We start from the raw sequence: 57153 nt of genomic DNA on the forward strand, positions 1-57153 counted from the left end.
GCTATCGCTCCTCGCACCTCTGGGAGTGGGGATGGAACCGAGGGGCGCCGACCTGCGTCCAAGTGCCGTGATCCCGATACCCACTAATCGTTCCGGCCTCATCCTGCGCGAGCACGCGGTGCGCGCCGGGCTCTCCGACGCCGACCTCGACGAGGCGGTGACCCGCGACCATCTGGTGTGTCTGGGTCCCGGCGTGTTCGCGCTCGCGGTCGGGTACCTGTTGTGGTCGCGGCGGTGACGGCCGGCGTCGAGACGCCGTTCGGCTGAGGCTCGATGCGCGTCAGGCCGGTCAGCCGACCGCCTGTCCGCCGACCGCCTGCCCCCGAAGGGGCGCAGATCCGGTCGACTCGCTACCGGCCGTATCGTCGGGCACCGTCGGTTCCGCGCGACGGAGCAGCAGGATGAGTCCCAGTGCGACCGCGACCGGGCCGCAGGCGATGAGCACGATCGCACTCGTGGACAGTCCCAGTCCGATCAGGGCGCCGCCGACGATCGGGCCGACCACCGATCCGAGCCGACCCATCGAGGACGCCCAGCCGACTCCGGTCGCGGCGGTCGCCTGCGGGTAGATCGACACCGCCACCGCGGCCTGTCCGATCATGCCGGCCTGCAGCCCGAGCCCGACCCCGCCGAACACCAGCAGCAGCAGCGCCTTGTCGGCACCGAGGAAGGCCGACAGGATCAGGAAGACGATGGCGGCCACCGTGGTCCCCGCGAGCACGGAGCTCATGCGGAAGCGGGTCGCGCCGATGATCAGGATGCCCGCGCCGACGATGCTCCCGATGCCCAGGGCAGCCGAGCCGAGCGGGGCGAGTCCGGTGCTGAACCCGTAACTCGTGAGCAGGGTGGGCAACCACGACGAGAAGATGTAATAGACCGAGAACACCATGAAGGCGAAACCCCAGAGCAGGAGGGTACGTCCGCGGACGGCCGGGTCGAAGAGCCGGGCGACCGCGGCATGGTGACGGGCGTCGGATCCGTCGACCACGCCGGTGACGGCGCGCTCATCGGGCAGCCACAGCCAGAGGAAGGGCAGGAGCAGCGCGGAGGCGATCGCGCCGACGACGAACACCGACGGCCAGCCGTACGAGGTCACCAGCCGTGACCCGAGGACACCGGCGATCAGCGCGCCGAGCGAGATGCCCATCGTGACGAACACCGCGATGGACTGCCGGTGCCGGGCGGGGTTGAGCGCCGTCGCCTGCGCCACGGCCGCCGGCATGACTGCGCCGAGACCGAATCCGGTGATCAGGCGGAGCGCGCTCAGTTCGACGATGTTGCCGGCCCAGGCCGTGAGCATGCTGCCGATGGTGAAGACGACGACCGCGGCCAGGATGACCTTGCGGCAGCCGAAGCGCGCGGTGAGCCGTCCGACCGCGATGTAGCCGAGTGCCACTCCGAGACTCGTCAGCGAGAGCGCCGGGGTGAAGTGAGATGCCGGGACACCCCAGTCCTCCTTGAGCGCCGGCACCGAGAGGCCCAGGGCGATGGTGTCGTAGCCGTCGAGGACGACCGCGACGAAGGCGAGGATCAGCACCGGCCAGTTGGGTGTGGTGATGGCCGCTGAGGGATTGGGTGCTGCGGGATTGTTGGGGCTGTTGGAAAGAGTTGGTCCGCTCACGATGGCGTCCTCGGTGTGTAGTCGGCGTGGCTGACGCCGGTTCGAGTGATTCTAGTCGGCCGCGGGTGCGGCCTTCGGGAGGAATCCCTGTGCCTCGACCTCGACGCTGAGGCCCGGCTCGACCAGTGCCGACACCTCGACGAGGGTCGAACACGGGAAGTCTCCGGAGAACATCGCGCTCCGGGCGCGTCCGACGGCCGCCTTGTCGGCGATGTCGGTGACGTAGATGCGCAACGCGACGATGTCGTCGACCGTGGCGCCGCACGCCTCGGTCAGTGCGCGAACACGCCGAAAGGTCTCGACGGCCTGGGCATGGGTGTCGTCGCCCCCGACCGGGCCGTCTGGGCCGCCGGCGTGCATCCCCGACAGGAAGAACTGGTCGCCGACGACACGGGCGTTGCTGAACATGTCCCGACGCGGCGGTTCCGCGACGTCGGGATGTCCGACCCGGCTCATGGCGTCACCGCTCGTCGGGCGTCGGATTCGCGGGTCAGTCGTTCGCGCACCGGCACGAAGTCGTACGTCGGGTAGAAGTCGGTGGCGAACGCACCCCAAGCCCGGCGTTCGAGTTCGACGTTCACCGCGGGAAGGCGGTCGGCCGGGAGTCGGAGGGTGACGACCTGTCCGAGCCCCATGGCGACGACCCAGGAGACGATCTCGCAGCCGGCAGGCGGAAAGCCATGCCACCAGTCGTGGTCGTCGAGCCGCCCCTGCAGCTGCTCGAGGTCCTGACTCTGATCGTGGCGTAACACCACGGTCAGCAGCATCGTCTCGTCGGCGCTCATGCGTTCGCGCTCGCGAGTCGTTCGGCCTGGGCGACGGCGTCGGCGCGATAGATGCGGCGAATCCGGGAGACCCCGAGATCGTGCTGGTAGAGGTGCTCCTCCCGGTCGGCGTCACCGGCGAGCGCCTCCAGGACGAGCCGGTCCTGTTCGAGGACCTCCCAGTGCTTGGCCTCCAGCGTCGTGCGGTACAGGAACCGCCAGGTCTCGCGCTCCCATCCGCTCACGCGGCGCGTGCGCCAATGGAAGATCGCCGACGTCGACCGGTCGATCGGCGTGCTCATCCCGACGATCCCGAACACTCCGCCCGGACCGGCGCCGGGACCGTACGGGATCTCGAGGTCGACGTAGTCCATCGATCCGCGGACGAATTCCACCCAGTCGAAGTTGACGCCGCGCTGGTCGGTCTTCTCGAAGAAGAAACCGCGGTCGGTCTCCCGGATGCGGAACCGCGCGGAGGTGTCGCCGCCGAACATCGAATGCGAGTTGCGGTGCAAGAACGCGCCGTGCATGGGGTCGAGGACGTTGTCCATGTAGAACCGCCACGGGCCCGCCCACTCGGCGAAGTTGCCGAACCAGGACACCTCGGGATCGGACAGACGGTCCGGCAAGACGAACGGGGTCGGCACCGAATCCGCGGTCAGCGGCAGGAAGGCGAAGATCGTGTCGGCCGCCTCGACCACCTCCAGCGACACCGTCGCCCGCCGGCCCTCGAGTGCGCAGCCCGGCATCCCCGGAACCGACACGACGGTGCCCTCGCCGTCCACCTGTACGCCGTGATAGGCGCAGGCGATGCGGTCGCCGAGATGCTGACCCACCGACAGCGGCGCGCTGCGGTGCGGGCAGCGGTCCTCGAGCATGCGGACCCGTCCCTGCGCGTCGCGGAACAGGACCCAATCGACCTCGAGCCGGCGGACCGGGACCATGGCCCCGGGTTCGAGCATCCGTGAGGGGAGGATCGGGTACCAGCGGTCCCGGAGGCCGGTCGCCGCGATCTCGTCGGCGTCGAGGTGACGGCGGGTGCCCACGGCGTAGGTATGAGTACGGCGGGCGGAGGGCCGACTGCGGCCCGCGGACCGCTGGTCGGACGTGGGCTGTGTGGTGGTCATGTCATTTCCCCAATCTGCGCATCTCGGCGCGGAAGGTCTCGGCGGTCCACGGGCCACCGTCGGGTCCGTGGAGGCCGAGGGCGTTCAGGCCGTCGGTGACCTCGTCGAGAGTCGTGGCCCCCGCGGTGAAGATCTCGGTGACCGAACCGGCGAGCTTGAGCTCGTAAGGTGTCAGCGGCTCCGGATGGGTTTGGTGTGTCTCGAGGTACGGCTCGCGGGCCGGGCGGGTCATCATCGGAGAACTCCTTCGTCGATGAGTGGTGTGGGCTGGGCGAGGAGACGGCCGTCGCGGGCGGCGAGGCCCTCGGCGATCGCGACGAACGAGACGGTCCACTCCTCGAAGGACTCCCGGCATTCGGTGTGCGCGGGGACGGGCGCGCCGTCGAGGACGACGAAGACGCCGTTGTCGATGTCACCCGCAAGCGTCTGTGCCGCACCGAGATCGGTGTCGGCATCCGGCGCGGATGCGAGGACCAGGGTCGGAACCCGGACGGAGGGAAGCATCTTCGTCGTCTCCTCGGTGAGGGGTGCGGGCTCGGCCAGGATCAGGCTCAGCACCAGATCCGGGTTCTCGACGGCCAGCGCGACCGCATCGGCGACATCGGTCCCGGAGGCGAAGACGTGGGCCTGGTCACCGGAACGCACCCGCGTTGCGAGCTCGTCGTCCCACCAGAGGGTCGGAGCGGTCATGACTGGGTCCCGGAGGGCTCGGGCTCAGACGGAACGTGCACGGGCGGGACGAACGGGCCGGGAGTGGGCTCGATGGCTTCGACATCCACCTCGATGAACGACGGTCCGCCTCGGTTCACCGCGTCCGCCAGGGCCTCGGCGATGACGCCCGGACCCCGCACGAGCCGGTAGGGGATGTCCATCGATGCGGCGAGCAGGTCGAACCGCGGAGTGTGCAGGTCGACACCGGAACGTCGGAAGCCGTTCTTCTGCTGCATGTTCCGCAACACTCCGTACCCGCCGTCGTTGACGACGAGCACGATGACCGGGGCGCCGGACCCGGCCAGGGAGGCGAGTTCGCCCAGGTGTACGGCGAGTCCGCCGTCACCGGCCAGCACGAGGGTGGGGACGTCGGGTCGGGCATGGGCAGCACCGATCCCCATGGCGAGTCCTTGACCGATTCCGCCGCCGAGCGGGAAGATGTTGGTCCCGCGCTCGTAGATCGGGAGCAGCCGGTTGCCCCACTGGCTCGATGGGATCGTCACGTCGCGGGCGATCACCGAACGGCGCGGCAGCGCATCACGGATCGCGGCGCAGATCTCGGCGTAGCCACCGATGTAGGTCGCGAGATCTGTCCGGACCTCCTCACGGACGGAGGTCACGCGCGCCGGCCACTCGTCGGTGGTCGCGACCGCGTCGAGCTGCTCGAGGATGGCCGTGATCGTCTGTGCGGCGTCGCCGACGAGTCCGACCGCGGCGGGGTAGACGCGTCCGATCGTCGTCGGTTCGACGTCGATCTGGATCAGATTCTCCGGCAACGACAGTGAATAGGACGCTGTCTCGTTCGACCGGAAATGGGTGCCCACGGCGAGCAGTACGTCGGCGTCGTCGAGCAGTGCCCGCACCGCTGGGGTGGTGGCGAAGTTGCCGATGACCAGAGGGACGTCCTCGGAGACGATCCCGCGTCCGGAGTTGCTGGTGAGGATGCCCGCACCGAGACTCCGCGCGAGCTCGGCCACCTGGTCACCCGCTCCGGCCGCGCCGCCACCCAGCCAGAGCAGTGGCCGTTCGGCGGTGCGCAGAAGGTCGGCGGCGCGGGCGATGGCGTCGGGGTCGGCGGAAGGCGTCGACACCGTGACCGACGGCGCCGGCCGCTGGGCATCCGGGGCGGCGAGATACTGCAGATCCGTGGGCCATTCGACGCTCGCCGGACCCGACGGTGCGGTGAGTATCCGCGCGATCGCGGTCTCGAGTTCGGCCTCGACGTCCTTGGCCTCGGTGATGGTGGTGGCGTACGCCGAGATCGCGTCGAGCATCTGCGGCTGGCCCGGGAACTCGTGGATGACACCGCGACTGGCGGCCGGCCGGTCGGGTGCGAGGAATTCGCTCTCGATCTGTCCGGTGATGTGCAGGACGCGGCTGCCCGCGGTGAGTGCCTCCACCATCGAGCCTGCGGCATTGCCTGCTCCGGTACCGGTACTGGTCAGTGCGACGCCGAGACCGCCGGACGCGCGGGCGAATCCGTCGGCGGCGTTCACCGCGGCCGCCTCGTGACGCATCTCGACGAAGTCGAGCTCGCGGTCGACGGCCTCCACCAGCGGGAGGTTGTGGATGCTGATCACCCCGAAGACGGTGGTGACGCCGTGCCGGCGTAGCACGTCGACGAGGACGTCGCCGCCGGTCGGGCGGCGGTTCCCGGTGTGTTCGGTCATCGGATGGGTCTCCTGTTGCTGGGCTGGTCCGGGGTGGACGGGACTGGGATCGGACACGACTGGGTCAGACATAGCGGTGGACCCCGCCGCCGACCTCGAGCGTTGCGCCGGTCGTGTAGCTGTTCCGCGGCGAGAGCAGGGTGGCGATGGGGAAGGCGAGTTCGTCGGCGGAACCGAAGCGGCCCAGCGCGATTCCGCGGTCGTCGGCGATCTCCGCGCTCCAGGCCGCGAAGTCCTCGGCGCCGCTCGCGGCGAACCTGCGCTGCCACTGCCCGGTGTCGATGAGGCCGAGCAGTACCGAGTTGACCCGCGTCCCGTCGCTCGCGAGCTCCTCGGCGAGCGAGCTCGACAGGTTCAGCAGGCCCGCCCGGGCTGCCGAGGTGACCGCCAGGCGGGTTTCGGGCTGTCGGGACAGGATGGCGTTGACGATCACCACGGAGCCGCCGTCCGACGCCGCGAGCGCGGCACGCGTGGCACGGATGACGTGCAGCGCGCCGAAGATCTTGAGGTCGAACTCGTCGCGGATCTCCTCGTCGGTGGTCTCGTCGAGTGTGCGCATGAGCGACCGCCCGGCGTTGCAGACCACGCCGTCGAGACCACCGAGGCGGTCCACGGCGGTGGCGACGAAGGCGTCGACGGACGCGCGGTTGGTGACGTCGCACGAGGCGGTGACCACATCGGTGATGGCGGCGAGATCGGCTGTCGCGGAACGGAGACGGTCCTCGTCCCGGGCGCAGAGAGCCAGCCGCGCACCTTCCTCGGCGAGCAGCCGGGCGGTGGCGAGACCGATCCCGGAGCTCGCGCCGGTGATCAGCAGCCGGCGACCGGCGAGCTGCAGGTCCATGGGTACTCCTCGGGCTGGGTTGGGGCTGGGGCGGATTGGGGGCCGGGGTTGATTGGGGGCCGGGGCGAAGGGTGGCTGGGCGCGGGGGACCGCGTCTCAGCGGAAGATGAATCCGCCGTCGACGACGATGGTCTGACCGGTGACGAAGGCGGCGTCCTCGGACAGCAGGAAGCGGACCACCCCGGCGACGTCCTGCGGGGTCTGTTCGCGGTCGAGTGCGCGTCCGGCGGCGTAGGTGCGGTAGCGGTCTTCGGGGACGCCTTCGGTCGCCTCGACCCGGATCAGGCCGGGCGCAACGGCATTGACGCGGACGCCGTGGGGTCCGGCGTCGCGGGCCATCGATCGCGTCATGCCGATGACCGCCGCCTTGGACGACACATAGTGCACCAGGCGAGGCGACCCGTACATCGCGACGTCGGAGGCGATGTTGACCACCGCGCCGCGCGAGCGGGACAGCAACGGCCACAGGTACTTCGTGACCGACCAGGTGCCCCGGACATTGACGTCGGTCAACCGGCCGAACTCGTCGTCGGCGAGGTCGAAGAACGTCGCGCCGCCCACGCCGTCGGCGATCGCCGCGTTGTTGACGAGGCCGGTCACGTGGTCGCCGTCGGTCTCGAGGCGATCGGCGAGCGCGCGGACGGCGTCGACGTCGGCGATGTCGGTGACGACCGCGCGGGCGTCATGACCGGCGTCGCGCAAGGCGGCCTCGGCCGCGAACGCGGTGCCCGGGTCGCGTTCGGCGATCACAAGCCGGTGCCCGTCGGCGCCGAGACGTTCGGCGATGGCACGGCCGAGTCCGCGTCCGCCGCCGGTCACCACCACGGTCCCGGCGCTCACGGCAGCGTCCCGACGAAGCTCAGGACGTGATCGGCGATGACGTCGGGTTGCTCCTGGATCGCGGCGTGGCCCGCATCGGGGACGATCCGCAGCTCGGCGCCGGGGATCTCGTCGGCGAGGAGGCGTGATTCGTCGACGCCGGTGGCGGTGTCGTGCGCACCGACGAGAACGAGGGCCGGGCGGGCGAGCCGGACGAGGTCGGGTCCGAGATCGGTCGCGGCCATGTACCGGGCCGCGGCGGCGAATCCGGGCTCGCGTATCCCCGCCATGGTGGCGCGGACCTCGGCGGTGACCGCCGGATCGCAATCCGGTGCGGTGAGCGCGTCGGCGCGGTCGGCCGCCACGTCAGCGGCGCCGCGGTCGACGAGATCGGGTATGCGCGCGAGCATTCCGGCGGCCCGCTCGGTGGTGACGCCGGAACCGCGGGTGCTGTCGGCGATGACGAGTGCGGTGACGAGATCGGGTCGGCGCAGCGCCAGATCCATGGCGATCACGCCACCCCACGACGTGCCGAGGAGTACGACCGGCTGTCCGGGGACGAGCACCTCGATGAGTTCGGCCATCTCCTCGACGGGGCCGATGCCCGGCCGCGGATCAGCCGAACGTCCGTATCCGGGTGCGTCGGGGCACCAGCAGTCGAGACCGGCGGCGGCCAGCCGCGCGGCAAGCGGGCCGCACGACGTGGCGCTGCCGCCGATCCCGTGGAGCAGCACCACGCTGTGCCTGCTCCGGATCTCGCGGCTCGACGGGTGCGCGACGACGTGGACGCGGTCGAGCACGGTGACGGTGGTGGTCATGCCACGCCCACCGTCTCGGGCAGATGGATGAAGTAGTCCGGATCGCGCGGGGTCACCAGGGAGCTCGCGCCGTGGTCGGGGATGCCGGCCATGGCCGAGCGGACCGCGGTCGTCGGCGGGCCCGCGGTGCCCCACTGATCGGAGAGTTCCGGTGTGCGGCGCCAGGTCCGGCACAGCCAGGCGTCCTCGTCGATCTGCGCGACCTCGGACGTGTATTCGCAGACCAATCCTGCCGGGTCGGTGAAATAGGAGAACGTGTTGTCGCCGGGACCGTGCCGACCCGGTCCCCACTGCGGGGCGATCCCGTGGGAGCGCAGGTTGCCGATGCCGCGCATGAAGTGGTCGATCGAGGTCATCTCGTAGGCGACGTGGTTGAGCGCCGGCCAGGCCGCCTGGTTCAGCGCGATGACGTGATGCTCGGAATTGCACCGGAGGAACGACATCTGGCGCTCCGACCAGTCCGACACCCGCATTCCGAGGACCTGGGTGTAGAACGCCGTGATCCGTTCGATGTCGGTGGTGTTCAGCACGACGTGGGCGATCTTGCGCGGGATGGCACGACGACCCGCCGGCTCCTGCGATGACACGGCATGGACGTCCGCCGACAGCTCGACGGTGCGTCCCTCCGGATCGACCAGTGCGAGACCGTAACCGCCGCCGGCGTCGTCGAGCGGACCGGGCTCGCGGAGCAGCGGTACACCGATCCGGTCGAGTGCGCGGGCGGCGTCGTCGACCTCACGGGGTGTCCCGAGTGCGAAGCTGAAGCCGCCCAGGGCGTTCGCGTCGCCCCGGCGGAGGTTCAGGACGTGGTGCTCGGTGCCGGTGGCGCGGAGCCAGAACCGGTCGCCGTCCTCCTCGACGGTGCTCAGTCCCCACACCTCGTGATAGAAATCGCGCGAGGCCAGGGGATCGGGGACGCTCAGGGTGACCGACCGCAGGCTGCGCAGACGGCACACCGGCCGGTCGGTGAGAACGGGAAGCTGGGAGTAGAGCACGGGATTCCTCTAGATGTCGAGTACGAGTTCGGCTGAGCGGCAACGTGAGACGCAGGGAAGCATCATCTGACCGCTCGCGTGTTCGGTGTCGGTGAGTACGAAGTCGCGGTGGTCGAGGTCGCCCTTGACGACCGCGACCTCGCAGGTGCCGCAGATGCCTTCCGTGCAGGAGCTGGGGACATCGACGCCCGCGTCGGCGAGTGCGTCGAGCACGGATTTGTCGGCCGGTACCGGGATACGCTGCCCGGTCCGGTCGAGAACGACGTCGAACGCGGTGTCCCCGCTGGTGTCCACCTCGACGACGGGCGCGGCGAAACGTTCGCTGCGCAGGGAGATGTCCGATGGCACGACGGTGGCGACCGCGTCGAGCAGTGCGCCGGGCCCGCAGCAGTACGCCACCGATCCGGGCGGGACGTCCTCGAACAGCGCTCTCAGGTCGGGCAATCCGCCGCGCTCGTCGTCGGCATGAACGGTCGACGCCGAGTGCGCGGCCACCTCGTCGACGAAGGCCATCGACCGTCGTGACCGGCCCGCGTACAGCATCTGCCAGGACCTGCCCTCGGACTCCAGCCGGCGCATCATCGCGACGATCGGGGTGATTCCGACCCCGCCGGCGATCAGGATGTGGTGTGCGGCATCGGTATCGATCGAGAAGGCGTTGCGCGGGCCGTCGACCTCGATCTCGGCGCCGACGGGCAGCCGGTCGTGCACGTAGGTGCTTCCGCCCCGGGAGTTCTCGGCCCGGAGGACGGCCACGGTCCATCGTGACGTGTCCTCCGGCGCCGAGCACAGCGAGTACTCCCGAACGAGTCCGTCCGACAGACGAAGTGCAACGTGGGCTCCGGGTTCCCACGCGGGGAGCGCGGCCCCGGACGGATCGACGAGCGTCACGCTCGTGACGCCGTCGGCCTCCCAGGTCTTCTGGTGCACCCGAAGAACTCTCGTGGTGTCTGTGGACATCGCGGATACCTCTCGTGGTCAGGTTCGGTGGCGAACGCCGGCGTTCAGCGCGTGACGCCGAACATCTCCGAGCTCGGCGGGTAGGTGGGCAGCTGCGGCTTCTCGGCGCCGATGATCACGCAGAACAGCGCGTCGGTGTCGCCGACGTTGGCGAGGCTGCGGGGGACGCCGGCGGGGACGCGGATCAGGTCGCGGTATCCGAGGCGACGAACGGCCTTCTTGGTCCCGTCCTCCACGTCGTGGACGGCGACCTCGAGCTCGCCTTCGAGGACGAAGAACACCTCTTCGACGTCGTGGTGGGTGTGCTCGGGTCCGACGGCGCCTGCGGGCAGGCGCATGTTGGAGAAGGTGAAGTGGTCCGACGGCAGTGTCCGGCTGTCGTTCTCGTGGTTGCCGGTGGCACCTGAGCCGATGTAGCGGATCTGGGCGCGCTTGAAGCGGTCACCGCCGGCGGCGGCCTGGAATCCGAGGGTGTCCCAGTCCTCGTGGCGGGTCTCTCGGCTGGCGATGCAGGAGTCGATCTGCTGCTCGAGGTCGGCGACGGTCTTCTCTGGTGCGGTCATGGGATGGTTCCTCTCGGTTCTGGGGTGGGGTCGTGGGCTGTGGTCAGGACGCGTGGGCGATCGCTTCGATCTCGACGGTCGCGCCGTAGGGCAGCGCGGCCACCTCGACGAAGGACCGGGCCGGGCGCGGTGCGTCGAAGACGCTCTCGTAGTGGCGGTTCGCGGCATCGCGCAGGGAGACGTCGGTGACGAAATAGGTGGTCTTGACGACGTCGGACAGGGTCATGTCGATGGTGGCCAGGCGTTCGCCGAGACGGGCCATCGCCGCGTCGAGGGCGGCTTCGACACCCGGTACGGCAACGCCGTTCTCGTCCACCGACAGTGCGCCCGACACGAATCCGAAACCGGCGACGGCGAATGCGGGACTGTACGGGTGCGCGGTGGCCTGTTCGGTTGCGGCGGTGTCGATCGGGGCGGAGTCGATCGGGGCGGTGTCGATCGAGGCAGGGGCGGTCATGGGCGTGGGTCCTTTCATCGGGGTGGGCGGTTCGTCGGGGTGCACGGTCCGAGCGGTCACGGGTGGCGACCCCACGCGATCGGCTCGTCGCTGCGGTCGAGGTAGATGCTCTTCTGGTCGGAGTACTGCCGGATCGCCTCGCGTCCCTTCTCGGTGCCGAGCCCGCTGTCGCGGAGACCGGTGAACGGCGTCGAGATCGAGAACTGCTTGTAGGTGTTGACCCAGACGGTTCCGGCGTCGACGGCGTCGCCGAGCCGCAGGGCGCGCCGATAGTCCTCGGTCCACACGCCGCAGGCGAGTCCGTAGACGGTGTCGTTGGCCTGGGCCACGACGTCGGCCTCGTCGTCGAACGGGATGATCACCGCGACCGGCCCGAAGATCTCCTCCTGGCTGATCCGGTCGGTGTTCGACACCCCGGTCAGGATCGTGGGTGGGTAGTACCAGCCGTCCGCCAGCGGACCGTCGACGGGAACGACTCCACCGCAGCGTAATTCGGCGCCGTCGGCCACGGCTTGGCTGACCTGCGCGGCGACCGAATCGCGGTGTGCAGCCGAGATCATCGGCGCGACGTCGGTGGCGGGGTCGGTACCCGGACCGATGCGCAGTCGCTGGGTGCGACGCACCAGATCGTCGGTGAAGGCCTCGAAGATGCTGCGCTGGACGAACACTCGCGAGCCGGCGATACAACTCTGCCCGCTGGAGGAGAAGATGCCGTACAGCACTCCCTGCGTGGCGCGCTCGACGTCGGCGTCGGCGAAGACGATGGTCGGGGACTTGCCGCCCAGCTCGAGGGTGATCGGCATGAGCTTGTCGGCCGCGATCCGGCCGAGGTGCCGCCCGGTGCTCGTCCCGCCGGTGAAACTGACCTTCGCGACGTCGGGGTGGCGGACCAGTGTTTCGCCGACGGTCCGGCCCGGTCCGGGAAGGACGGACAGGACACCGCGCGGCAGGCCGGCCCCCTCGCAGATGCGGGCCAGCAGCAGGGTCACCCAGGGCGCCCAGACCGGCGGCTTGCTGACCACCGCGTTGCCCGCGGCCAGCGCGGGTGCCAGCTTCTGGGCGTCGGAGGCGATCGGCGAGTTCCACGGCGTGATGGCGCCGACGACGCCCATGGGGCGGTGCGTCGACATCGTGAGCCACGGGCCGCGCGGGGTCGTGAGCACTCCGTCGGAGGTCTCCGCCGCGGCGGCCATGTACCGGAAGGTGTTGGCCGCACTCGCGGCAAGAGCCGACGTCTCGGCAAGGGTCTTGCCGGTGTCGAGGGTCTGCAGGCGTGCAATGCGATCCCGGGCGGCGTCGATCCCGTCGCCGATCCGGTGCAGCACCGCCGCGCGTTCGTGGGGAAGTGCACTCGCCCAACCGCTTTCGTGGGCCGCGCGGAGGCCGGCGCGGACCGCGGTGTCGACGTCGGCTGGCGTGGCCCCGTGCAGCGTCGCGAAGACCCGGCCCGTCGCGGGGTCCACGGACTCGATCAGGTCGCCGGCGCCGACCTCCCAGTGCCCGCCGACGTAGATGCGGTCGTCGAGATCGCGGGCGTCGATCCCGGGATGGGTGGAGGTACTCGTCACGAGGGGCATGTGAATCCGTTCAGAGGAGGTGGCCGAAAGCCGAACCAAATATCTTTGCGCTAAGACAGTTGTAAAGCCTTAGCGCTAAGAGGTCAACCTCGAAGAAGCCCACTACAGGGGCTTGTTACACGGGATTTACGCGTCCGAAACGGAAGAGATGCAGGTCACACCGCATGTGTCGGCCATCACGGGCGGCCCGAAAAAGTTTTGAGCGCGTCGCTCAGACGGCTGCGATCGGGTCCGCTTCGCCGGGATCGAGCCCGTCACCGAGAACCGCGAATCGTGCCGAGTGCTCGAGCGCGCCCAGGAGGCGGGCGAGGTCGGCGGCCTCGTCCTCGGAGAGTTCGGCGAGCATGGTGCGGAGCTTCGCGAAGTGCTCGTCGGCGATCCGGTCGACGAGAGCCGCGCCCTCGGGGGTCAGTTCGACGTAGACCACACGCGCGTCCGAACGGTCTCGAGTGCGCGTCACGAACCCCGCGTCCTCGAGTCGTTTGACGCGCAACGACAGGCCGCCCGTGGTGACGAGGGTCTGCTCGGCGAGTTCGCCCGCGGTCAGACGGTGGTCGGGAACGGCTCGGCGCAGGCACGCGAGGACGTCGAAGCCGGAGTCGGTGATGTTGTGCTCGTCGAAGGTGGACGCGATGCGCGCCTTGTAGACGAGAAAGCTGCGGTGGAGCCGGCCGAACACCTTGAGCGCCGAGACATCGAGCTCGGGCCGGGCGACGGCCCAATGGGACACGATGACGTCGACACCATCCATGCAGGCGAGGTTAGTGGATCACCGTGCGAGGAAGGCCCCCACGGTCGCCTCGAAGGCGGCCTTGGCCTCGATCATCACCCAGTGCCCGCACTTCGGGAAGATGTGCAGCTCGGCGTCGGGGATGAGTCGCATCGGGATCATCGCCATGTCCGGCGGGCTGACGCGGTCGTCGCGGCCCCAGGTCAGCAGTGTGGGACAGGCGACCTTGTGCATCGATGCCCAGTACGGCGGTGTGTCGGAGGCGGCCATGAACTGCTGCTGCATCTCGAATGCCGCTGAGCCGTAAATCATCTGCGCCGTCTTCTGCGCGTCGGGATTGATGGCGGCCTCCCAGCGCTCGGCGATGAGTTCCTCGGTGACCAGCGAGCGATCGAAGACCATCGACGTGAGCCAGCGGACGAGCTTGTCCCGGTCCGGGGCGTCGGTGAACTCCTGCAGCAGGCGCAGGCCTTCACTGGGGCTGGGGCTGAACACATTCGGGCCGACGCCGCCGATGGTGACGAGCTTCTCGACACGCTCGGGCTTCTTGATCGCCAGGTTGACGCCGACGACGCCGCCCATGGAGTTGCCGATCATCGCGGCCTTGTCGATGTCGAGTGCGTCCATGAACCGGATGACCGAACTGCCGGCGGTCAGCACCGGGTGGCCCTCGACGGCATCGCTGACCCCGAACCCGGGGAACTCGATCACGAAACAGCGGTGTGTCTGTGCGAACTGCCCGAGATTTCCGCGGTAGTTGCGCCAGCCGGTCACACCGGGCCCGGATCCGTGCAACAGGATCAATGGCGGCGCGTCGGCGTCGCCGGCCTCGTGATAGCGCAGCGTGCCCTGATCGGTCGTCAGTTCCCGTTTGGTCGCTTCGAAGGTGACATCCACGTCGACCAGACTAGAACGTGTTCTAATCCGTTGTCACCGGGTGGGCGTGATCCGACCGGTCTGCGGCGGTGAGGTGCCCGACCCCGATGATGTCGTGCAGGATGCGATGCACGATCGCGTCGCCGACGACCTCGTAGTGGACCATCCGTCCGGCCTTCTCCGAGCGGACCCATCCCTGGTCGCGCAGTTTGCGGATCGACTGGGACGCGGCGTTCTCCGTGATGTCGATACGGGTGGCCAGTTCGGCGACCGTCGAACCGGGCCGAGCGTGCATCTCCGCGACGAGTCGTAGGCGGTTCGGGTCGCTGAGCAGCATGAACCGCGCAGCCCAGGAGTCGGCGTCGAATGAGTCTGCGTCGAATGAGTCTGGGTCGAAGTCGGTCACCGGCTCCTCCTCGTCGCCCGCGTCAGTGGTGTGCCCATCGTTCACCACCGCCTCAGGTGGCGGCAAATGCGTGTCTGGGAGAACATGTGTCTGTGTACACAGGTGTTGGTGGATCGTCATCCACCGTCCGTCGCCTCGCCGCGGCGGGACTGGCGGTGCTGATCGCGACGGTCGCACTGGCGGGATGCTCGACCCCGGGCCGCACGCCCGTGACCGACCAGATCGTGCTCGCGGAGGGCCAGGGACTCGGCGACTTCAACCCGATGCTGGGTTACGCGCAACTCGGCGTCTCGCCCGTCTTCGACGGTCTGCTCATCCCGGCCGCGGACGATGACGACCGCGTTCCCGACCTCGTCCCGGCCCTTGCCCGGTCGCGGCCAGAGCGCGTCGCCCCGCGTACCTGGCGGGTGCCGCTCAAGACCGGTGTCACCTTCTCCGACGGCACCGCTTTCGACGCCGCCGACGTCGTCGCGACCTACCGGGCGGTCGTCGATCCACGGGTCGCGTCCGAGATCGCGACCGACTTCGCGCCGATCGTCGCGGTCGAGGCCGATGGGCCCGGGGCGGTCACGGTGCGGATGAACACCGACGCCGATCCGTCGCCGTACCTGCTCATGGGCGTCGTGCCCTCGGAGCGGGTGGAGGACGCGCCGGCCGCGGAGTGGGCGCTGAACACCGAGCCGGTGGGCACCGGGGCGTACCGGCTCGAGTCGCTCGACCCCGATCAGGCCGTTCTCGTTGCCCGCGAGGACTACTGGGGCGAGCGGCCGACGGTCCAACGCATCGTCTACACCCACGTTCCCGACGACAACACGCGCGCACAACGGATCGCGGCCGGCGAGATCGACGGTGCCAACCTGCCGCCGAGGCTCGCCGCGAGCCTCGAGGGACGTGACGGGATCGACGTGGTCACGGTGAAATCCGCTGACTGGCGCGGTATCTCGTTGCCGAGCACGAACCCGTTCACCGCCGACCCGGCCGCCCGCCTCGCCATGAACCTGGGCGTCGACCGGCAGGCCGTCGTCGACGACGTGCTCACCGGCGACGGCGAACCCGCCAGCACGCCGATCGCCTCGGTGTACGGGCCGGACGTCTACGACGAGGAAGCGCAGTTCGACTTCGACCCCGAGGGTGCGGAGGACGAACTCGACGCGGCCGGGTGGCGACCGGGTGCCGACGGGATCCGGGTCCGCGGTGCCGACCGGGCATCGTTCCCCCTTCTGTACAACGCCCAGGACACCCTGCGCCGCGACCTCGCGGTGGCCTTCGCCGCGTCGATGAAACGGATCGGCGTCGAGGTGCTGACCCGCGGCACGAGCTGGGACGACATCGACTCCGAATTGAGCACGGCCGCAGTTCTTCTGGGTGGGGGAGCGACGCCCTATGCCATCGACTCCCAGGTCCACGACACCCTGCACACGCGAGTCGCGAACTCGTCGCGGTACGCGAACCCCGGCGACCTCACCGCTCCGGGACTCGACGCGCTGGTCGACGAGGCGCGTGCGAGCGCGCCCGGACCGGAGAACGATCAGCGGTACCAACGCATCCAGCAGGTCTACGCGGCCGCGCCGTCCTACGTCTTCCTGGCCTTCCTGCACCACACCTACGCCTCCCGCGGCGACGGCTGGCGGCACGACGCACCCATTCTGGAGCCGCACTCGCACGGCGTCACCTGGGGCCCCTGGTGGAACGTGCCGTCATGGCAACCGGTCTCATGACCTCACTCGCCCCGGAAGTCCGGTCGGCACCCGGCGTCGACCCAGCGAACCGGTCACGCCAGCAGCGGCCGCGACGCGAACGGTCGCGGCGGGGGAACTCGCGCGCACGGCGAGCCGGACGGCTTCTGCTCCGGCGCATCCTCGTGATGATCCCCACGACGATCCTGGTGTCGCTGGGGATCTTCGCCGTCGCCGCGGCGTCGCCGTTCGATCCGCTCACCGCCCATCTCGGCGACAACTACCAGTCGGCGACCCCCGCGCAGCGGGAGGCGATCGCGGCCGCCTACGACCTGGACCAGCACTGGCTGAGCGCGTGGTGGAACTGGTGGGGTGCCCTGCTGCACGGTGACCTGGGCTGGTCCGCGACCCAGGGCCGGGCGGTGGGAGACGTGCTGGTGCAACGGCTTCCGTTCACCGTCGGGATCTCGACGGCCGCATTGGTCTCCGCGGCCCTGATCGCCGTGCTCGGCGGCGCCGTCATCGGCATGCGGCGCGGCGGGCTGATCGACCGGGCGTGTACCGCGCTGGCGGCCATGCTCGCCGCGACCCCGCCGTTCGTGGTGTCCCTGGTGCTGGTCAGCACCTTCGCGGTCACGCTCGGGTGGTTTCCGACCTCCGGTGCCCGACGCCCCGGCGACGACTACTCGGTCGAGGGACTGCTCACCCACGCCGTGTTGCCGTACCTGGCGCTGACCGTGTCGATGATTCCGTGGTTGCTGCTGACCATGCGGGCCGCCGTCGTCGATGCCACCGCCTCGGACGCGGTCCGGGCCGCACGCGCTCGGGGAGTCGACGGTTGGGCGCTGCTCAGGGGGCACGTGGTACCGGTGTCGGTGTTGCCCACGCTCGCGCTCCTGGGCACCCGCCTGCCCGAGCTGATCGCCGGCGCCGCGATCGTCGAGACCGTCTTCGGTTGGCCGGGTCTCGCCGAGGCGCTCGTGGATTCCGCGGTGGCGCTGGACTTCTCGTTGCTGGCCGCGCTCGCCGTCGGATCGGCCGTACTCGTCCTCCTCGGGTCGGCGCTGTCCGATGCGGCGGCGGTGTGGATAGATCCGCGGATCGGGCTGACCGCATGACGGCCCTCGGTGGGGCGACGGGTGTGCCGGTCGAGCGCCGTCGGGCCGCGATCGGTCACCGCGCCGCCGTGGTCGCACCGTGGGTGGTGCTGGCGGTCCTGGCCGTCACCGCGGTCGGGTGGCCGGTGGTCGCAGGCGAACAGACCGCCGACTTCGCTCGTTCGCTGCTGCCGCCGGGGGCGCAGGCCGCGCTGGGGACCGATCACTCGGGATACGACCTCGGTGTCAGAACCGCCGAGGGTGTGCGGATCTCGCTGCTGATCGCCGCCGCGTGCGCGGTCCTGGCGACGGCCCTCGGCGTCATCGTCGGGCTCGGTGCGGTGACGGTCGGCGGGTGGTTCGACGCGGTGGTCATGCGCGTCGTCGACGGCGTCAACGCCTTGCCACACCTGGTCGTCGGAGTCGTCATCGCCGCGATGTGGCGCGGTGAACCGGTCGCGATCATCGCGTCGATCGCGCTGACCCACTGGCCGTCCGTGGCGCGCGTGGTGCGAGCCGAGCTGCTCGAGGCGAGGTCGTCGGGGTGGGTCGAATCGGCCCGGCTCGCCGGCGCCTCCCGCACCTTCATCGCCGTGCGTCATCTGTTGCCCGCGGTGAGCGGCCAGGTGCTGGTGGCGATGACCGTGTTGCTGCCGCATGCGGTCTGGCACGAGACGACGCTGTCGTTCCTGGGCGTCGGACTCTCCCCGGACGCCGCGAGTCTCGGAACGCTGCTCGGGCAGGCGCGGGGTGACATCCTCACCGGTGCGTGGTGGACATTGGTGGTGCCCGGCGTCGCCCTGATGCTCACGGCCCTCGCGTGTGCGGCCGCGGCGTCGTCGCTGCGACGCGCCACGTCGCCACCTGTCGGTGAGGTGTGGCGATGAGCGCCGGGCTCGACGGGGTGACGGTCGACATCGTGGCGCGGAATCGGTGGAACCGGTCGGTGGTCCGCGTCCTCGACGACGTCACGCTGCCCCTACTCGCCGGATCGATGACCGCGCTCGTGGGCGAGTCCGGCTGCGGCAAGTCGATGGTCGCGGCCGTACTGTCCGGTCTGCTCCCGCCGGGTTCGGTGCCGACCGGACGGCTTCGGGTCGGCGACGAGGTCTTCACCGATCGCGAACTCGCCGGCGCCGACCACCGCTGGCGAGGCCTTCGCGGGCATCGCGTCGGCCACGTTCCCCAGTCGGCGTCGACCTCGTTCACGCCCGTGCGCAGCGTCGGCGCACAGCTCGACGAGGTGATCGGCATCCTCGGCGGGTCGCAGGATGCCGTCGAGCTGTGTCGGCGCGTGCACCTCGACCCCGATGCACTCCGGCTGTATCCGCACGAGCTGTCCGGCGGGATGGCGCAGCGCGCCGCGATCGCCGCGGCACTGGCCGGTGACCCGGACACGATCGTCGCCGACGAGCCCACCTCGGCGCTCGATGCCGAGCTCGCCGCCGAGATCTGGGAACTCCTCACCGACACGGCACGGGCCGGCGCGGCGGTCCTCGTCATCACCCATGACGTGGAGACGATGCGGCGCGGGTGCGATTCGGTGGCCGTCATGCGGTCGGGACGGATCGTCGACCATCGCCGGCTCGATCAGGTCGCGGCGTCCGACGACGCCTATGTTGCGGGCTTCTTCGAGCGGGTGCCGTGATCGCCGGCGACCTCCTCGTCGGCGCGGGCCTGACGGCCCGGTTCGGAGACACAGTCGTCTTCGAGAGCCTCGACGTCGGCGTCGGGCCCGGCTCGGTGACCGGGGTGGTCGGGCGATCGGGGAGTGGCAAGACGACGCTGCTGCGCATCCTCGCGGGGCTCGCGGACCCGGCGGCGGGGACGGTCGAGTGGCGGGACGGCCGGCGCCCCGGTGACCTCGGCCTGATCGCCCAGCATCCACGGCTGGTCACCAACCCGCGATGGACGTTGCGCCGGATCGTTGCCGAACCCGCGGCGATCGCGAGACGCGACTGTGACGTCGAACGTGCCGCGACCCGCGTCGGGCTCGACCCCGCTCTGCTCGACCGCTACCCGTCACAGGTGAGCGATGGTCAACTCCAGCGGGCGTGTCTCGGCAGGCTCGTGGTGCAACAGCCGCGGGTCGTGCTGTGCGACGAACCGACCGCGATGCTGGACCCGGTCGCCGCGCGTGCCGTGGCCTCGCTGCTCGACGACCTCGTCGCCGACGGCGCGGGACTGCTCCTGGTGAGCCACGACCGGCGGTTCGTGGGTTCGCGAAGCCGGGACGTCATCGACCTCGACGCGCGCTGATCACATCTGCAGGCGGACGGCGTCGTCCTCGCCGAACTCGTCTTCGAGCACCTCGGGGGAGTAGTCGAGGTCGATCTCGGCGACCGGACGTCCCCGGGCGGACTCGATCGCCGAGAGCCGGCGCTGGGCGCGGTCGGCGGCGTAGGCCAGGAACTCGTCGTTGTCGAGCCCGAAGGGCTGGACCTCGAACTGCTGGTTGACCCACTCGATCATGCCCAGTGCGAGTGGCAGCAGTTCGTTCATGCGTTCGCCGACGGCATCCCACAGTGTGTCGTCGGCCGCGACGTGCCGGCGACACGTGAACGTTCCCCACGCCATGTGCCGGCGCTCGTCGTCGCCGATGAACCGGATGAGCTTCTGCATCCCGGGGAAGATCCCGTACCTCGTGCACACCTTCTGCCAGGCGTGGTAACCGGTGAGCGCCAGGCTGCCCTCGATCACGTGGTTGTAGGTGACGCTGGCGCGGATCTGGTTGCGCGGCGACGGGTCGTGGTCGAGGACGCGCAGCGACGCCGGCAACTCCTCGTAGAACAGCTGGTGATAGTAGGGATTCGCGCTGACGAAGCCCTGGAGGTCGCCGGTGAGGCCGACGGCGTCCATCCATCGCCGGAACACCTGGGTGTGTTTGGCCTCCTCGAAGCAGAACTGCGACAGGTACATCTCGTCGCCGAAGCGGCCCTCGGTCGCCATCGCCTTCATGAACGGCTGGATGTCCTGGGTGACCGCTTCCTCGCCCGCGATGAACTGACTCACCAGGTAGGTGGCGCTCCGGCGCTGTTCGTCGGTGAGCTCGACCCAGTCCTGTGCGTCCTGCGAGAAGTCGATGGCGGCCGGGTCCCAGAACCGGGCGTTGCCTTTCACGAAGAGCCGCAACGGAAACGAGTCCCAGTTGAGACCGCCCTGTCGCAACGAGGAGAAGTCCTGCCGGCCCTCCGCCTTGTGTTCGATGAGAGTCATGAGATCACCAGCCAGACACTTCGGAATCGGAATACCCCGACGCTAACCCCTTCCTCGATCCGGAGACGCGAAATCGGTCAACTCTGTTGCCCCGGAAAGGGTTTCCGGTGTACGCGGGTCGACCGTCGGTGCCGCCGCCGCCGAACCCCGCGTCGTCGACCGTGCGCCTTAGGTCGTCGACTGGGCGGCTTTCTCGTCGACTGTGCGGCCCACATCGTCGACTGTGCGCGTTTTGTCGTCGACCGTGCAGCCGTACCCGAGGTCGCCGGTGACCTCTGGCGCCCCGCCGGATCGAGAGGCTGGAACGTCACCCCCAATCCTGTGCCATGGATCGAGTGAAACGCCTGCGAGAGTGTCGGCAGTGGACCACCATGTGATCTACGTCGCATAAGCAGACGGCGATATCTGACGCCCCGAATCGGGGTAGCACGAGCAAGGAGCACGAATGAAGACCAAAGGTGCAGTTCTGCGCAATCCGGGCGAAGAGTGGAAGATCGAGGAGTTCGAGCTCGGCGATCCGGTCGCGGGTGAAGTCCAGGTCAAACTCGTCAGCTCGGGTCTGTGCCACTCGGACCACCATCTGCGCACCGGCGACAGCCCGGCGCCCATGCCGGTACTCGGAGGTCACGAGGGTGCCGGTGTCGTGACCAAGGTGGGTCCGGGCGTCACCCGCCTCAAAGAAGGCGATCACGTCGTCACCGCGTTCATCCCCGCCTGCGGCACGTGTGAGCCGTGCTCGCGCGGCCAGCAGAACATCTGCGACGAGGGTGCGCGCCTGCTGACCGGTTTGTCCATCGCCGACGACACCAACCGCGCGTACACGCACGACGGGGTGCCCCTGGTGCAGATGTGCATGCTCGGTACGTTCGCGCCCTACATCACCGTCAACCAGGCGTCCCTGGTCAAGATCGAAGACGACATCCCCCTCCAGGCAGCGGCGCTGCTCGGCTGTGGTGTCGCCACCGGATGGGGGTCGGCTGTCGAGATCGGCGGAACCCACGCCGGCGACACCGTCGTCATCGTGGGCATCGGTGGCGTGGGCATCAACTCGGTGCAGGGAGCGGCCGCGGCCGGCGCGCGTAACGTCATCGCCGTCGACCCTGTGCCGTTCAAGCTGCAGATGGCCGAGAAGCTCGGTGCCACACACACCTTCTCGTCGATGGAGGAGGCGCTCGAGGCGATCGGCGACATCACCTGGGGCAAGATGGCCAACACCACCATCCTGACGGTCGGTGAGATCGACGGCTCGATGATCGCCCCGGCCCTCGCACTGACAGGCAAGGCGGGACAGGTCGTCGTGGTGGGCATGGGCAACTTCGCCTCTATGGACGCCCAGATGAACCTCTTCGATCTCACTCTCATGCAGAAGCGCGTGCAGGGCGCGATCTTCGGTGGCGCGAGTCCCCGGACGCAGGTCCCGGCGCTGCTCAACGAGTACCGGGCGGGCAAGCTCAACCTCGACGACCTGGTGACCCAGACCTACCGTCTCGATCAGATCAACGAGGCCTACGACGACATGCTGGCGGGCAACAACATCCGCGGCATGATCGTCTACAGCGACGACGACTACTGAGCCGACCGGCCAGGGTCCACGGAATCGCCGCGGGCGAGCAAGCGACGCCAGATCACCGCACGGTGATCTGGCGTCGCTCGTTGACCAGCAGGTTGAGGAACCGCAGTCCCAGTCCGAGCAGCACCAGCGTGCTGGCCATCTGGATCGACACCGCGACCCGGGCGCCCTGCGAGTCCGGCGCGATGTCGCCGAACCCCGTCGTGGTGAAGACCGTCAGACAGAAGTACAGCGCATCGACACGAGTCAGGGACTCGTTGAAACTCCCGTTGTCGTACTCGGAGAACAGGAAATAGGTCGTGGCGAACACGACGATGTAGAAGCTCGCCAGTGCCACGAGCATCTCCATCGCGGTCGCGACCGGCCGGTCCGAGTGGCTGAACCGGCGAACCTCCCAGACGCAGAACCAGATCAACGCCACGGCACCGATGATCAGACCCAGGTAGTTGACGTCACTGGCCTTGTTGATGGGCAGCAGGAAATAACCCGTCAGCAGGAGGACCGCCGCGCCGATCGGCCGCAGCAGCGCGATCGTGAGATCGCGCCCCCGCACCAGACCCAGTGATGCGGCCGTGCCCGGCGCAGGCGTGTCTCGCGGACCCGTGCCGCCGGGAACGTCGTTCACCAGATCCGCACGCGCTCGGCCGGGTCGAGATACAGCGCGTCCCCCGGCTCGACGTCGAAGGCGTCGTAGAACGCATCCATGTTGCGGACGACGCCGTTGCAGCGGAACTCCGGCGGTGAGTGCGGGTCGATCGAGAGGCGCCGGATGGCTTCGGCGTCACGGGTCTTGGTCCGCCAGATCTGCGCCCAGCTGTAGAACACGCGCTGCGTCCCGGTCAGGCCGTCGATGACCGGTGGCTCGGAGCCGGCGCCGGAGCCATCGGGCCCGCTCGCTTCGCTCCCGGCGCCCTCGGTCGCGATCTGATACGCGACGAGAGCGATCGACAACCCGCCGAGGTCGCCGATGTTCTCGCCGATGGTGAAGTCGCCGTTGACCTTGTGCTCGGGATCGAGCCCGGTCGGCGTGAACTCCCCGTACTGGTCGATGAGTTTGCGTGTCCGCGAGGAGAACTCGGTGCGGTCGGTGTCGGTCCACCAGTCGACGAGGTTGCCGTCGCCGTCGTACTTGGCGCCCTGGTCGTCGAAGCCGTGCCCGATCTCGTGCCCGATGACCGCGCCGATGCCGCCGTAGTTGACCGCGTCGTCGGCGTCGGGGTCGAAGAAGGGCGGCTGCAGGATCGCGGCCGGGAACACGATCTCGTTCATGCCGGGGTTGTAGTAGGCGTTGACCGTCTGCGGGGTCATGAACCACTCGTCACGGTCGACGGGCGCACCGATCTTGGCGAACTCGCGATCCTGCTCGAACGACGAGGCGCGTGCCACGTTCCCGATGAGGTCGCCACGGTCGACGGTCAACGAACTGTAGTCTCGCCACTTGGCCGGATAGCCGATCTTCGGGTTGAACTTGCCGAGTTTGACGAGGGCCCGCTCCCGGGTTTCCGGCGTCATCCACGGCAGGTCGGAGATGTTGCGGCGGTAGGCCTCCACCAAGTTGGCGATCAGCTCGTCCATCCGCGCCTTGGCCTCGGGTGGGAAGTGCTTGGCTACATAGAGTTTGCCGACCGCGAAGCCCATCGCGCCCTCGACGAACCCGACGCCCCGCTTCCACCGGTCACGGTTCGTCTCCGCGCCGGTCAGGGTGCGGCCGTAGAAGTCGAAGTTCTCGTCGACGAACGGCGAGGACAGATACGGTGCCGCGGAGCGCAGCAGGCGCCAGGTCAGCCAGGTCTTCCATTCGTCCAGCGGGCGCTCGGCGACGAGTTCGCCGACGCCCGACACGAAGGACGGCTGCGCGACGACGACCTCGGCGAAGGTGGCGTCGCCGCTGGTGCCCAGGCCGCCGAACCACTCCGCGAACGGGAATCCCGCTGCCGTGGCGGTCAACTCGTCCAACGACATGAGGTTGTAGGTGAGCTCGGCATCGCGTCGCCGAACCACGTCCCAGTGCCGGCCGGCGATCGCTGTCTCGAGGTCGAGAATCGCCGCGGCCCGAGCGGCGGCGTCGTCGAACCCGGCCAGCGCGAACATGCGCTCGACGTGTGCGACGTATGCCGTCCTGGTGTCGGCGTGCTTGTCCTCCCGGTAGTAGGACTCGTCGGGCAGTCCGAGGCCAGACTGCGTCAGGTGCACGAGGTAACGGTCGGACTGCTTGGCATCGGTGTCGACGTAGTAGCCGAACAGGCCACCCGTGCCGTGCCGCTGGAGCCGGCCGATCCGCCGGGCGAGCGCCTCGAGCGAGTCGATGGCCGCGATCTTCTCCAGTTCGCCGGTGATCGGGCCGATCCCGAGGGCCTCGATGTGGTCGGTGTCCATGAACGAGGCGTACAGGTCGCCGATCTTCTGCTCGTCGGAGCCGCTCTCCGGGTTCGACGCCGCGCACTCGGTGATGATGTCGCGCACGTTCTCTTCGGAATTGTCGCGGAGCACGTGGAACGCGCCGTCGACCGAGCGGTCTTCCGGGATGGCATGCGACTCGAGCCACTTACCGTTCACGTGGGCGAACAGATCGTCCTGGATGCGGACAGAATCGTCGACCCACTCGAGGTCGAGTCCGGAGTTGAGGTCAGTATTCGATGCGGTCACGCGCTCCATCCTGTCACCGGATCAGATATTCGTCAGCCGCATCTGCCGTGGGCGAAACTCGAGGCGTGGTGTCCGCATACTCGCCGACCGCGGGCACGCATCCCACCTACCCTGAACCGATGGAGTCAACCTTCGATGTCGTCGTGATCGGCGGCGGTCCGGTGGGCGAGAACGTCGCCGATTACGCGATCCGGGGCAGTGATCGAACCGCTGTCGTCATCGAGCACGAGCTCATGGGCGGTGAATGCTCGTACTGGGCGTGTATGCCGAGCAAGGCGTTGCTGGGTCCCGGGTCCGCGCTGGCGGAAGCACGTGCGCTGGCGGGCGCGCGTGAACGCGTGAGCGGGGACCTGCCCGACGCCGCCGGAATCCTCGGATGGCGTGACACCGTGACCGGGCGCCGCGACGGGCCCGGTGCCACCCATGACGATGCGGGGCAGGTCAGGTGGGCCGAGGGTGCGGGGATCGAGGTGATCCGCGGACACGGCCGCATCACGGGTGAGCGGCAGGTGACCGTGGGCGACACGGTGCTGACGGCGCGCGAGGCGGTGGTCGTCGCGACCGGGAGCACGGCATCGATCCCGCCGACACCTGGTCTGGCCGACGCACTCCCGTGGACCTCCCGCGACGCGACCAACCTCGTCGAGGTACCGGATCGTGTCCTCGTCCTGGGCGGCGGAGTGGTGGCCTGCGAGGCAGTGACCTGGTTGCTCGACCTGGGGGTGCGTCAGGTCGTGATGGCCATCCGGGGTGACCGGTTACTGCCCAAGATGGAGCCGTTCGTCGCGCGTCGGGCCGCGGACTCGTTCACCGATCGCGGCGTCGACATCCGGTTCGGTACGACGATCGAGTCCGTCGACCGGCCCGGCGTCGCCGACACCGGCTACGGACGCGTCCACGGCGGACCCGCGACCGTCGAGCTCGCCGGGGACGGCGCCGGCCGATTGGTCGTCGACGAGATCCTGGTCGCCGCGGGACGATCGCCCGCGACGCGGGATCTCGGTCTGGAATCGGTGGGCCTGGACGCTGGCGGCCCGCTGCGAGTCGACGACCACCTGACGGTGACAGGTCGTCCGTGGCTGTACGCGGTGGGCGACGTCAACGGCCGGAATGCGTTGACACACATGGGTAAGTATCAGGCGCGGGTGGCCGGGGACGTGATCGCCGCGCGCGCACAGGGCCGCGACCTCGACGGCCCGCGATACGTCGCCACGTCGGATCACGGTGCCGTACCGCAGGTGGTGTTCACCCGGCCGGAGGTCGCATCGGTCGGGCTGACCGAGAAGCAGGCGAAAGACGCCGGCTTCGACGTACGGATCGCCGACGGGGACATCTCGGTGGCGGGGTCGTATCTGACCGATCCCGAGTACTCGGGCCACGCCTGTCTCGTCGTCGACGCGAGCCGCGATGTCCTCGTCGGTGCCACGTTCGTGGGGTCGCAGACCGCGGAACTCGTGCATTCGGCGACGGTCGCGATCGTCGGTGAGGTCCCGCTGCCGCGGCTGTGGCACGCGGTTCCGTCGTATCCGACCATCAGCGAGGTGTGGCTGCGGCTGCTCGATCAGCTGCGTTGAGCCGCGGCCCGTCGGCCTGGGAGTCGGGCCCGACCGCCGTCAGAAGCTGAGTCGCCGGATCTTCTCCGGCCGGATGACGATCCGCACCCAGTCGTCGGCGAGGATCTCGGCGAGATCCTGTGCGCGGGTGGGGTCGTCGAGGTCCCAGTAGCGGTCGGCGAGTCGGGCCGCGAGTTCACGTGCGGCCGTACCGTCGGTCTCGACGCGGGCGGGACCGGACAGGGAGATCCAGCGCTCGCGTTCCTCGACCGGGGACGCGACCACGATCGACGCGCGCGGGTCGTCGGCGAGGCGGCGGACCTTGATCGAATCGGGGCCGGTGAAGACCTGGATCTCACCGTCCGGGGTCGCTTCGAACCAGACCGGCCGCGGTTGCGGGGGCGTCGGGCCGCTCGCGGTCGAGAAGAAGCCGAGGAGGGGGCGGGCCAGGAATTCGAGGTCGTCGGCGGTCAGCGTGTCGGCAGAGGTTGCAGTGGCTTCGCTCATGCTGGGTACAACGACGAATGTCGCGGTTGATTCCGCCGGGAATATTGGTAAGACCACTTGACCACCAGGCCGCTCGCATCTACGGTTCGACCATGCCTTTCGAACCGGTGACGCAGCAGAGCGCACCCGAGATCGTCTTCGGTCAGATCGTCGAAGGCGTGTTGTCCGGTGATCTGCCGGCCGGGGAGGCCCTGCCCAGCGAACGTGAGCTCGCGCGCATCCTCGGCGTCTCGCGACCCACCGTGCGGGAGGCACTCAAACGGGTGGCGGCGGCGGGACTGGTCTCGATCCGCCAGGGCGACGGTGCACGGGTCCAGGACATAGCCCGGACGGGGGGCCTCGATCTGCTGCCGCGATTGCTGATCCGGGGCGGTGCACTGGTGCCGAGTGTCGCGCGCTCGATCGTCGAGGCGCGCGCCGCGATCGGCCCGGACGTCGCGGGCCTCGCGGCGAGGCGGGCGACCGACGATCACATCGCACGACTGACGGCGGTCCTCGCCGATCTGGCCGCCGAGCCGGACCCGGTCGGACAGCAGGTCGCGGCTCTCGAGTTCTGGAGCACGGTCGTCGACGCGGCCGACTCCATCGCCTTCCGGCTCATGTACAACTCGCTCCGCGCCGCCTATGAACCGGCGGTTCCCGCGCTTGCGTCGATGTTGGAGCCCGAGGTCGGGAACATCGACGGTTATCGCGCGGTCGTCGACGCGGTCGCGACCCATGATCCCGAACGCGCCGAGGCCGCGGCCCGTGAACTCCTCACGCCCGCGACCGCGGCTCTGCTCGACCTCTGTCGAGCCCTCGAGGACGCCGAGTCCGACGCCGGTCAGGAGAGCTGATGTCTGCCCACGAGATGCGCAACGATGACCCACACCGCGGCGACCCACCCGGCGATGACATCGACGCCAGGGCACGCAAGCAGGTGGCGGCCGAGGAACGGCGGATGCGGTCACGGCGGACGACGAGTCTGCGCGACGCATTCGTCGAGTTCCTCCGGCATCCGTCGCCATGGATGATCGCCGCCTTCCTCGCGACCTCGCTCACGGCGCGAACATGGTTGGGCGGATGGGGGATTGCCGATCTGCTGGTTCCCGTGGTGATGATCGCGAGCTTCCCGCTGGTGGAATGGCTGATCCACGTCTTCGTCCTGCATTGGCGTCCGAAGCGGGTTGGTCCGATCACCATCGACCCGCTGGTGGCGCGCAAGCATCGGGAACACCATTCGGATCCCAGGAACATCCCGCTGGTGTTCATCCCGTGGCAGGTACTGGTCGCGGTCGTCCTGGCAGCTGTCGCGGTGGGTCTCGTCGTATTCGCCACTGCCGAACGCGGTCTCACCTTCATGGCGACGCTCGCCGCGATCGGCCTGGTCTACGAGTGGACGCACTATCTGATCCACTCCGACTACCGGCCGCGCCACGCATACTATCGCCGGTTGTGGCGGAATCACCGCTTCCACCACTACCGCAACGAGCACTACTGGTTCGCGGTCACGACGGCCGGGACCGCCGACCGGTTGTTGCGCACCTACCCCGACCCCGAGACGGTCGAGAAGTCGCCCACGGCAAAGGATCTGCACGCGCTCTCGCGGACAGCGGACTGACCGGAGAACCCCATCACGTTGCCTTTTGTCCCGGTAACGGTGGTTGCCACTCTGGATGTGAGTCACTCCTGATGGGGAGGAGCACACTGTGAGCATGTCACCGGGTTACACGGTCGAGGAGATCGAAGCTCTTGTGGAGGAGTACATGACTCTTCGACAGGGGCAGAAGGGGCCGTGGCTGAAAGCCAGGTCGATCAGTAAATATCAGCTACACCGATGGCGCCAGGCCTATCTGGCCGGTGATCTGGCACGCGGGCTGGTGCCGCGTGACTCGGTGACCCGCCCGGACGCGATCCGACGGGCGATCGAAGCCGAGAAACAATTAGAAGCTCAACAGCGTGCTCATGCCGACGAACTCGAACGGTTACATCGGCAGATCGAGACCCTGCAAGGCGGTAATGCCGCATTGGGAAAAGCTATCGGGCTCTTGCGCGAGTTGGACTCGCAAGAGCCCGGGACGACACCGGACGATCCCCCCTGCGAGAAATAAGGTTCGGCCTGATCGCCGAACTCACAGCCTCGGGGTATTCCCAGCGGTCGGCGTTGACGATCGCTGGGGTATCGCGCGGATCGTTTCACTACCGTCGCCGGCCACGACCTGCGGTGTCACATCCGATCGCCCAACGAGACCGGGCCTATCCCAGCCGACTCAACTCCGCCGACGTCGCGACGATCAGCGAGTTGATCCGGGCCGGCTGGTCCCAGGGGCAGTCGGTGCTCGATACCTTCGCCCGCACCTGGGATTCGGGCCGGTACTTGGCGTCGCCGCGCACCTGGTATCGCATTGCCAACCGGATCGATCAGTCCACCCGCCCTGCCTCGCCACGCCTGCGCACACGTTCCCCACGGCAGGTGCCGGTCGTGGCGGCCACCGCCCCCGGACAGGTGTGGATGTGGGATATCACCGACCTCAACGGCACCTACGTCGGGCAGCGCTACAAGGCGTACTCGATCCAGGATCTGTACTCGCGCAAGATCATCGCGTCCTGCGTGGCACCTCGCGAGGACGAAGACATCACGGCGGGCTTGTTTGCTGCAGCATTCGACACCGATCAGGTTCCGCGCGTCATCCATTCCGACAACGGGTCGGTCATGCGGTCAGCGCGACTGGCCCAGCTGTGTGCGGCGATGAACGTGACCATGTCGTACAGCCGTCCACGAGTATCGAATGACAACCCGTACAAGGAATCCGAGTTCCGCACCATGAAACACCGGCCGTCATATCCGACCACTTTCGACGACATCCACAGCGCTCGGGACTGGGTCGAGTCCTACGTCGACTGGTTCAACCGCGAGCACCACCACCGTGGACTGGCCTTGTTCACTCCACAATCAGTCCACGACGGCAACTGGCGGAGGCACCACAGCGTGCGCACCTCAACACTCAACACCTACTACGCGCACAACCCCGACCGGTTCCGCCATCGTCGTCCCAGCGTGCACCGCCCGCGCAGCCGCGTCGGCATCAACCTGCACCACGAACACAACCAGATCGCACTAAACACAAACTAGTGACTCAACACAGGTTGACACCCACCGTAACCGGGACAAAACGCAACCTGATCCGGGATACTCTCGACGCATGCGGGTATTCGTGACCGGCGGCACGGGGGCCATCGGGGGACACGCGGTGCCCGCATTGGTCGCCGCGGGACACGAAGTCCGCGCCCTGGCGCGCTCGGATGTCGCTGCCGCAGCGCTGCGCGCCCACGGTGCCACACCGGTCCGCGTCTCGTTGTTCGACCGGGACGGCCTCGCCGAGAACTTCGACGGCTGCGCCGCGGTCGTCAATCTCGCGTCGGCCTTGCCGGGAACGACGTCGTTCATCCGGAAGTCGGCGTGGGCGGAGTGTCACCGGATCCGACGGGACGGCTCCGCGGCGGTGGTCGATGCGGCCATCGCCGCCGGCGTACCGCGGGTACTGCAGGAGTCGGTCGCCATGATCTACGCCGATGCCGGTGATCGGTGGATCGACGAGGAGTCCCCGGTCGACAACTACCCGATCGCGGTGGGCAATCACGCCGCGGAGGCGTCGGCCCGTCGGTTCACCGGTTCCGGCGGTGTCGGTGTGGTGCTGCGGTTCGGGCTGTTCTACGGCATCGGCGCCGCCCACAGCGAGCAACTCGTGGCGCTCGCGCGGCGTCGGATCGGGTTCCGGGCGGGCCGGCCCGGCGCCTACGTCTCCTCGATCCATCTCGCCGACGCCGCCGACGCCGTGGTGTCCGCACTCCGGACCGATTCCGGCACATACAACATCGTCGACGATCTGCCGGTCACCAAGCGGGATCACACCGCGGCCCTGGCCGGTGCGGTCGGCAGGCATCCGGTCGTGACCGGTCCGGGTCGTGCCGCGCTCCTGCTCGGCGAACGCACCACGTCGCTGACGCGCTCGCTCCGGGTGTCCAACAAGCGGTTTCGGTCGGCCGCCGGCTGGCGGCCGCACTACGCCTCGGTGTGGGAGGGTTACGCGCACATGGTGCGTCGGCCCGCCTGATCAGCCGGTGATGGCGGCGGCAGGCCTGTTGGGTTCGACGGCGCCGGTGCGGGCCGGTGTGTCGCGTCCGAGGTAGCGTAACCAGCCACGGTACTCCGTGATGTCTGTCGCGGACTCGAGAGCGGATGCGGCGCAACCGAACCCGGTCATCGTTCGCCCGTCGTACAACGCGACCGGTCCCAGCGCCATCGGCGACGGGAGGGTACGAGCGAACGACGCGAACCCCGCGGCCGGGAGGCGCCAGATGCCGCCGGCGATCTCGACGCCGCCGGCATGCGCATGGACGAGACCCGGTTTGGGCGGGGTGGTGTCCAGCGCGTACAGCCGATACGACGGGGCGGTACGGGCCGGACCCAGATATCGCGCACCGCGGGAGTGCATCTCGTGTTCGAGGGGCTGGCCGGGAAGATGCGCCCCGACGACGAAGAGATCGACGAAGGACGCGCCGGCCGCCTCGATCCAGGGACCGGCGGGACTCAGCGGGCCGGCAGCTCCCGGTACGGCAACGGCGTCGGGTGCGATGAACACGCGCCGGGCCAGGTCGAGCGCCACGGCATCACCGAATGCCCGGCACAGCACCGTGACCCCGAACTGGGCGTCGCCCGCCATCCCGGCAGGTGTCGCGACACCGCACAGGTCGAAGAGATTGGCGAAGTTCGTGTAGGTGCCGAGCCACGAGTTGACGCCGATCGGATCGGATCGGACGGCCTCGATCGTCGGATGGCCGGGGGCCGTGGGGACCAGCAGTGCGTCGAACCCGTCGAGCGACGCCAGGGCGTGCGCGCGCAAGGTGTCGAGCCGGGCGAGGTCGCGGACCATCCGCGAACCGGAGACGCGGCCGGCCGCCGAGATGATGTCGCCGACGGTCGGGTCGATGTGCGCCGGGCCGGACGATGCGTCGCGATGCGCATCGACGAACTCGCCGACCGCGGCATGTCGCTCGGCGACGAGACCGCCGTCGTATAGCAGCCGGGCGGCGTCGAGGAACGGGGTGAACGGAATGGTCTCGACCGCAACGCCATCGGCGCGGAGCCGGTCGATGACGGCGGAGAACGCCGCCGTCCACGACGCGGACATCCCGGGCAGCTCCGCGGGTACCGCGACCCGTGGTGCCGGGGGCGCGGCGAGCGGCGCGTCATGCGGCACCGGACGTGCATTCGCTCCGCCGGCCATCTGGGCCATGGCGCTGTTCGCGGTGTCAAGATCACGAGCCATGATCGTCACGGCGTCCCACGAGCGGCACGCCGGCACCAGCCCGCGGGTGGACACCAGGCCCAGCGTGGGCTTGATCCCCACGATGCCCTGGAACGCCGCCGGCACACGGCCGGAACCTGCCGTGTCGGTGCCGATCGCGATGTCGGCGAGGCCGAGGGCGACGGCGACCGCCGAGCCCGAGCTCGACCCACCCGAGATGTGGTCCGGGCGGCGCGCGTCGCGCACGCCGCCGTATGGGCTGCGCTGCCCCACGAGGCCGGTCGCGAACTGGTCGAGATTGGTCGAGCCGACCACGGTCGCCCCAGCCGCTCGTAGACGCGCGACCGCCTCGGCATCGGCGTCGGCAGGCCCACCCGCGAACCCCGGGCAGGCGGCGGTGGTCGGCAGGCCCGCGACGTCGACGTTGTTCTTGACGGCCAGCATCAGGCCTGTCAGCGGGCCGTCGGCCGCCGACGCCTCCCGCGTCACGCTCGTGCGGTCGCGGATGTCGATCCACACCTCGGGGCGTCCGACGGCGTCGACACCGTCGAAGAATGCGGTGACTCGTGGGGTCATGGTGGTCGTCCTCATCCCTGTGCCGGGTGGTGCTGGTCAGATCTGTGCCGCAGGTCGCTGATCAGCGAACCGAACGCGTTGTCGAGGTGGGCCGCGTGTGCGGTCCCGGGCAGGACGCGCCGATCGAAGCCGCAGAGCGCGGCGACGGCGTCGACCGACGCGTACCGGGCAGCGGGGGATCGCTCGCCCACGGTCAGTGTCACCGGCGACACCTCGGCGAACGGCGGTCGCGGTTCGAACGACCGGAACATCGCCAGTTCGCGTGCGACAGAGGCCTCGTCGGCCGTCGTCATCGCCGCGCGCCAGCCCGGTCCGTAGAGTGTCTGGCCGAAACCCTGCACACCTCGTTCCCGGAAGGCCTCCACCACGGGGTCGAGCAACCCCGGGGCCAGGGACCCCGCGGCCGGTTCGTGCAGGAACGCCGCGGCCATCTCGACGCCGCGCGCGGCGAGTTCCACGCCGAGGGTGGCGCCGCCGCTCACCCCGAACACCACCGCGCCGTCGCACAGGGGTGCGAGGAACTCGACTTCGGTGTCCAGGCAGCCGGATCGGGGACGCATCGGCACGGTGACGTCATAGCCGATCGCGGTGAGCGCGTCGGCCGTCGAGGCCCACACCGGAGGATCGACGGCGACGCCGCACACCAGGACCGCGCGGTGGCGGGAGGTCACGATCCGCCGGCCGAGGCGGTCGAGGTGACCCAACCGAGCGTCGTCAACAATTGCTCCGATGTCGCCGTGGCCCCGAAAACGCCGCCCTGCATGGCGATCATGCTCAGCGCGGCGAGGTGGTGACCGTGGTCGGTCGCGCCGGTGCAGTCCGACAGCACCAGACATTCGAAGCCGCGGTCGTTGGCCTCGCGCATCGTGGTGTGGACGCAGACGTCGGTGGTGATCCCGGTGAGGATCAGGTGGGTGATGCCCGCGGACCGCAGGACGAGATCGAGATCGGTGGCGTAGAACGCGCCCTTGCCGGGCTTGTCGATGATCGGTTCCCCGGGCCGGGGAGCGACTTCGGGCACGATCTCCCACCCCGGTTCCCCGCGGACGAGGATCCGGCCGCACGGGCCCGACGAGCCGATCTCGGCGCCCGCCCGCGCCGACCGCCACCGTTTGTTCGCGGGGAGGTCGCTGAGGTCGGGTCGATGGCCTTCTCGGGTGTGGATCACCAGCATCCCTGCCGCACGGCAAGATTCGAGGACCGACGCCGTGGGAGCCAGCCCGGCCCGGGTCAGGGACAGGTCGTATCCCATAGAGTCGACGTAGCCTCCGGGACCACAGAAGTCGACCTGCCAGTCGATCAGCAGCAGGGCTGTCCGCGAGACATCGAGCGTGCCGTCGTAAGGCCACGGATACGGAGTCGCGTCGACGGTCGACGTCACAGGTCTGCCCCTCGGTTCGACGGGGCGGTGGGTACGGGATCGACCTCGTAGACGACGGTGACGCTGCCCCCGCCCGGCCGGCCCTGATGCTCGGCGCCGCCGGACACGTACACCGCTCCGTCGCCCTTGACCGCGGCGGTCAGTGCGCCGACCGCGGCGCGGGCGTGACGAGTGGCGTTGATGTCGGAGTCGGTCAGCATCGTGTGTCGCAGCCCGCGGATGGTGCCGGAGGGGTCGGACTCGGCCTTCACGAACAGCTGGCGGATTCGGCCCCCGTCCTGCGCGACGACGTCCGCGGCCTTCTGCAAGGCTGCGAGGTCGTAGGCGTCGGTCATCTCGGTGTGCAGGGCCCGCAACGGGTTCGACGCCTCGGTGCTCACCCCGAGCACCAGCACGTGGCAGGTGTTCAGCTCGGCTCCGGAGCTCGCCGACGCGCGGTTGGACCACGCGGTCCGCTGCCCCGCGAGTGCGGCCCGGGCGGTGTCCTCGTCGATCTCCCCGAGGGACAGGGCGATGCCCAACGAGCTGGCCGCACGGGAGCGAGCCATCGACTCGTAGGTGTCGCCGCTGGCCGGTTCGATTCCGCGGTCACGCAATCCGGTGATGTCGGTCGACGTGAGGAGCGGGCACTTGACCAGCACCAGGTGCACATCGTCCGCGCTGATTCCGAGGTCCACGACGAGCTTGGCGACGGTGTCGCGCACCGCCTCCATCTGCCCCACTCGTCCCAGGTCCTCCGGTGGGATGACAGGTGTCTCACCGACCGCGGCCACCAGCCCGCGATCGTGCCGAGGGTCGTGCGTGTCGTCGGCTATCAGGAGGTTGACGTGGGGCGCGAGAACACCTTCGGTGCCGCCGGAGAAGACGGTGACCGCATCGGGCCCGATCCGCGGTTCCCAGGCGGCGGCGGCCAGTGTCCGGCTGAAGTCGTTGACGCAGCCGTTGCCCTCGGTCTTGCCGACCACGGCCAGCACGTCGTCGGCCGAGTATCCGTTGCCGGAGAGTGTGTCCAGTGCATCGGTGTCGTCGGGCCCGGTGGTCGGGACGGTGAGCAGTCGTACGCCGGTCATGCCACGGCCTCCTTGTCTGCGATGGGGTCGGTGGTGGGTGGGTCGGTGCGGCGCCGGCGGGGGAGGTGATGAAAGAAGAGGTTCAGCACGAAGGCGGTGATCACCGCGCTGCTGATCGCATTGCCGAAGATGATCTGCACTTCCGGAGGGAAGTTGCTGTAGATGTCCTTCGACACGATCGGGATCATTCCGGCGCCCAGGGCGAGGGACACGATCAGGAGGTTGTCGTTGTTGCGGTAGTCGACCTTCGACAGCGTGCTGATGCCGGTTCCGGCGACGGTCGCGAACATCACCAGGCTCACCGAGCCGATCACTGCGCCGGGGAGACTCGCGATGGTCTCACCGAGCTTCGGGATCACGGCGAGCACGATGAGGATGGCACCGGCGACCACGACCACGGTCCGGCTGGTCACCCTGGTGAGCCGGACGAGGCTCACGTTCTGCGCGAAGATGGTGTCCGGGAACGATGTCCACGCGCCGGCCAGGACCGCCGAGACACCGTCCGCGGCGAGCCCGCGGGCGATGCGCGGCGGGTCGGCGTCGATGCCGGTGGTCTCCGAGATCGCCATCATGTATGCGGTCGACTCGATGAAGATCACGATCATCACGATGCTCATCGAGATGATGCCGGCGAGGGGGAACGTGGGAGCGCCGAAGAAGAACGGCTCGGGGATGCCGAACCAGGCGGCGTCGCCGACTCCGGTGAAATCGGTCAGCGACATGAACGCGGCCGCGACGGTGCCCAGGACCAGAGCGATGAGAACTGCTGCCTGGCGCAGGAATCCGTTGCCGTAGCGCATCAGCGCCACCACCACGACGACGATGCCGAGGGCGAGCGAGAGGCGGGCGCCGTCCGCCGGCTCGTCGTCGAAGATCATGGACACGGCCTTGCCGATGAGCGAGAGGCCGATCATCGTGACGGCGGCGCCGCGTACCGCTGGCGGGAAGAACCGCAACAGTTTCGAGAACGGCACCGCCATCAGGATGGCGAAGACACCCGCCCCGATCATCGAACCGTAGACGGCATTGAGGCCGTACTCCTGCCCGATGAGGATCATCGGGGTGACGGCGGTGAACGAGGCGCCGGCCACCACCGGCATCCGTGCGCCGAGGAACTTGCCGACGCCCGCGGCCTGGATGATGGTGACGATGCCGGCGATCAGGAGATCGGCGTTGACGAGCAGTCCGATGGTCTGTTTGTCGAGGCCGAGGGCGGCGCCGAAGACCAGGGGGACGGTCACGCAGCCCGTGTACATGACGATGACGTGCTGGGCGCCGAACACACCCGTACGCCACCATCCCGCGAGGCCGGACCCGGCCGGTGATGTGAGGAGTTTGTGCATACGAAGATTCGTATACGTTCCTCATGTCTTGGACGTTAGCCAGCGTTACCAGGCGGTAAAATGGACCGATTTCGTATACGAAACTAGTCAGTGGAGCAGTGTTCGGACCAAGTCTTCGTCTTTCCGGACGTGCTCGTCCATCAGGTATCCGGCCTGGACCGGCGAGCCGTCGAGGATGGCCCCGGCGATCGCGGTGTGGTCGCGCCAGCACCCGTCGGCACGAGTGGCGACCTCGCGATCGAAGACCCACGCGATGCGGCGCAGGGTCCGGTCCAGTGTTCTGGCCAGCTCGCGATTGCCCGATGCCTCGGCGACGAGCGCGTGGAACTGCATCACCAGCGGCGGCACCGCGTCGTGCTGCTGCATCTGTTTCGCGGCGGTGCCCGACTCGGTGACCATCCGCAGCTGCTCGGCGAACTCGCCTCCCCGGCGTTCGGCCGCGAGTTGGGCGCCGAAGACCTCGAGGCCACGACGGACCTGCATCACCTCGAGTGCGTCGGTCCGTGACGCCCCGGACACCGTCGCCCCCTTGTACCGCTCGAGGTGGACGAACCCCTCACTCTGCAACTGCGACAACGCCTCACGCACGGGCACGCGCGACACCCCGAACCGTTCCGCGAGCATCGGCTCGGGAAGACGATCTCCCGGCGAGAGCCGGCCGTCGAGCACGTCGTCGCGGATGGCGGTGGCGATCGCATCCCTCGTCGCCGGTCGCGCCGGTCCACCGTCGGCGATCGTCGGCTCGTCGATCGTCAGGACGGGGGTGGGGTCGGTCGTGTCTGCTTCGGGCCTCACGCGACTCAGGATAGGCCGAGATGGTGGGGCTCATCCGGCCTGACCGCCGCCCAGCCCGGCGGCCATGGACCACACCAGCACCTCGGCGTCGCCGTCGGTGCTCGCGCGGATCGACAACGGCGCCGAATCGACCGCGCGCACGGCATCGCCCGGACCGAGAACACCGATCTCGCCGACACCGATCTGTCCGTCGACGACGAACAGGTGAGTGAACCGGGAGCCGGGCACCTCGACGCCCTCGCCGGGCCGCAGGCGTGCCGCGTACAGGGTCGCGGCCGAGTTGGCGACGGAGATCGCGGCGTCGCCGTCCGCGTCACCCGACGCGATCGGGACGAGTCCCCCGGCCGCGAGACGCTCGCGGACGTCGGCCTGCGCGTAGGAAGGCGCGAGGCCATGGCGGTCGGGCATCAGCCACATCTGGATATACCGGACGGGCTCGGTGCCGGAGCCGGCGAGACCGGGCCAGGCGTCGTTGCGCTCGGAGTGCTCCACCCCGGTGCCCGCGCTCATCCGCTGAACCAGGCCGGGGTAGAGGACACCGGAGTGCCCGGCCGAATCACGGTGGACCAGCGTTCCCGAGACCACCCACGTCACGATCTCGCTCTCCTGATGGGTGTGCAGATCGAAGCCCGCGCCCGGCGCGACGACTTCGTCGTTGACGGCCAGCAGCGCGCCGAAGTGGGTGTTCGACGGGTCGTAGTTGTCGCCGAAGGAGAAGCAATGCCGAGAGGTCAGCCAGTCGGTGGTGGTGACCGCGCGATCGTCACTCCGGAAGACGGTGAAAACCATGTATTCATTCTCGCAGTCCGGCAAGCTGAGGGCGGTCGGGGATGGGCGGGTCCGGCGGCGTGGATGTGGTTGCCGGACGGCGATCTCGTATGTCGCGGTGTGTCATAGGTCCCTATGGCGAGATGAGTTCGTGACCGGCTTGATCCCCGAATGGAAGCTCACGACGTCGAATTCGGGTGTTACACGAGTGAAAATTGATGTCATGAAGATCTGGGTCAAGCGCGCGACGACAGCCGCTTGCGCCGCGGTCACGTGCGCGGTCATGGTGAGCTCCTGCGGGTTCGCCGGTTCGTCGGACACGGGTGCCGCAGCCGCCATCGATGCATTCGCCGCCGCACTGAGCCGCCAGGACGCCGGCGGGGCCGCGGCGTTCACCACCGCGCCGGGACAGGCCGGTGACAGTCTCACCACCACGCTGAAACAGATGTCCGCGCAACGTGTCGATGTCGACGTCGAGAACCCCGTCGAATACAGCGACGGGACGGCGACGTTCTCGGTCACCACCACCTGGAACTGGGACAAGGGTCGCGAGTACGAGTCGACGAGCGGCGGCACCGCCCGCAAGCTGTCGTCGGGCTGGAAGGTGACCTGGGACCCCGCGATCCTGCACGCCGGCCTCACCGCCGGTGGCACTCTCCGCGAGATCCGCACCGACGCGAAGCCGGCACCGACCGTCCGCAGCCGCACCGGCCGGGTCTTCATGTACGCCCAGCCGGTCAACGAGATCGTGCTCGACCCCACCCGCACCGCCGACCTGAACGCCTCCGTGCGGGCCCTGGCCGGGGTGATCGCGCCCATCGCACCCATGATCACCGGGCAGGTGATCCGCGAGAAGCTCGACGCGACCCCGGGCAAGGCCGTCACCGCGGTCGGTCTGCGTGACTCCGACATGGAAGTCCTCGCGGGCGACCCGCGGCGGGTACCCGGTGTCACGGTCAACCGGTCCGACCAGCTCGTGATGGCCGACCGGCGGCTCTCCTCACCCCTCGAGGACGGACTCACCAACTACTGGCAGGCCATCCGCGACGCCACCGCCGGCTGGCAGGTCGAGATGCTCGGGCCGGGCGCGGCGCCCCGCAAACTGGCGGGCGAACAGGGTCCTCCCGGACCGGACGTGCCGACGACCGTCGACCAGGGTGTCCAGCTGACCCTGGGTGACGCGGCTGTCGAGGTGGGTCAACCCGCGACCATCATGACCCTGGATGCGCAGACCGGGGCGATTCTCGGGATGGCCCAGAATTCGTACGCGGTCGAGAGCGGCGTCGACATCGACCGGCCCTACCCGGTCGGCACGACGCTCAACCCCGTCTTCGACGCGATCGGACGAGCTGCCGGGCCGCAGCACGAGCGCGGTGACGAACTCCTCGACCGGTTCGGGCTCGGCGTCCAGTTCACGGTGCCGGGCGCGAGTGTCGCCGCCCCGGATCGTCCCGGTATCGCGACCATCGATTTCCGTCCCGGTCAGAGCATGATGTCGATGACGAACATGGCTGCCTTCGGTGTCGCGATGGCCCGCAGCGCGTCCGGCCAGACGTCGTCGGTGCCGCCGTTCGTGATCAAGAACGTGCCCACGAAGATCTCGGGCGGAGACCTCGGCGGTCTCGACCCTGCTGTCGTCCGGCCGGTTCTGCAGGCGATGACCGCGACTGCGGCCACCGGCGACGCCAGCGACCTCACCCGGGCGCCGGGACTGCGGGCCCTCGTGGGCACCAACGGTCCCGAGGGACCGGGGTGGTTCGTGGGTCTGCAGGGCGGTCAGGTCATCGTGGTCTACACCGAGGGACCGAAGTCGGGAACCGCTGCCCTCCAGGTCGCGCAGAAGTACTTCACGATCAAGTAGGTCCGCCGACAGGTCGCGGTAGCGGGGTCTTTCAGGCGGAGGCGCGACGGCCGAGCACGGCGAAGACGGCTCGCCAGCCCAGCATGAAGGCGGCGAGCACGAGGGCCGCGACGATCACGAAACTCACCGCCACTCCCTGGCTGAGGATGAACCGCAGGATCATCGCGACGGTCACCGTGCAGAACCAGACGACGAGGCCGACCGGGACGACCCGGTCCGGACGATAGTCGTGGCCGAAGAAGTCGCTCGACCGCACGTGGGCGTAGACGTAGGTGATCGACCAACCGGCGGCGCAGCCGGCCAGGAAGGGCCACAGCGTGTGCAGCACCGACGCCAGCGCGTATCCCTCTTCGTGGCTGGCCCGGCCGATGAGCACGAAGACCGTGATCGCCACGGCGTCGAACAGGGCTGCGACGGGAGCCGTCGCGGTCCCGCGCGCCGGCGAGGTCCCCGTCTCCGCCGTGTCGGAGCCCCGGTCCGTCTTCGAGCTCAGCATGGTGGACTACCGTACCGGGTCCGAGGGCGGATCGGTGTCGGACGTTCGGCCGGAGTCCGAGCGGAAACCGTCTCCGGGCGGCCCGCCCGAGGCCGGTCCGTCGACCGACGGACCGGTGGGCCGGCCCTCCGGTGGGCTCCGGTCACCGGACGTCACGTCGCCGCCCGCGGGGTCGGCGGGCCCGGAGTCGGCCGTCGCCGGGGTCTCGTCGGCCGCGCGTTCGAGGACCTCGGCGTCTCGCTCCACCTCGTCGATGAATGTGTCGTCGCGCTTGATCCGGTTGCGGAACATGAGGCCGATGACCACCCAGCCGATGGCCGAGACGATCACGTAACTGATCAGGCGGTAGATCAGGACCGCGGTGATCGCGTCGGCCGCGGGCATCCCGGCGCTGGTGAGCGCCGGCACCAGCACCGCGTCGACGACGCCGATACCGCCCGGCAGCAAGGGGATGGCCGAGCCGACGGCCTTGCCCGCCGCGTAGGCCACCATCAGGCCGGAGATGCTCGGGTGCGCGTCGACCGCCCAGCAGGCGAACATCAGGCATCCCACGTCGGCGACCCAGTTGAACAGGCTCCAGCCGAATGCGACCGAGGTGTCGCGCTTGCCGAGCTGGACCGCCCGGAGTTGTTCGAGCGTCTCGAAGAGCCGTTCTGTGCCCTGGTCCTCCGGCTTGTTGCGGAGTTGGTTCCACCAGCCGAGGACACGAATCCCGGTGCTCTTCAAGGATTCCGGGTGACTGGCCAGGTACTGCAGCACCACCGCGACCGCGAGGAACCCGGCGACCGAGAAGACCACCGAGAACGGACTGGTCTTCGCGCCGGCCAGGAGGGCGCCGCCGAATCCCAGTACGGCGAGACCGATGCCGGCGAGCAGACCCGACATCACCACCTGCCAGGATGCGATGACCGGCGTCGCGCCCCACTTCCGGGTCTCCCGGTAGGTGAACGCCGGGGCGAGGACCTGCCCACCCGGCATCGTCTGGCTCAGGGAGTTGGCCGCCAGGATGACCGACAGGGACTTCCACTGCGTGACTCGCAGGCCCGCTGAACGCAACAGTGCACGCTGGACCTGGGCGAAGCTGTCCATCGACAGCATCGCGGCGACCAGACAGGCCGCGACCCAATGCCACTCGATCTCACCGATACGGAGCCAGGCACCCTTGAGCTCGGGCCAGATGAGGACGACTTCGACGGCGAGGATGATCAGGACGACGGTGAGCAGGACCCAGCGCACCCACCAGAACCGAGGACGGATCGCCGGGGATGCCGCGCCCCCCGGCGAGCCAACATCCTCCGACGACATACGTGCCACCATAAGGTAGGGGCCCGGTGTCGGTGACGACCCCCGTAGGCCACCCGCACCACTAGTGTTGCTTGCGTGACCGAAGCCGAACGCGCCCAGCGGCCGCGCGATGCCCGCGACCTCGCGTCCATCGATCGGGCCAAGGTACACCCGCAGGTGCGGGCTGCTGCGGAATGGGCGTGGCGGCTGCTGCTCCTCGTCGCCGCCGGCTACGTCGCCACCCAGTTGTTCCGGGAGTTCGAGGAAGTCCTCGTGCCGATCGCCCTCGCCATTCTGATCTCGGCGATGCTGGTCCCCGGCGTCGACGCCCTCGACCGGCGCGGACTACCGCGGTCTCTGGCGGTCATCGTCAACCTCGTCGTCGCGATCGGACTGCTCTCGGCCGTCATGACGTTCGTCGTCCGCGAGTTCATCGACGGCGTCCCCGAACTCGCCGAACAGGTCCGGGTGACCGTCGAGAAGACCAGGGAGTGGCTCATCAACGGGCCCCTGGGCCTCGATCGTGATCAGGTGCGGAACTTCGGCACCGACACCCTCGACTTCATCCAGCACAACCAGGACCGGGTCACCAGCGGCGCACTGGCAACGGCCACCACGGCCACGGAGATCATCACCGGCGCTCTGCTGACTCTCTTCCTACTGATCTTCTTTCTCTACGGCGGGGGCCAGATCTGGCGGTTCTCGGTCAACGTGATCCCGCAAGCCAACCGGAATCGGGTGTGGGAGGCGGGTATCGCCGGTTTCGGCACGCTCGTCGGGTACGTCCGGGCGACCGTCGCGGTGGCCTTCGTCGACGCGTGCGGGATCGGCATCGGTCTCGCCATCCTGCAAGTGCCCCTGGCTCTTCCGCTGGCGTCGCTGGTCTTCCTGGGCGCGTTCATCCCGATCGTCGGCGCCCTGGTCACCGGCACGCTGGCGGTGCTCGTCGCCCTGGTGACCCAGGGCTGGATCGCGGCGGTCGTCGCGCTCGCCATCGTCGTCGGCGTCATGCAGCTCGAAAGCCATGTGCTACAGCCGTTCCTGCTCGGCCGGTCGGTTCGTCTGCACCCGGTCGCGGTGGTCCTCGGGATCGCTGCCGGCCTGGTGTCGGCCGGCATCATCGGCGGTCTGCTCGCCGTGCCCCTGATCGCGTTCTTCAACACCGCGGTTCGGCGCCTGAAAGGGAGCGTGGCCGACGGTCACGACGCCGCTGACGACGGCCGGCGCCCGGGGGTCGTCGCCGAGCCGGACCCGCCGGTCTGGGACACCGACGATCCTGACGCCGCGGCCGAGACGCTCTCGCGACAGGCTCCGGGCACGGACTCTCGCGCGGGGGACGTGGCACCGGAGGGGCAGGGCCAGGAGATCTCGGACCCGAACCCGGCCGGAAGCGATCGGGACGGGCGCGGCACGACATGACGCGCCAGCGGCCGCCGGTCGTCGGCAACCCGCCGGATCGGGAGCCCGCCCCGGACCGTCTGGCCCGGGTCGTCGACAACGACCCGGTCGGTCCGCTGTGGCGGGGTGCGCAGATCTTCCGGCTGCTGTCATACCTCTACGCGCTCGGCTTCCAGATCGCCGTGAACCCCGACCTCGACCGTGGCGGCGTCGCCTGGGTGCTGTTCGGGCTGCTCTCGGCATGGACCCTGGTGAGCGGGATCGGCTACTTCGTCGGGTTCGCACGCAACCTCGTCTGGGTCGGCGTCGAGGTGGTCGTCGTGTGCGCGCTGATGCTGTCGACGTCGTATGTCGCCGACGCGCAGTGGGCGTGGAACAACCAGACCTGGCCCACCACGCTGTGGGCCACCAACGCGGTCATCTCGGTCGCGATCCTCACCGGGCCGGTCGGCGGGATCGTGGCGGGCCTGATCGTCGGCGGCACCAGTACTTTTGTCAAAGGTGAACTCAACCTTGACTTCGGCCGGAACGCGACGATCATCGTGATCGTGGCGACCGGCATGGCGGTCGGCCTCGCGGCCGCGAACGCGAGGCGTGTGCAGGAGCAACTGTCCCGGGCGGCGCGTATCGCCGCGGCCGCCGAGGAACGCGAGCGGCTCTCCCGGGAGGTCCACGACGGGGTGCTGCAGGTCTTGGCGCTGATCGCTCGACGCGGACGCGAGATCGGCGGCCCGACAGACGAACTCGCCACCCTTGCCGCAGAGCAGGAGCGCACTCTGCGCCGACTGATCTCCGACACCGACGAACCGGTCCCCGCTTCCCCCGATGCGCTCTCCCCCGATCCGCAACGCAGCGTCGACCTCGCCGCGGTCCTCCGCGCCTTCGCCGCCGATCGGATCTCGGTCAGTGCGCCCGCCGATGCGGTCATGGTCCCGGCGCACACCGGTTCCGAGATCCGCGCGGCGGTCGGCAACGCGCTCGACAACGTGGCGAACCACGCCGGTCCCGGTGCGCGCGCGTACATCCTGGTGGAGGATCTGGGGCGGGACGTGGTGGTGAGTGTGCGCGACGACGGGATCGGCATCCCCGACGGCAGGCTGGCCGAGGCGGTCACGCAGGGACGCGTCGGGGTGTCGAAGTCGATCGTCGGGCGGATCGAATCCCTCGGCGGGACCGCGCAACTCGACACCGAACCGGGTGCGGGCACGGAGTGGGAGTTCACCGTCCCGCGGGACGACAGCTGACAGTCGAGGGGAGCAACAGGTATGGGCGCAGGTCGAAGTGACGAGGAACGGGCGCCACTGCGGATCATGGTCGTCGACGACCATCCGATCTGGCGTGAGGCGGTGGCCCGTGATCTCGCCGACGAGGGATTCGACGTGGTCGCCACCGCGGACGGCGTGGGCAGCGCGGGCCGGCGCGCGGCTGCCGTGACGCCGGACGTCGTCCTGATGGACATGCAGTTGGCCGACGGTACCGGTACCGAGGCGACGGCCGCGGTCCTCGAGGTCTCCCCGCGAACACGCATCCTCGTGCTGTCGGCGTCGGGCGAGCGCGACGACGTGCTGGAAGCGGTGAAGGCCGGGGCCAGTGGCTATCTCGTGAAGTCGTCGTCGCGCGAAGAGCTGGTCGAGGCGGTGCGGGCTACCGCCGACGGGCAGGCGGTCTTCACCCCTGGACTCGCCGGCCTGGTGCTGGGCGAGTACCGGCGCATGTCCCAGCAACCCGACGCCGCGCCTGCTGCACCCGTACTCACCGAACGGGAGACCGAGGTGTTGCGACTAGTGGCAAAAGGGTTGAGCGCCAAGCAGATCGCGCGGCGCCTCGACTTGAGTCACCGGACCGTCGAGAACCATGTCCAGGCCACTCTCCGCAAGCTCCAGCTCGGCAACCGGGTGGAGCTGACCCGTTACGTCATCGAACACGGCCTCGAGGAGGAGTGAGCTCCTCGAGGCCGTGGTCGATCTGTTCCTTACCGTACCAACGCTATTCGGAGGTCGCGAACCCCGGCGCGGACAGCGGGACGCTGGGTCCGGCCGCCGGTTTCGGGGTGACGACCAGCATGGTGGCGGCCGCGCCGATGAGCGCGATCCCGGCGAACAGATAGTAGGCGGTGACCGAGGAGATCCCGGCACCGATCAGCAGGCCCCCGATCACCGGTCCGATGATGCCGCCGAGCCGTCCGAACCCTGCGCACCAGGCGACACCTGCCGCGCGAGCCTCGGTGGGGTAGAAGTTCGACACGAAGCCGTAGATAAGGACCTGGGTGCCGATGGTGCCCGTACCGGCGACGGCGACGGCGGCGAGCAGAACCGGCAGCGGCAGTGCGAAGGTCAGCCCGATCAGCGCGAAGGTGGCCAGGCAGAACGACGTCGCCACGACCTGTTGCGGACCCCGACGGTCGGCGAACCGTGCGGCGATGAGGCCGCCGACGATGGCACCGCCGTTGAGCACCAACAGAAACGACAGCGAGCCCTTGGCGTCGAAACCACTCGCCTTCATGATCTGCGGAAGCCAGGTGTTGAGGCCGTAGGTGAGCAGCAGACCCACGAAGCTCATGCTGCCCAGCAGCAGCGTCGGCACCGCGAAGCGTCGGGAGGCCACTACCGCGAACCCGACCTTGCCCGCCTGCTCGGTTCCGGTGGGAACCGCGGTTGTCCCGACGGGAATGCCGGTGCGACCGGAGATCTCCCGCGCCGCATCGATCCGACCGCGTGCGGCCAGCCACTGCGGTGACTCGGGCATGCGCAGCCACGCGACCGGGAACAGCGTGACGAGGGGGAGCGCGCCGACCCAGAACAGGCCGCGCCAGCCGATATGGTCGGCGAGCAGCATCGCGAGGATCGCGGCGACCACACCGCCCGCGGGGACGCCGCTGTAGACGATCGCATTGAAGAGGTTTCGCTTCGACGACGGTGCGAACTCGGCGACCATCGCACCCGCGGTCGCGACCAGGCCTCCGATCCCGATACCGGTCAGGAACCGCAAGATGCCGAAGGTGGCGAGGTCGGCGGCGAGGGCGGTGGCACCCATGCCGATGGAGAACCAGACTATGTTGGCCAGCATCATCCGGCGTCGACCGACACGGTCGCCGACCGCGCCGGCCAGCAAGGCGCCGATCATCACACCGATGAGCGCGTAGGAACCAAGCGCCCCGGCGGTGGCGGGGGTGAGCTGACCGAGTTGGGACGGGTCGTCGAGCAGGGTGGGCAGGACCGTGCCGTAGACCACGAGGTCGTACCCGTCGAAGACGATCGCGATGGTGGCAAGGGCGACGACCCAGAGCACGCTTCTGCGATGCTCCGGGGACGTCCAGGTGGTGGATGAAGTCATGCGGGCTGTCCCTCCAGCGTTGGTGTGCTGGCAGACATCCTGCGCGAGATGTGCGGTCGGTCACATCAGGGCAATGCCCAGTGCCGACCCATCCCGGATTGAGCGTGACCCGCGATCAATCGGCGCACGGAAACCATGGCCGCGAACGGGGGTCCGGCCGGCTACTTCTGCGAGCGACTCCGCTTCAGCAGTTCCTGGACGCTGATCTGGCCGTCGTCACCGGTGTCGTCGGACCGGGCGTGCCGGTCCGTGCGCGGGCGACGGCGACGAGTCGAGTCGTCCGCCGGACGATCCTGCTCACCCGAGGCGGGCCCGCCGTCGGGTCGTGAGGCGGCTGCCGGTGTCGCGTCGGCGCTCAGGCCGCGCTCCATCGGTGAGGGACCGGCGCTGCGACGTCCACGAGACGACGGGGTCGACGCCTCCGGGCTGACCGAGGCTGCGAGGGGGCGGCGGCCGGTCTCGTCGAGGGCGGGCCGTCGACCGAGCGGTGAACGCTGGCCGGTCGGCTCCGGGTTCGGCCGAACCGGGCCCGGAGTCGGATTCGGGCGCCCACCGGTCTCTGGCACGCGGGGCGGGCCGGACGGGGGAGTGACCGTCGGACGGTCGCCGTTCGCCGACCGAGGTGCGGCGTCGCCGAGTCGGATGCCGCCTTCGCCGAGGCTCCAGCCACCGGTGTCGGGACGATCACTCTTCGACAGTGCGGAGCGACGGTACGGCGCCACCGGGCGGCGTTCGGCCGGCTCAGGGTTCGGAGCACCGGGTGCGGGTGACGGTCCGACGCGCGCCGGCGGGGTGCGCGGCGGGGTCGGCCCGGTGTTCGGGCGTCCCGTGGTCGTCGGGGGACCTGCCGGCGGACCCGCCGGAGCCGGTGTCGGTCCGGCACCGGTGCGCTGGTCGGGTGTCTGGCCGGCCGGTGCGCCCGGGCGGGCGGTGCCGTGCGGGCGGTCCGGAGCCGGCCGGCCCGGTGCGGCGGACCGCGCGGTGCCGACCGGTACCCGACCCCGGCCGGGGACTGCGCCCGCCGGGACCGGTTGCCTGCGTGCCGCGGCCATCACCGACGTCGGGGCCTCGGCCACCACGGTGCCCGCGCTCACCGGACGGGCGCCGGCACCGGCATCGCGCTGCTCGTCGGGCTCGTCGTCGAGCACGGTCTCGCCGAGCCCGATCTTGCGCTGGACCACTCGCATCCACCGCGGCGCCCACCAGCAGTCGTCGCCGAGCAGCTTCATCACCGACGGGACGAGAAGCATGCGGATGACCGTGGCGTCGAGGATCAGCGCGGCGATCATGCCGAACGCGATGTACTTCATCATCACGATCTCGGACAGACTGAACGCGCCGGTGACCACGACGAGGATGGCGGCGGCCGCGGTGATGATGCCGCCGGTGTGCGCGGTGCCGCTGCGGATCGCCTCGGTCGTGCTCGCACCCTTCTGTCTGGCCTCGACCATGCGGGAGAGCAGGAACACCTCGTAGTCGGTCGAGAGGCCGAACACGATCGCGATGATGAGCACCAGCACGGCCGCGAACAGCGGGCCCGGGGTGAAGTTGGCCAGCTCGGCGCCGTGGCCGTCGACGAAGATCCAGGTGAGGATGCCGAGCGTGGCACCGAGACCGAGGGCCGTCATGAGCGCGGCCTTGATGGGCAGGACGAGCGACCCGAACTGCAAGAACATCAGCAGGCCGGTGATGAGGACGAGCATGACCGCCATCAGCGGGAGCCGCTGCATCAGCGCGTCGATCGAATCCTGCGTCAGGGCCGGGGTGCCGGCCACGTACATCGTGAGGCCCTCGGTGTCGATCGCGCGCAACTGCTCGATCGCCTGGGCGGCGGTGTTCCGGTCCTGCAGACCCGCCGACACCTGGTAGACGCCCACGTTCGGGTACCGCTCGGCGTCGAAGGAGCCGAAGTCGGACTTGTCGGGGTCGCTGAACTTGTTCGTGAAGCCGGGGACCTCGTCGGCGCGCTTGGCGATCGCGTCGAGCTTGTTCTGGTCGGTCTGACTGGACTCGTCGTAGATGATGACGAGCTTGATGGCCTCGGTCCGCTCGCTCGGGAAGTACTCGTCGAACTTCTCCTGTGCGACACGGTTGGGATTGTCCGGCGGCAGGAACTTCTCGCTGATACCGCCGAACTGGATGCTGCCGAACGGGATGATCAGCGCGAGCAGCAGGAGCACGGTCGGGACCGCGGTCCGGACCGGATGCTTCATCACCCAGGTCGCGAGCCGGCCCCAGAAGCCGTTCTCGACCTCCTGGCTGGTCTTCATGCGACCGCTGAACCGGTTCTCGATCGCCACGGCGCGTTCCTCGCCGGAGAAGCGGCGGGCCAGCGGCACCGCGGTGTACTTCATGATCGTGCTGATCGACAGCATGTTCACGCGAGGGCCGAGGATGCCCAGGATCGCCGGCAGGACCGTGATCGACAGGATCGCGGCCAGGGACACCGATGCGATCGCGCCGTAGGCGACCGACTTGAGGAATCCCTGCGGCATGATCAGCAGACACGCCAGCGCGGCGACGATGATCGTCGCGGAGAAGACCACCGTCTGGCCGGCGGTCATCACGGTTCTTCGGACCGCCGCCTTCGTCGAATAACCCTCACCGAGTTCCTCTCGGAACCGCGACACGATGAACAGGCCGTAGTCGATCGCGATGCCGAGACCGATCAGCGTGACCACCGACTGCGCGAAGATGTTCAGCTCGGTGGTGAGCGCCAGGATCTTCATGATGCCCAGCGACCCGGCGATGGTCAGACCGCCGATCAGGACGGGCAGACAGGCGGCGACGACGCCGCCGAACACGAAGAACAGCATGATCGCCACGAGCGGCAGCGCGAGCACCTCGGCCCGGTGGATGTCCTTGTCCATGCCCTCGGCCATGGAACCGGCCACCGGCTGCAGACCTGCCAGTTCGAAGGTCGTACCGGGTAGATCGAACCGTTCGGGGATGTCGTCGAAGAACGGTTCGATGGTCTTGTAGTTGGCGAGAACCGTCGTGTCGTCGTCTCCGGCGACACCGATGCTGATGAAGGCGTGTCTGCCGTCCTCGGTGAACAACCGGTCCTGCAACGTGCTCTGTGCGGGCTGGACGAGGAACGGGTCGTACAGGCCGGGATCGGCGCGTCCGACGATGTCGGGATGGGTCGCGATCAGATCCTCGACGAACGTCTCCACCTTGGCCCCGAAGGCCTTGTCGTGGACGCGGGTGCCCTCGGGCGGGGTGATCATCAGGATGACGTCGGAGGTGTGGTCGCGCCCCAGCGCCTGGTCGGCGTACCGCGCACCGGTGTCGGACTCCGATGTCGGATCGAACCAGCCGCTCTGGCTGAGGTGCTTGCCGAGATCGAGACCGTACAGTCCGAGTCCGGCCATCATCGCGATCAGCACCGCGATGACGAGGAAGCGCATTCGGTAGACGAATGTGCCGATGAACCGGAACACGCTGATGTCCTTTCGTGTACGACGACGAGACGGGCACTCCGGTCGCCCGCCTTCGCGGAGCGCCGGGGGCGATTCTGTCAGTTTCCCGAAAGATCCTGACAGTGTTGCCTGAGTGATCCCTGAGGCGTCGGCCTCGGATCACCCGCGAGCACACCTGGGCCGACGCCCGACGGCGGGTCGCCGACAACCGGCCGACGACCCTGGGGCGGCCACGACGACGCAGGTCAGCGTAGCAATGCGCTGAGCGGACGGAAGGGCGTGAGCCACGCACCCTCGTCGGGCAGGGAGTCCAGCCCGATGCGCGGAAGCGGCTCGCGGAACACGCCGGCGATGTCCTCGAGATCGATGAACTCGATTTCTTCGGTGCTCAGTGCCCAGCTGGCGTGTTCCCGGAATCCGATGACGGTGACGGGCACGCCGTCCCCGACCACCTCGAGCAGCGGTTCGCGGAATGCCTGGCCGTCGGCGGATGCCACGATCACGCCCGCTAGTCCAACAGTGTGCCTGCGAAGCTCGATGTGGTCGAGCATGTCGGAGTCGACGTCGCTGTCGTCGGACAGTTTCGGCTTGGCGAACACGGCGAAACCGACGTTTCGGAGGGCGTCGACCCACGGCCGGACGACGTCGGCGCTACCAGGGGCGATGTTGGTGAAGACGGTGGCCTCCGGCTCGACCGCGCCGCCCCCGTCGGTGAGAGCGGACACATCTGCGGTCCGCTGCAGCAACCAGCGGCCGAGAGCGTCGAATCGGGGGCGGTGCGCCGCGGTCGGTCGCCCGCCGAGCAGGGCACCGAGACCCATGTCCATGTTGGGCGCGTCCCACACCAGCAGCATGCGGCGCGTACCCGTCTGACCGGCGATGGTGTCGGCGAAGCCGGTGGGGCTGTGATCAGTCATGGCGGGCTCCCGTCGGGGTGTCGCCGGTCGCGGTGACCGGCGGGATGGGCCGCGTGTACACGAACTCGCTGACGTAGCGGCCGTCGCGCTCGGCTCGTCCCTCGAACTTCGTCGTCGGCCGCTCCAGCAGGATCGGCGACTCGCGGGTCAGCTGGACGACATGCGGGCGATCGGCGTCCTGGGTGGCGAGCGCCTCCGCGATCCATTCGGCGTACCCCGCGTGATCGGTCGCGATGTGGAGCACTCCCCCGGGGATCAGACGGTCGGCGATCAGCTCCAGTGTGCCGGTCTGCACGAAGCGCCGCTTGTGGTGCCGCGATTTGGGCCACGGATCGGGAAAGAACAGTCGGATCCCGGTGAGGCTCGACGACGGGATGAGCTCGGTGAGGACGATGGCCGCGTCGCCGCGGATCAGACGCACATTGGTGAGCCCGTTGCGGTCGATGAGACCGAGGAGCTGGGCCAGGCCCGGCTTGTAGACCTCGACGGCGACGACGTCGACGTCGGGCTCGGCCTCGGCCATCGCCGCGGTCGAGATGCCGGTTCCGCTGCCGATCTCGAGGACCTTCGGGGCGTCGCGCCCGAACAGCTCGGTGAGGTCGAGTTGCGGCTCGGGCACCCGCTCCGGGCCGATCTCGAGGTCGCGGCCGAGAACCGGCCACAGCGTCTCCCAGTTGCGCTGCTGGCCGGTCGTCAAGGTGCCGCGGCGGAAGCGGAAGCTCGTCACGCGGGGGTACAACCGGGACCTGTCGGGGCTGTTGTTCACGCGTCCATCGTTGCGCATCGAGCCGTCTCGACGAAGTCGCGGGCGAGTCGGCTGCCGCAGTCGTGGGTGGTCGCGGCGGCCCGGATGTGCGCCGAACCGGCCTCCGGGCGGCATGTGGAGGTAGCTCCGCCGTTCGCGCCGATCCCGATTAGTCTCGGCCCTGCCGCGGTTCACGTGCGCTGATGTCCGGGGGGTCGTCGGCGTGCCGGGGCCGGGTCGCGAGATGCGCGGGGGGTCGGATGACGAGGAGGCTGCGGTGGGGGCACCGGTGAACGGCGTCCGGCGCGGTGGGCCCGGCGGGAGCGAGTTGTCGGTCGCTGCCGAGCAGGGTCGTCTGGCCGATCTCGTCGACCCGGGGTCGCCGCTGGTGCCCGTCCTGACCGCCGCGGGCCGGCGGTTTCTCCGTCCGTTGCACGTCCAGGTCGTCGGCCGGCCCGGGACCGGCCGGGACACGATGGCCCGCGCTCTCCGAGAACGTCTGTCGCTCACCGTGATCGGACCCGGCGAGGGCGAGCAGGGTGCTGCCGACGCCGATCTGTGGCTCCTCGTCCTGGCCGGGTTGCCCCGCCGCGCGGACCGCGAACTCCTCGCGTCCCTGCCGTCCGATCGTGTCCTCGTGGTGCTCGGCAAGGCCGACACCCACGGCGACTGGGACTCCGCGGTCGCGGTCGCGTCGACGTGTGCCACCCGTCTGGGCACACCGGTGTATCCGGTGTCGCAGTTGCTGGCGTGCGCCGACCTCGACGCCGCCGAGTTCGCGGCACTGACGACGATGGCGGCCGCGGGTGTCGGGATGCCGTCCATGGCGGGCCGGTTCCTCGTCGGACGCCCGGGTTCCGACGAACGTCTCCTGCGCCAGGGGCTGCTGCGCCGGATCGACGCCTACGGGATCGACACCACGCTCGCCCTCATCGAGTCCCGGTCACCCGTCGCCGCCACCGCACAGGAGCTGAGCAGGGCACTCCGGGACGCCTCCGGGGTGCCCGATCTCGCGGAACCCCTCGGGGCTCGCGTCGGCCACATCCGGTACTGGCGGGAGGTCGAGCTGCGCACCCGGCTGGAGGAGGCGGCCGCGGCCGGCCTCGACCGACCCGGGGCCGAACGACTGCTGGCCGGGGCGGGGGTTGCCGGATGACCGACACGGCACTCGACGACGCACGTGAGCTGACCGGGTTCGACGCCGATCGCGTCGGCACCGGCAGCGGCGTGCTCGTCGTCGGCACCGACGGGGTGGGCGTACGCACCCTGGTCGAGGCCTGCCGGGCGCTCGCCCCGGATCTCGACATCGCCGCCCGCACCCGGGGAGGCGGAGCACCGGCTGCTGCGGCGCTCGTGGTCGTGGATCCGTCGTCGTCGGTCGGGGACGAGGAACGAGCCCTCGTCGAGCAGATGCGCGCGCAGGTCGGGACCGTGGCGATCGTGTGCACCAAGATCGATGCGTTCTGGGAGTGGCCGCGGACCGTGCGTGCGCACCGATCCGGCCTCGACCCGTTCGGGTCGCTGCCCCTGTTCGGGGTGTCCGCGGTCGCGGCCCTGGGGGGTGCCGTGGACGAGTCGGGGGTCGAGGCCCTCGCGGAATGGCTTCGCGAGGCGACCGGCGCGCCGGCTGCACTCCGCGACGAGCGCGCCCGCCTGGGGGCGGGTATCGGCGCGGTCGAGCATCTACTCGCCTCCTCGGGGACCGGCGCCGACGACGAGGTGTCCGCGCGTGCCGACGCCGATGAGCTCCTGACCGCTCGCCGCCGTCTGCTCGCCACCCGCGAACGTGGGCGCACGGACCGTCTGGCGGCCGTCCGCGCCGGGCTGTCCCGTGTCCGGTCCCAGTCGTCGGCGGAAGTGCACGCCGGGGTGCGCGATCTGGCGGCGGCCGCCGCCGACCGTGCCCCGGTCGCCGACAAGGAGTACGGCGCCTGGGTCCGGACCGGGTGGTCCGAACTCGCCGACCGCATTCGTCACCGTGTCGACGAGCGCGTCGACGCCGTGCGGGCGACCGCCCTGGTCGGCCTGGACGCCGAGCCGACGACGGACGAGCCCTGGCCCGCGGTGGATCTCCACACCGAACGACCGAGCAGCCGGGCGCGGCGCGCGGGCGCCGAAGACGCGCTGCTCGTGGTCATCGGCGCCTCGACCGGTCTGGGTGTCGGACGGCTGGTCGTCGCGCCGATGGCCTCGGTCCAGACGCTCCAGTGGATCAGCATGCCGCTCGCCCTGCTCCTGGGCGTGGCGGTCGCGGCGTGGGTGATCCGCGTCCGGCGGAGTGCGGTGGATCGTTCCGAGCGGGCGGCGCGTACGGCCGAGCTGCTCGCCGAGGCGCGGACCACACTCGATCATCAGCTCGCGCTGCGCGTCTCGGCTGCCGAGACCCGGATCGCCGGGCAGATCGCCCGCGCTCACGAACGCCGCAACCGGGAGGTGTCGACGGAGATCGCGCGGCTCGACGAGGAGATCCGACGCGTGCGCAGCGGGATCGATGTCCGTGACGCCCGGGTCCGGCGCGAGCGGGCCGAGGCCGTCCGCCGCGATCTCACCGCGCGGTCGGAACGGCTGTGGGCGCATCCCGCCCGAGGCGACGATCCGGGACGAGAATCCGACGACCCCGCCGGGCGTCGAGACGATCGACGGCATGACGAACCGGCCGCGGGCACCCGCGCCGGCCACGACGACGGGAAGCAGTGATTCCGATGGACCCGATGTTCTCCGACGACACCCCGGACCCGGACCGCGCGGACGAGTCCTCGCTGTTCGGTGAGGTGGGGGGCTCCGACGACCCGCGGTCGTTCGAGTCGGTGGCCGCGCTGCACGAGACGCCGGCGTCCGACGAGCTCGACGATCACCTGTGGATGCACGAGGACGGCCGGATCTGGGATCTGGGACCCGCCGAGGTCGACACCGACAACGACGGGATCAACGACTCCCTCACCCGGAACGGTCCCGACGGGTTTACCGTGTACACGGACAGCGATCGGGACGGACAGGTCGACAAGATCACCGAGATCGGCGCGGACGGCGAGTTCCGTTCGGCGGTGCTCGACCCGGACACCGGCGAGTGGATCTCCGGCGGTTCGGGACGCATCGGCTGACATGTGACCGGACGTCCGAACCGGTACGCTTCGCGCCGAGACCAGGCCGCGCGCGACTACCAGGGACTTTGGTCATCTGTCCGCTGGGTGTGGGATAGACCGCACCTGGTGAACCCCGTGACCTAGCGCCCGTTCGGTGTACGTATCCTGGACGACGAGACGACCTGACAGGTGGCCATTCCAAGCGGCCACCACCTCGGAGGAGGCCCCAACGATGACCGCAGCCACCATTCCCGGACTGGACCCGAGCAGCGCTCCGACAAAGCACGCGGGACTGCTGGCCTGGGTGGCCGAGGTCGCCGAGCTGACCCAGCCCGACCGGGTGGTGTGGTCGGACGGCAGCGACGAGGAGTGGGAGCGCCTCACCGCCGACCTCGTGAAGGCCGGCACCTTGGTCAAGCTGAACGAGGAGAAGAAGCCGAACTCCTTCCTGGCGAACTCCGATCCGGCCGACGTCGCACGCGTGGAGTCGCGGACGTACATCTGCTCGGAGTCCGAGGACGACGCCGGCCCGACCAACAACTGGGTCGACCCCGCCGAGATGCGTTCGACGATGACCGAGCTCTACCGCGGCAGCATGCGCGGTCGCACCATGTTCGTCATCCCGTTCTGCATGGGCCCCCTGGACTCCGACGATCCCAAGCTCGGTGTCGAGCTGACCGACTCCGAGTACGTCGTGCTGTCCATGAAGATCATGACCCGCGTCGGCCCCCGCGTCCTGGAGATCCTGGGCGAGGACGGCTTCTTCGTGAAGGCGCTGCACTCCGTCGGCGCGCCGCTCGAGCCCGGCCAGGCCGACGTGCCGTGGCCGTGCAACACCGAGAAGTACATCACCCACTTCCCGGAGACCCGCGAGATCTGGTCGTTCGGCTCGGGTTACGGCGGCAACGCCCTGCTCGGCAAGAAGTGCTACGCCCTGCGCATCGCCTCGGTCATCGCCCGTGACGAGGGCTGGATGGCCGAGCACATGCTGATCCTGAAACTGACCAGCCCGGCGAACAAGGTCTACTACATCGCCGCGGCCTTCCCGAGTGCCTGCGGCAAGACCAATCTGGCGATGCTCCAGCCGACCATCCCCGGGTGGAAGGCCGAGACCGTGGGCGACGACATCGCCTGGATGCGTTTCGGCGCAGACGGTCGTCTCTACGCGATCAACCCGGAGTTCGGTTTCTTCGGTGTCGCACCCGGCACCAGCTACGACTCGAACCCGAACGCGATGAAGACCATCGAGGCCGGAAACACCCTCTACACCAACGTCGCTCGCACCGATGACGGTGACATCTGGTGGGAGGACATCGACGGCCCGGCGCCCGCGCACCTCACCGACTGGCTCGGCAACGACTGGACTCCCGAGTCCGATCACAAGGCCGCGCACCCGAACTCGCGCTACTGCACCCCCATCTCGCAGTGCCCGTCGCTGGCCGACGAGTGGGATGATCCGCAGGGCGTGCCGATCTCGGCGATCCTCTTTGGTGGACGTCGCAAGACCACGGTCCCTCTGGTCACCGAGGCGCGCGACTGGCAGACCGGTGTCTTCATGGGCGCCACCGTCGGCTCCGAGCAGACCGCCGCCGCCGAGGGCAAGGTCGGCACCGTGCGTCGCGACCCGATGGCGATGCTGCCGTTCATGGGCTACCACGTCGGTGACTACCTGCAGCACTGGGTGAACATCGGCAAGAACGCCGACGAGTCGAAGCTGCCGAAGGTCTTCTACGTCAACTGGTTCCGTCGTGGCGACGACAAGCGCTTCCTGTGGCCAGGATTCGGCGAGAACAGCCGCGTGCTGAAGTGGATCATCGAGCGCATCGAGGGTGAGGCCGAGGGCATCGAGACGCCCATCGGCATCGTCGCCAAGCCGGAGTCGATCGACGTCAGCGGCCTCGACGTGCCCGCCGAGGACGTCGCGGAGGCGCTTGCCTTCAAGCCCGAGGAATGGCGCGAGGAGATCCCGTCGATCGAGGAGCTCTTCGACTTCGTGGGCGAGAAGCTGCCGAGTTCGCTGCGTGACGAGCTGGACGGTCTGAAGCAGCGCCTGGCCTGACGCGGGCGTGCTGCGGGGTTCGGGGCTGAATGTACGGATGGGTCAGAAGTGACGGTTGAGGTATCGTGCCCCTCATGAAACTACGTGTGTGGGGTGCCTCGATCGTCGGTGCCTGCGTACTCGGTCTGGCC

At 69.2% G+C, this 57153-nt stretch carries 57 protein-coding genes (1 of these 57 only partly in view); 22 read left to right on the forward strand and 35 right to left on the reverse strand.

Features of this window, described 5'->3' with window-relative positions:
- On the forward strand, positions 1-238 hold a 238-nt coding region (locus AMD30_RS10670), incomplete at its 5' end, for a hypothetical protein (protein WP_231632682.1).
- 51 nt (positions 239-289) lie between these two features.
- Here AMD30_RS10670 and AMD30_RS10675 read toward each other — a convergent pair.
- The 18 genes from AMD30_RS10675 to AMD30_RS10760 form a co-directional block, all read right to left on the reverse strand.
- Positions 290-1621: an MFS transporter gene (locus tag AMD30_RS10675; RefSeq protein ID WP_156354219.1), complete on the reverse strand. Its 1332-nt coding sequence runs from the start codon at positions 1619-1621 to the stop codon at positions 290-292.
- Between the two features lie 51 nt (positions 1622-1672).
- On the reverse strand, positions 1673-2077 hold the full coding sequence (locus tag AMD30_RS10680) for a RidA family protein (RefSeq protein WP_010843277.1): 405 nt from the start codon (positions 2075-2077) through the stop codon (positions 1673-1675).
- Positions 2074-2406, reverse strand: coding sequence for a hypothetical protein (locus tag AMD30_RS10685; RefSeq protein WP_010843278.1), 333 nt, complete (start codon positions 2404-2406; stop codon positions 2074-2076). Before AMD30_RS10685 ends, AMD30_RS10680 begins: the two co-directional genes overlap by 4 nt.
- Entirely contained in the window at positions 2403-3512 is a 1110-nt protein-coding gene (locus AMD30_RS10690) for a Rieske 2Fe-2S domain-containing protein (RefSeq protein ID WP_055475619.1), read from the reverse strand. Before AMD30_RS10690 ends, AMD30_RS10685 begins: the two co-directional genes overlap by 4 nt.
- A gap of 1 nt (position 3513) precedes the next feature.
- Positions 3514-3747 (reverse strand): recombinase-like helix-turn-helix domain-containing protein, encoded by a 234-nt coding sequence (locus AMD30_RS10695; protein WP_004018951.1) that lies wholly within the window; start codon positions 3745-3747, stop codon positions 3514-3516.
- Positions 3744-4202: an alpha/beta fold hydrolase gene (locus tag AMD30_RS10700; RefSeq protein ID WP_010843281.1), complete on the reverse strand. Its 459-nt coding sequence runs from the start codon at positions 4200-4202 to the stop codon at positions 3744-3746. The genes AMD30_RS10695 and AMD30_RS10700 overlap by 4 nt, the downstream gene beginning before the upstream one ends.
- Positions 4199-5893, reverse strand: coding sequence for a thiamine pyrophosphate-binding protein (locus AMD30_RS10705; RefSeq protein WP_055475686.1), 1695 nt, complete (start codon positions 5891-5893; stop codon positions 4199-4201). Before AMD30_RS10705 ends, AMD30_RS10700 begins: the two co-directional genes overlap by 4 nt.
- A 64-nt stretch (positions 5894-5957) precedes the next feature.
- On the reverse strand, positions 5958-6737 hold the full coding sequence (locus tag AMD30_RS10710) for an SDR family oxidoreductase (protein WP_055475620.1): 780 nt from the start codon (positions 6735-6737) through the stop codon (positions 5958-5960).
- 96 nt (positions 6738-6833) lie between these two features.
- Positions 6834-7577 (reverse strand): SDR family oxidoreductase, encoded by a 744-nt coding sequence (locus AMD30_RS10715; protein WP_055475621.1) that lies wholly within the window; start codon positions 7575-7577, stop codon positions 6834-6836.
- The gene (locus AMD30_RS10720) at positions 7574-8374 is read right to left on the reverse strand and encodes an alpha/beta fold hydrolase (protein ID WP_055475622.1); all 801 of its coding nucleotides are present in this window, start codon (positions 8372-8374) and stop codon (positions 7574-7576) included. The genes AMD30_RS10715 and AMD30_RS10720 overlap by 4 nt, the downstream gene beginning before the upstream one ends.
- A complete protein-coding gene (locus tag AMD30_RS10725; protein WP_010843286.1) occupies positions 8371-9369 on the reverse strand; it encodes a VOC family protein in 999 nt (332 codons plus the stop codon). Before AMD30_RS10725 ends, AMD30_RS10720 begins: the two co-directional genes overlap by 4 nt.
- Positions 9370-9378: 9 nt before the next feature.
- A complete protein-coding gene (locus tag AMD30_RS10730; RefSeq protein ID WP_197282769.1) occupies positions 9379-10329 on the reverse strand; it encodes a PDR/VanB family oxidoreductase in 951 nt (316 codons plus the stop codon).
- A gap of 44 nt (positions 10330-10373) precedes the next feature.
- Positions 10374-10892, reverse strand: a complete 519-nt coding sequence (locus tag AMD30_RS10735; protein WP_010843288.1) for a cupin domain-containing protein — start codon at positions 10890-10892, stop codon at positions 10374-10376.
- Between the two features lie 43 nt (positions 10893-10935).
- On the reverse strand, positions 10936-11349 hold the full coding sequence (locus tag AMD30_RS10740; protein ID WP_055475687.1) for a RidA family protein: 414 nt from the start codon (positions 11347-11349) through the stop codon (positions 10936-10938).
- A 56-nt stretch (positions 11350-11405) separates the two neighbouring features.
- Positions 11406-12926: an aldehyde dehydrogenase gene (locus AMD30_RS10745; RefSeq protein ID WP_055475624.1), complete on the reverse strand. Its 1521-nt coding sequence runs from the start codon at positions 12924-12926 to the stop codon at positions 11406-11408.
- A gap of 211 nt (positions 12927-13137) precedes the next feature.
- Complete coding sequence (locus tag AMD30_RS10750; protein WP_010843291.1) at positions 13138-13677, reverse strand: MarR family winged helix-turn-helix transcriptional regulator; 540 nt, start codon at positions 13675-13677, stop codon at positions 13138-13140.
- Positions 13678-13695: 18 nt separating this feature from the next.
- Complete coding sequence (locus tag AMD30_RS10755) at positions 13696-14553, reverse strand: alpha/beta fold hydrolase (protein WP_010843292.1); 858 nt, start codon at positions 14551-14553, stop codon at positions 13696-13698.
- Between the two features lie 22 nt (positions 14554-14575).
- Positions 14576-14869, reverse strand: coding sequence for a helix-turn-helix domain-containing protein (locus AMD30_RS10760; protein WP_051129821.1), 294 nt, complete (start codon positions 14867-14869; stop codon positions 14576-14578).
- A gap of 161 nt (positions 14870-15030) precedes the next feature.
- Between AMD30_RS10760 and AMD30_RS10765 the strand changes: the two genes are divergently transcribed.
- From AMD30_RS10765 to AMD30_RS10785, 5 genes are read left to right on the forward strand one after another with little or no spacing between them, the layout of a single operon-like run.
- A complete protein-coding gene (locus AMD30_RS10765; protein ID WP_010843294.1) occupies positions 15031-16656 on the forward strand; it encodes an ABC transporter substrate-binding protein in 1626 nt (541 codons plus the stop codon).
- Positions 16638-17732, forward strand: a complete 1095-nt coding sequence (locus AMD30_RS10770) for an ABC transporter permease (protein ID WP_010843295.1) — start codon at positions 16638-16640, stop codon at positions 17730-17732. Before AMD30_RS10765 ends, AMD30_RS10770 begins: the two co-directional genes overlap by 19 nt.
- A complete protein-coding gene (locus AMD30_RS10775; protein ID WP_010843296.1) occupies positions 17729-18598 on the forward strand; it encodes an ABC transporter permease in 870 nt (289 codons plus the stop codon). The genes AMD30_RS10770 and AMD30_RS10775 overlap by 4 nt, the downstream gene beginning before the upstream one ends.
- On the forward strand, positions 18595-19359 hold the full coding sequence (locus AMD30_RS10780) for an ATP-binding cassette domain-containing protein (RefSeq protein ID WP_010843297.1): 765 nt from the start codon (positions 18595-18597) through the stop codon (positions 19357-19359). The genes AMD30_RS10775 and AMD30_RS10780 overlap by 4 nt, the downstream gene beginning before the upstream one ends.
- The gene (locus AMD30_RS10785) at positions 19356-19970 is read left to right on the forward strand and encodes an ABC transporter ATP-binding protein (protein WP_010843298.1); all 615 of its coding nucleotides are present in this window, start codon (positions 19356-19358) and stop codon (positions 19968-19970) included. Before AMD30_RS10780 ends, AMD30_RS10785 begins: the two co-directional genes overlap by 4 nt.
- Here the strand turns inward: AMD30_RS10785 and AMD30_RS10790 are convergent, their stop codons facing one another.
- Entirely contained in the window at positions 19971-20927 is a 957-nt protein-coding gene (locus tag AMD30_RS10790) for a R2-like ligand-binding oxidase (RefSeq protein ID WP_010843299.1), read from the reverse strand.
- A 445-nt stretch (positions 20928-21372) separates the two neighbouring features.
- Here AMD30_RS10790 and AMD30_RS10795 point away from each other — a divergent pair, with 445 nt between their 5' ends.
- Positions 21373-22500: an NDMA-dependent alcohol dehydrogenase gene (locus AMD30_RS10795; RefSeq protein ID WP_010843300.1), complete on the forward strand. Its 1128-nt coding sequence runs from the start codon at positions 21373-21375 to the stop codon at positions 22498-22500.
- A 52-nt stretch (positions 22501-22552) separates the two neighbouring features.
- Here AMD30_RS10795 and AMD30_RS10800 read toward each other — a convergent pair whose 3' ends face one another.
- Both AMD30_RS10800 and AMD30_RS10805 read right to left on the reverse strand, forming a co-directional pair.
- A complete protein-coding gene (locus AMD30_RS10800; RefSeq protein WP_055475625.1) occupies positions 22553-23122 on the reverse strand; it encodes a potassium channel family protein in 570 nt (189 codons plus the stop codon).
- The gene (locus AMD30_RS10805; RefSeq protein WP_055475626.1) at positions 23119-25152 is read right to left on the reverse strand and encodes a M13 family metallopeptidase; all 2034 of its coding nucleotides are present in this window, start codon (positions 25150-25152) and stop codon (positions 23119-23121) included. The genes AMD30_RS10800 and AMD30_RS10805 overlap by 4 nt, the downstream gene beginning before the upstream one ends.
- A 110-nt stretch (positions 25153-25262) precedes the next feature.
- On the opposite strand from AMD30_RS10805, the gene AMD30_RS10810 reads away from it, so the two are divergent.
- Positions 25263-26717, forward strand: coding sequence for a dihydrolipoyl dehydrogenase family protein (locus AMD30_RS10810; protein ID WP_197282770.1), 1455 nt, complete (start codon positions 25263-25265; stop codon positions 26715-26717).
- A 39-nt stretch (positions 26718-26756) separates the two neighbouring features.
- Here AMD30_RS10810 and AMD30_RS10815 read toward each other — a convergent pair whose 3' ends face one another.
- The gene (locus tag AMD30_RS10815) at positions 26757-27203 is read right to left on the reverse strand and encodes a pyridoxamine 5'-phosphate oxidase family protein (RefSeq protein ID WP_055475628.1); all 447 of its coding nucleotides are present in this window, start codon (positions 27201-27203) and stop codon (positions 26757-26759) included.
- A 92-nt stretch (positions 27204-27295) separates the two neighbouring features.
- Between AMD30_RS10815 and AMD30_RS10820 the strand changes: the two genes are divergently transcribed.
- From AMD30_RS10820 to AMD30_RS10840, 5 genes are all read left to right on the forward strand, one after another.
- Positions 27296-28039 (forward strand): FadR/GntR family transcriptional regulator, encoded by a 744-nt coding sequence (locus AMD30_RS10820; protein WP_055475629.1) that lies wholly within the window; start codon positions 27296-27298, stop codon positions 28037-28039.
- Positions 28039-28803 carry a sterol desaturase family protein gene (locus AMD30_RS10825; RefSeq protein WP_055475630.1) on the forward strand — a complete coding sequence of 255 codons (765 nt, stop codon included), beginning with the start codon at positions 28039-28041 and terminating at the stop codon, positions 28801-28803. Before AMD30_RS10820 ends, AMD30_RS10825 begins: the two co-directional genes overlap by 1 nt.
- 94 nt (positions 28804-28897) lie before the next feature.
- Entirely contained in the window at positions 28898-29293 is a 396-nt protein-coding gene (locus AMD30_RS10830) for a hypothetical protein (protein WP_231632688.1), read from the forward strand.
- A 113-nt stretch (positions 29294-29406) separates the two neighbouring features.
- Entirely contained in the window at positions 29407-30315 is a 909-nt protein-coding gene (locus tag AMD30_RS10835) for a DDE-type integrase/transposase/recombinase (RefSeq protein ID WP_148281207.1), read from the forward strand.
- Between the two features lie 70 nt (positions 30316-30385).
- Positions 30386-31297 carry an NAD-dependent epimerase/dehydratase family protein gene (locus tag AMD30_RS10840; RefSeq protein ID WP_055475632.1) on the forward strand — a complete coding sequence of 304 codons (912 nt, stop codon included), beginning with the start codon at positions 30386-30388 and terminating at the stop codon, positions 31295-31297.
- Here the strand turns inward: AMD30_RS10840 and atzF are convergent, their stop codons facing one another.
- From atzF to AMD30_RS10875, 7 genes are all read right to left on the reverse strand, one after another.
- On the reverse strand, positions 31298-33067 hold the full coding sequence (atzF, locus tag AMD30_RS10845; protein WP_055475633.1) for an allophanate hydrolase: 1770 nt from the start codon (positions 33065-33067) through the stop codon (positions 31298-31300).
- Between the two features lie 11 nt (positions 33068-33078).
- A complete protein-coding gene (locus AMD30_RS10850; RefSeq protein WP_231632683.1) occupies positions 33079-33738 on the reverse strand; it encodes an alpha/beta fold hydrolase in 660 nt (219 codons plus the stop codon).
- The gene (gene biuH / locus AMD30_RS10855) at positions 33735-34448 is read right to left on the reverse strand and encodes a biuret amidohydrolase (RefSeq protein ID WP_055475635.1); all 714 of its coding nucleotides are present in this window, start codon (positions 34446-34448) and stop codon (positions 33735-33737) included. Before biuH ends, AMD30_RS10850 begins: the two co-directional genes overlap by 4 nt.
- The gene (locus tag AMD30_RS10860; protein WP_055475636.1) at positions 34445-35518 is read right to left on the reverse strand and encodes a ring-opening amidohydrolase; all 1074 of its coding nucleotides are present in this window, start codon (positions 35516-35518) and stop codon (positions 34445-34447) included. Before AMD30_RS10860 ends, biuH begins: the two co-directional genes overlap by 4 nt.
- Entirely contained in the window at positions 35515-36861 is a 1347-nt protein-coding gene (locus AMD30_RS10865) for a nucleobase:cation symporter-2 family protein (protein ID WP_055475637.1), read from the reverse strand. Before AMD30_RS10865 ends, AMD30_RS10860 begins: the two co-directional genes overlap by 4 nt.
- 87 nt (positions 36862-36948) lie before the next feature.
- Positions 36949-37656, reverse strand: coding sequence for a GntR family transcriptional regulator (locus AMD30_RS10870; RefSeq protein ID WP_014928398.1), 708 nt, complete (start codon positions 37654-37656; stop codon positions 36949-36951).
- Between the two features lie 30 nt (positions 37657-37686).
- On the reverse strand, positions 37687-38445 hold the full coding sequence (locus tag AMD30_RS10875; RefSeq protein ID WP_055475638.1) for a pirin family protein: 759 nt from the start codon (positions 38443-38445) through the stop codon (positions 37687-37689).
- Positions 38446-38647: 202 nt separating this feature from the next.
- On the opposite strand from AMD30_RS10875, the gene AMD30_RS10880 reads away from it, so the two are divergent.
- The gene (locus AMD30_RS10880) at positions 38648-40285 is read left to right on the forward strand and encodes an NTF2-like N-terminal transpeptidase domain-containing protein (RefSeq protein WP_055475639.1); all 1638 of its coding nucleotides are present in this window, start codon (positions 38648-38650) and stop codon (positions 40283-40285) included.
- A 31-nt stretch (positions 40286-40316) separates the two neighbouring features.
- On the opposite strand, the gene AMD30_RS10885 is transcribed toward AMD30_RS10880, so the two are convergent.
- Together AMD30_RS10885 and AMD30_RS10890 are read right to left on the reverse strand one after the other, a co-directional pair.
- Positions 40317-40781, reverse strand: a complete 465-nt coding sequence (locus AMD30_RS10885) for a DUF3054 domain-containing protein (protein WP_010843316.1) — start codon at positions 40779-40781, stop codon at positions 40317-40319.
- 6 nt (positions 40782-40787) lie between these two features.
- A complete protein-coding gene (locus tag AMD30_RS10890; RefSeq protein ID WP_152467779.1) occupies positions 40788-42086 on the reverse strand; it encodes a flippase-like domain-containing protein in 1299 nt (432 codons plus the stop codon).
- 75 nt (positions 42087-42161) lie between these two features.
- Between AMD30_RS10890 and AMD30_RS10895 the strand changes: the two genes are divergently transcribed.
- The 3 genes from AMD30_RS10895 to AMD30_RS10905 are packed head-to-tail and all read left to right on the forward strand — an operon-like array spanning position 42162 to position 45406.
- Positions 42162-43484 (forward strand): AI-2E family transporter, encoded by a 1323-nt coding sequence (locus AMD30_RS10895; RefSeq protein ID WP_055475640.1) that lies wholly within the window; start codon positions 42162-42164, stop codon positions 43482-43484.
- Positions 43481-44707, forward strand: a complete 1227-nt coding sequence (gene macS / locus AMD30_RS10900; RefSeq protein WP_055475641.1) for a MacS family sensor histidine kinase — start codon at positions 43481-43483, stop codon at positions 44705-44707. Before AMD30_RS10895 ends, macS begins: the two co-directional genes overlap by 4 nt.
- Before the next feature lie 21 nt (positions 44708-44728).
- On the forward strand, positions 44729-45406 hold the full coding sequence (locus AMD30_RS10905; RefSeq protein WP_055475642.1) for a response regulator: 678 nt from the start codon (positions 44729-44731) through the stop codon (positions 45404-45406).
- 43 nt (positions 45407-45449) lie between these two features.
- Here the strand turns inward: AMD30_RS10905 and AMD30_RS10910 are convergent, their stop codons facing one another.
- The 4 genes from AMD30_RS10910 to trmB all read right to left on the reverse strand — a co-directional run bounded on the left by AMD30_RS10910 (position 45450) and on the right by trmB (position 51919).
- On the reverse strand, positions 45450-46796 hold the full coding sequence (locus tag AMD30_RS10910) for an MFS transporter (RefSeq protein WP_055475643.1): 1347 nt from the start codon (positions 46794-46796) through the stop codon (positions 45450-45452).
- A 161-nt stretch (positions 46797-46957) separates the two neighbouring features.
- Positions 46958-50239 carry an MMPL family transporter gene (locus tag AMD30_RS10915; protein ID WP_055475644.1) on the reverse strand — a complete coding sequence of 1094 codons (3282 nt, stop codon included), beginning with the start codon at positions 50237-50239 and terminating at the stop codon, positions 46958-46960.
- A 224-nt stretch (positions 50240-50463) separates the two neighbouring features.
- The gene (locus tag AMD30_RS10920) at positions 50464-51135 is read right to left on the reverse strand and encodes an NYN domain-containing protein (protein ID WP_010843322.1); all 672 of its coding nucleotides are present in this window, start codon (positions 51133-51135) and stop codon (positions 50464-50466) included.
- Entirely contained in the window at positions 51128-51919 is a 792-nt protein-coding gene (gene trmB, locus AMD30_RS10925) for a tRNA (guanosine(46)-N7)-methyltransferase TrmB (RefSeq protein WP_010843323.1), read from the reverse strand. Before trmB ends, AMD30_RS10920 begins: the two co-directional genes overlap by 8 nt.
- A gap of 238 nt (positions 51920-52157) precedes the next feature.
- On the opposite strand from trmB, the gene AMD30_RS10930 reads away from it, so the two are divergent.
- From AMD30_RS10930 to AMD30_RS10950, 5 genes are all read left to right on the forward strand, one after another.
- Entirely contained in the window at positions 52158-53036 is an 879-nt protein-coding gene (locus AMD30_RS10930) for a hypothetical protein (protein ID WP_055475688.1), read from the forward strand.
- On the forward strand, positions 53033-54577 hold the full coding sequence (locus AMD30_RS10935) for a hypothetical protein (protein WP_055475645.1): 1545 nt from the start codon (positions 53033-53035) through the stop codon (positions 54575-54577). Before AMD30_RS10930 ends, AMD30_RS10935 begins: the two co-directional genes overlap by 4 nt.
- Positions 54574-54981: a DUF6802 family protein gene (locus tag AMD30_RS10940; RefSeq protein WP_442902691.1), complete on the forward strand. Its 408-nt coding sequence runs from the start codon at positions 54574-54576 to the stop codon at positions 54979-54981. The genes AMD30_RS10935 and AMD30_RS10940 overlap by 4 nt, the downstream gene beginning before the upstream one ends.
- Positions 54982-55195: 214 nt before the next feature.
- Positions 55196-57022, forward strand: a complete 1827-nt coding sequence (locus AMD30_RS10945) for a phosphoenolpyruvate carboxykinase (GTP) (protein WP_055475647.1) — start codon at positions 55196-55198, stop codon at positions 57020-57022.
- 74 nt (positions 57023-57096) lie between these two features.
- Positions 57097-57153, forward strand: partial view of an esterase-like activity of phytase family protein gene (locus tag AMD30_RS10950; protein ID WP_010843328.1) — the start only. It continues 951 nt past the right edge of the window; 57 of the gene's 1008 nt are visible here — the first part of the coding sequence; its start codon is at positions 57097-57099; the stop codon falls past the right edge of the window.

Origin of the sequence: Gordonia sp. HS-NH1 (genome assembly GCF_001418765.1) — a bacterium.
In the GTDB taxonomy this organism is placed as follows: Bacteria; Actinomycetota; Actinomycetes; order Mycobacteriales; family Mycobacteriaceae; genus Gordonia.

Excerpts from the sequence above, each read along its gene's own strand:
- atzF (WP_055475633.1), bottom strand. The coding sequence starts at position 33,067 with ATGACCCCACGAGTCACCGCATTCTTCGACGGTGTCGACGCCGTCGGA.
- AMD30_RS10680 (WP_010843277.1), bottom strand. The coding sequence starts at position 2,077 with ATGAGCCGGGTCGGACATCCCGACGTCGCGGAACCGCCGCGTCGGGAC.
- AMD30_RS10825 (WP_055475630.1), top strand. The coding sequence starts at position 28,039 with ATGTCTGCCCACGAGATGCGCAACGATGACCCACACCGCGGCGACCCA.
- AMD30_RS10905 (WP_055475642.1), top strand. The coding sequence starts at position 44,729 with ATGGGCGCAGGTCGAAGTGACGAGGAACGGGCGCCACTGCGGATCATG.
- AMD30_RS10815 (WP_055475628.1), bottom strand. The coding sequence starts at position 27,203 with ATGAGCGAAGCCACTGCAACCTCTGCCGACACGCTGACCGCCGACGAC.
- AMD30_RS10945 (WP_055475647.1), top strand. The coding sequence starts at position 55,196 with ATGACCGCAGCCACCATTCCCGGACTGGACCCGAGCAGCGCTCCGACA.
- AMD30_RS10710 (WP_055475620.1), bottom strand. The coding sequence starts at position 6,737 with ATGGACCTGCAGCTCGCCGGTCGCCGGCTGCTGATCACCGGCGCGAGC.
- AMD30_RS10890 (WP_152467779.1), bottom strand. The coding sequence starts at position 42,086 with ATGTCGTCGGAGGATGTTGGCTCGCCGGGGGGCGCGGCATCCCCGGCG.
- AMD30_RS10750 (WP_010843291.1), bottom strand. The coding sequence starts at position 13,677 with ATGGATGGTGTCGACGTCATCGTGTCCCATTGGGCCGTCGCCCGGCCC.
- AMD30_RS10740 (WP_055475687.1), bottom strand. The coding sequence starts at position 11,349 with ATGACCGCCCCTGCCTCGATCGACACCGCCCCGATCGACTCCGCCCCG.
- AMD30_RS10810 (WP_197282770.1), top strand. The coding sequence starts at position 25,263 with ATGGAGTCAACCTTCGATGTCGTCGTGATCGGCGGCGGTCCGGTGGGC.
- AMD30_RS10700 (WP_010843281.1), bottom strand. The coding sequence starts at position 4,202 with ATGACCGCTCCGACCCTCTGGTGGGACGACGAGCTCGCAACGCGGGTG.
- AMD30_RS10730 (WP_197282769.1), bottom strand. The coding sequence starts at position 10,329 with ATGTCCACAGACACCACGAGAGTTCTTCGGGTGCACCAGAAGACCTGG.
- AMD30_RS10745 (WP_055475624.1), bottom strand. The coding sequence starts at position 12,926 with ATGCCCCTCGTGACGAGTACCTCCACCCATCCCGGGATCGACGCCCGC.
- AMD30_RS10760 (WP_051129821.1), bottom strand. The coding sequence starts at position 14,869 with ATGCTGCTCAGCGACCCGAACCGCCTACGACTCGTCGCGGAGATGCAC.
- AMD30_RS10770 (WP_010843295.1), top strand. The coding sequence starts at position 16,638 with ATGGCAACCGGTCTCATGACCTCACTCGCCCCGGAAGTCCGGTCGGCA.
- AMD30_RS10795 (WP_010843300.1), top strand. The coding sequence starts at position 21,373 with ATGAAGACCAAAGGTGCAGTTCTGCGCAATCCGGGCGAAGAGTGGAAG.
- AMD30_RS10880 (WP_055475639.1), top strand. The coding sequence starts at position 38,648 with ATGAAGATCTGGGTCAAGCGCGCGACGACAGCCGCTTGCGCCGCGGTC.
- AMD30_RS10860 (WP_055475636.1), bottom strand. The coding sequence starts at position 35,518 with ATGACCGGCGTACGACTGCTCACCGTCCCGACCACCGGGCCCGACGAC.
- trmB (WP_010843323.1), bottom strand. The coding sequence starts at position 51,919 with ATGCGCAACGATGGACGCGTGAACAACAGCCCCGACAGGTCCCGGTTG.
- AMD30_RS10820 (WP_055475629.1), top strand. The coding sequence starts at position 27,296 with ATGCCTTTCGAACCGGTGACGCAGCAGAGCGCACCCGAGATCGTCTTC.
- AMD30_RS10690 (WP_055475619.1), bottom strand. The coding sequence starts at position 3,512 with ATGACCACCACACAGCCCACGTCCGACCAGCGGTCCGCGGGCCGCAGT.
- AMD30_RS10920 (WP_010843322.1), bottom strand. The coding sequence starts at position 51,135 with ATGACTGATCACAGCCCCACCGGCTTCGCCGACACCATCGCCGGTCAG.
- AMD30_RS10735 (WP_010843288.1), bottom strand. The coding sequence starts at position 10,892 with ATGACCGCACCAGAGAAGACCGTCGCCGACCTCGAGCAGCAGATCGAC.
- AMD30_RS10910 (WP_055475643.1), bottom strand. The coding sequence starts at position 46,796 with ATGACTTCATCCACCACCTGGACGTCCCCGGAGCATCGCAGAAGCGTG.
- AMD30_RS10685 (WP_010843278.1), bottom strand. The coding sequence starts at position 2,406 with ATGAGCGCCGACGAGACGATGCTGCTGACCGTGGTGTTACGCCACGAT.
- AMD30_RS10695 (WP_004018951.1), bottom strand. The coding sequence starts at position 3,747 with ATGATGACCCGCCCGGCCCGCGAGCCGTACCTCGAGACACACCAAACC.
- macS (WP_055475641.1), top strand. The coding sequence starts at position 43,481 with ATGACGCGCCAGCGGCCGCCGGTCGTCGGCAACCCGCCGGATCGGGAG.
- AMD30_RS10830 (WP_231632688.1), top strand. The coding sequence starts at position 28,898 with ATGTCACCGGGTTACACGGTCGAGGAGATCGAAGCTCTTGTGGAGGAG.
- AMD30_RS10840 (WP_055475632.1), top strand. The coding sequence starts at position 30,386 with ATGCGGGTATTCGTGACCGGCGGCACGGGGGCCATCGGGGGACACGCG.
- AMD30_RS10805 (WP_055475626.1), bottom strand. The coding sequence starts at position 25,152 with ATGGAGCGCGTGACCGCATCGAATACTGACCTCAACTCCGGACTCGAC.
- AMD30_RS10720 (WP_055475622.1), bottom strand. The coding sequence starts at position 8,374 with ATGACCACCACCGTCACCGTGCTCGACCGCGTCCACGTCGTCGCGCAC.
- AMD30_RS10865 (WP_055475637.1), bottom strand. The coding sequence starts at position 36,861 with ATGCACAAACTCCTCACATCACCGGCCGGGTCCGGCCTCGCGGGATGG.
- AMD30_RS10885 (WP_010843316.1), bottom strand. The coding sequence starts at position 40,781 with ATGCTGAGCTCGAAGACGGACCGGGGCTCCGACACGGCGGAGACGGGG.
- AMD30_RS10705 (WP_055475686.1), bottom strand. The coding sequence starts at position 5,893 with ATGACCGAACACACCGGGAACCGCCGCCCGACCGGCGGCGACGTCCTC.
- AMD30_RS10775 (WP_010843296.1), top strand. The coding sequence starts at position 17,729 with ATGACGGCCCTCGGTGGGGCGACGGGTGTGCCGGTCGAGCGCCGTCGG.
- AMD30_RS10780 (WP_010843297.1), top strand. The coding sequence starts at position 18,595 with ATGAGCGCCGGGCTCGACGGGGTGACGGTCGACATCGTGGCGCGGAAT.
- AMD30_RS10790 (WP_010843299.1), bottom strand. The coding sequence starts at position 20,927 with ATGACTCTCATCGAACACAAGGCGGAGGGCCGGCAGGACTTCTCCTCG.
- AMD30_RS10935 (WP_055475645.1), top strand. The coding sequence starts at position 53,033 with ATGACCGACACGGCACTCGACGACGCACGTGAGCTGACCGGGTTCGAC.
- AMD30_RS10875 (WP_055475638.1), bottom strand. The coding sequence starts at position 38,445 with ATGGTTTTCACCGTCTTCCGGAGTGACGATCGCGCGGTCACCACCACC.